This window comes from Streptomyces sp. NPDC102467, assembly GCF_044765445.1.
Taxonomy (GTDB): Bacteria; Actinomycetota; Actinomycetes; order Streptomycetales; family Streptomycetaceae; genus Streptomyces.
Window position 1 is genome coordinate 1 of the sequence record NZ_JBIWKA010000026.1, and the last position, 54,693, is coordinate 54,693.

At 68.3% G+C, this 54,693-nt stretch carries 51 protein-coding genes and 18 pseudogenes (1 of these 69 only partly in view); 38 read left to right on the forward strand and 31 right to left on the reverse strand.

Going from position 1 to position 54,693, the window contains the following annotated elements; genetic code table 11:
- Positions 1-93 precede the first annotated feature (93 nt).
- A pseudogene (locus ACIREE_RS38270) lies at positions 94-975 on the forward strand (protein kinase family protein); the annotation flags it as partial.
- Between the two features lie 459 nt (positions 976-1,434).
- Here the strand turns inward: ACIREE_RS38270 and ACIREE_RS38275 are convergent.
- From ACIREE_RS38275 to ACIREE_RS38300, 6 genes are all read right to left on the reverse strand, one after another.
- Complete coding sequence (locus ACIREE_RS38275; RefSeq protein WP_404163270.1) at positions 1,435-2,094, reverse strand: TetR/AcrR family transcriptional regulator; 660 nt, start codon at positions 2,092-2,094, stop codon at positions 1,435-1,437.
- A gap of 20 nt (positions 2,095-2,114) precedes the next feature.
- Entirely contained in the window at positions 2,115-2,768 is a 654-nt protein-coding gene (locus tag ACIREE_RS38280) for a hypothetical protein (protein WP_404163273.1), read from the reverse strand.
- Between the two features lie 62 nt (positions 2,769-2,830).
- Positions 2,831-3,340, reverse strand: a complete 510-nt coding sequence (locus ACIREE_RS38285; RefSeq protein ID WP_404163276.1) for an IS5 family transposase — start codon at positions 3,338-3,340, stop codon at positions 2,831-2,833.
- Positions 3,244-3,498: a transposase gene (locus ACIREE_RS38290; RefSeq protein ID WP_404163432.1), complete on the reverse strand. Its 255-nt coding sequence runs from the start codon at positions 3,496-3,498 to the stop codon at positions 3,244-3,246. The genes ACIREE_RS38285 and ACIREE_RS38290 overlap by 97 nt, the downstream gene beginning before the upstream one ends.
- Before the next feature lie 345 nt (positions 3,499-3,843).
- On the reverse strand, positions 3,844-4,239 hold the full coding sequence (locus tag ACIREE_RS38295; RefSeq protein WP_404163434.1) for a DUF523 domain-containing protein: 396 nt from the start codon (positions 4,237-4,239) through the stop codon (positions 3,844-3,846).
- Positions 4,240-4,302: 63 nt separating this feature from the next.
- Positions 4,303-4,767 carry an Lrp/AsnC family transcriptional regulator gene (locus ACIREE_RS38300; RefSeq protein WP_404163278.1) on the reverse strand — a complete coding sequence of 155 codons (465 nt, stop codon included), beginning with the start codon at positions 4,765-4,767 and terminating at the stop codon, positions 4,303-4,305.
- 93 nt (positions 4,768-4,860) lie between these two features.
- Here ACIREE_RS38300 and ACIREE_RS38305 point away from each other — a divergent pair, with 93 nt between their 5' ends.
- On the forward strand, positions 4,861-5,331 hold the full coding sequence (locus ACIREE_RS38305; protein ID WP_404163280.1) for a rhodanese-like domain-containing protein: 471 nt from the start codon (positions 4,861-4,863) through the stop codon (positions 5,329-5,331).
- A complete protein-coding gene (locus ACIREE_RS38310; RefSeq protein ID WP_404163282.1) occupies positions 5,325-5,669 on the forward strand; it encodes a GNAT family N-acetyltransferase in 345 nt (114 codons plus the stop codon). The genes ACIREE_RS38305 and ACIREE_RS38310 overlap by 7 nt, the downstream gene beginning before the upstream one ends.
- On the opposite strand, the gene ACIREE_RS38315 is transcribed toward ACIREE_RS38310, so the two are convergent.
- Positions 5,670-7,259, reverse strand: coding sequence for an ISL3 family transposase (locus tag ACIREE_RS38315; protein WP_404163285.1), 1,590 nt, complete (start codon positions 7,257-7,259; stop codon positions 5,670-5,672).
- A 152-nt stretch (positions 7,260-7,411) separates the two neighbouring features.
- Here ACIREE_RS38315 and ACIREE_RS38320 point away from each other — a divergent pair, with 152 nt between their 5' ends.
- Complete coding sequence (locus ACIREE_RS38320) at positions 7,412-7,978, forward strand: suppressor of fused domain protein (protein ID WP_404163288.1); 567 nt, start codon at positions 7,412-7,414, stop codon at positions 7,976-7,978.
- 32 nt (positions 7,979-8,010) lie between these two features.
- Here ACIREE_RS38320 and ACIREE_RS38325 read toward each other — a convergent pair.
- A pseudogene (locus tag ACIREE_RS38325) lies at positions 8,011-8,298 on the reverse strand (transposase); the annotation flags it as partial.
- Between ACIREE_RS38325 and ACIREE_RS38330 the strand changes: the two are divergent.
- Positions 8,298-8,573: pseudogene (locus ACIREE_RS38330) on the forward strand (EamA family transporter); the annotation flags it as partial. The pseudogenes ACIREE_RS38325 and ACIREE_RS38330 overlap by 1 nt on opposite strands.
- A 62-nt stretch (positions 8,574-8,635) precedes the next feature.
- Here the strand turns inward: ACIREE_RS38330 and ACIREE_RS38335 are convergent.
- Positions 8,636-9,271: a hypothetical protein gene (locus ACIREE_RS38335; protein WP_404163290.1), complete on the reverse strand. Its 636-nt coding sequence runs from the start codon at positions 9,269-9,271 to the stop codon at positions 8,636-8,638.
- Positions 9,272-9,282: 11 nt separating this feature from the next.
- Positions 9,283-10,675 (reverse strand): annotated as a pseudogene (locus ACIREE_RS38340) (ISL3 family transposase).
- A 4-nt stretch (positions 10,676-10,679) separates the two neighbouring features.
- Between ACIREE_RS38340 and ACIREE_RS38345 the strand changes: the two are divergent.
- Positions 10,680-11,111 (forward strand): annotated as a pseudogene (locus ACIREE_RS38345) (ATP-binding protein); the annotation flags it as partial.
- A 21-nt stretch (positions 11,112-11,132) separates the two neighbouring features.
- On the opposite strand, the gene ACIREE_RS38350 reads toward ACIREE_RS38345, so the two are convergent.
- Positions 11,133-11,684, reverse strand: coding sequence for an AAA family ATPase (locus tag ACIREE_RS38350; protein ID WP_404163293.1), 552 nt, complete (start codon positions 11,682-11,684; stop codon positions 11,133-11,135).
- A 263-nt stretch (positions 11,685-11,947) separates the two neighbouring features.
- Here ACIREE_RS38350 and ACIREE_RS38355 point away from each other — a divergent pair.
- Positions 11,948-12,112, forward strand: a pseudogene (locus ACIREE_RS38355) (ISL3 family transposase); the annotation flags it as partial.
- A gap of 292 nt (positions 12,113-12,404) precedes the next feature.
- A pseudogene (locus tag ACIREE_RS38360) lies at positions 12,405-12,695 on the forward strand (helicase associated domain-containing protein); the annotation flags it as partial.
- Between the two features lie 30 nt (positions 12,696-12,725).
- Here ACIREE_RS38360 and ACIREE_RS38365 read toward each other — a convergent pair.
- On the reverse strand, positions 12,726-12,911 hold the full coding sequence (locus ACIREE_RS38365) for a DUF397 domain-containing protein (protein ID WP_404163295.1): 186 nt from the start codon (positions 12,909-12,911) through the stop codon (positions 12,726-12,728).
- Between the two features lie 78 nt (positions 12,912-12,989).
- Positions 12,990-13,550 (reverse strand): hypothetical protein, encoded by a 561-nt coding sequence (locus ACIREE_RS38370; RefSeq protein ID WP_404163297.1) that lies wholly within the window; start codon positions 13,548-13,550, stop codon positions 12,990-12,992.
- A 236-nt stretch (positions 13,551-13,786) separates the two neighbouring features.
- Between ACIREE_RS38370 and ACIREE_RS38375 the strand changes: the two genes are divergently transcribed.
- The 8 genes and pseudogenes from ACIREE_RS38375 to ACIREE_RS38410 all read left to right on the forward strand — a co-directional run bounded on the left by ACIREE_RS38375 (position 13,787) and on the right by ACIREE_RS38410 (position 19,068).
- Positions 13,787-14,284 carry a hypothetical protein gene (locus ACIREE_RS38375; RefSeq protein WP_404163300.1) on the forward strand — a complete coding sequence of 166 codons (498 nt, stop codon included), beginning with the start codon at positions 13,787-13,789 and terminating at the stop codon, positions 14,282-14,284.
- 142 nt (positions 14,285-14,426) lie between these two features.
- Positions 14,427-14,891 (forward strand): DUF2199 domain-containing protein, encoded by a 465-nt coding sequence (locus ACIREE_RS38380; RefSeq protein WP_404163436.1) that lies wholly within the window; start codon positions 14,427-14,429, stop codon positions 14,889-14,891.
- Complete coding sequence (locus tag ACIREE_RS38385) at positions 14,891-15,553, forward strand: hypothetical protein (RefSeq protein ID WP_404163303.1); 663 nt, start codon at positions 14,891-14,893, stop codon at positions 15,551-15,553. Before ACIREE_RS38380 ends, ACIREE_RS38385 begins: the two co-directional genes overlap by 1 nt.
- Positions 15,554-15,649: 96 nt before the next feature.
- Complete coding sequence (locus ACIREE_RS38390) at positions 15,650-16,294, forward strand: DUF6000 family protein (RefSeq protein ID WP_404163305.1); 645 nt, start codon at positions 15,650-15,652, stop codon at positions 16,292-16,294.
- Positions 16,295-16,333: 39 nt separating this feature from the next.
- Positions 16,334-16,624 (forward strand): hypothetical protein, encoded by a 291-nt coding sequence (locus tag ACIREE_RS38395; protein WP_404163308.1) that lies wholly within the window; start codon positions 16,334-16,336, stop codon positions 16,622-16,624.
- Positions 16,625-16,656: 32 nt separating this feature from the next.
- Entirely contained in the window at positions 16,657-16,899 is a 243-nt protein-coding gene (locus ACIREE_RS38400; protein WP_404163310.1) for a hypothetical protein, read from the forward strand.
- A gap of 68 nt (positions 16,900-16,967) precedes the next feature.
- Positions 16,968-18,502, forward strand: a pseudogene (locus ACIREE_RS38405) (ISKra4 family transposase).
- A gap of 32 nt (positions 18,503-18,534) precedes the next feature.
- Positions 18,535-19,068 (forward strand): CbrC family protein, encoded by a 534-nt coding sequence (locus ACIREE_RS38410; RefSeq protein WP_404163313.1) that lies wholly within the window; start codon positions 18,535-18,537, stop codon positions 19,066-19,068.
- A 45-nt stretch (positions 19,069-19,113) separates the two neighbouring features.
- On the opposite strand, the gene ACIREE_RS38415 is transcribed toward ACIREE_RS38410, so the two are convergent.
- The 4 genes from ACIREE_RS38415 to ACIREE_RS38430 all read right to left on the reverse strand — a co-directional run bounded on the left by ACIREE_RS38415 (position 19,114) and on the right by ACIREE_RS38430 (position 21,026).
- Positions 19,114-19,728, reverse strand: a complete 615-nt coding sequence (locus ACIREE_RS38415; protein ID WP_404163316.1) for an IS3 family transposase — start codon at positions 19,726-19,728, stop codon at positions 19,114-19,116.
- On the reverse strand, positions 19,725-19,940 hold the full coding sequence (locus ACIREE_RS38420) for a transposase (RefSeq protein ID WP_404163319.1): 216 nt from the start codon (positions 19,938-19,940) through the stop codon (positions 19,725-19,727). Before ACIREE_RS38420 ends, ACIREE_RS38415 begins: the two co-directional genes overlap by 4 nt.
- A gap of 166 nt (positions 19,941-20,106) precedes the next feature.
- Positions 20,107-20,625, reverse strand: coding sequence for an anthrone oxygenase family protein (locus tag ACIREE_RS38425; RefSeq protein ID WP_404163322.1), 519 nt, complete (start codon positions 20,623-20,625; stop codon positions 20,107-20,109).
- Positions 20,626-20,630: 5 nt separating this feature from the next.
- Entirely contained in the window at positions 20,631-21,026 is a 396-nt protein-coding gene (locus tag ACIREE_RS38430) for a nuclear transport factor 2 family protein (protein ID WP_404163325.1), read from the reverse strand.
- A gap of 98 nt (positions 21,027-21,124) precedes the next feature.
- Between ACIREE_RS38430 and ACIREE_RS38435 the strand changes: the two genes are divergently transcribed.
- The gene (locus ACIREE_RS38435; protein WP_404163438.1) at positions 21,125-21,640 is read left to right on the forward strand and encodes a TetR/AcrR family transcriptional regulator; all 516 of its coding nucleotides are present in this window, start codon (positions 21,125-21,127) and stop codon (positions 21,638-21,640) included.
- 233 nt (positions 21,641-21,873) lie between these two features.
- Positions 21,874-22,683, forward strand: a pseudogene (locus ACIREE_RS38440) (IS256 family transposase); the annotation flags it as partial.
- Positions 22,684-22,981: 298 nt separating this feature from the next.
- Here ACIREE_RS38440 and ACIREE_RS38445 read toward each other — a convergent pair.
- A complete protein-coding gene (locus ACIREE_RS38445) occupies positions 22,982-23,317 on the reverse strand; it encodes a MerR family transcriptional regulator (RefSeq protein WP_404163329.1) in 336 nt (111 codons plus the stop codon).
- Positions 23,318-24,704: 1,387 nt separating this feature from the next.
- Between ACIREE_RS38445 and ACIREE_RS38450 the strand changes: the two genes are divergently transcribed.
- Positions 24,705-25,268 carry an HNH endonuclease family protein gene (locus tag ACIREE_RS38450; RefSeq protein WP_404163332.1) on the forward strand — a complete coding sequence of 188 codons (564 nt, stop codon included), beginning with the start codon at positions 24,705-24,707 and terminating at the stop codon, positions 25,266-25,268.
- Between the two features lie 445 nt (positions 25,269-25,713).
- Here the strand turns inward: ACIREE_RS38450 and ACIREE_RS38455 are convergent, their stop codons facing one another.
- A complete protein-coding gene (locus tag ACIREE_RS38455) occupies positions 25,714-27,768 on the reverse strand; it encodes a sel1 repeat family protein (RefSeq protein ID WP_404163334.1) in 2,055 nt (684 codons plus the stop codon).
- A gap of 343 nt (positions 27,769-28,111) precedes the next feature.
- Here ACIREE_RS38455 and ACIREE_RS38460 point away from each other — a divergent pair, with 343 nt between their 5' ends.
- From ACIREE_RS38460 to ACIREE_RS38470, 3 genes and pseudogenes are all read left to right on the forward strand, one after another.
- On the forward strand, positions 28,112-28,294 hold the full coding sequence (locus ACIREE_RS38460) for a hypothetical protein (protein ID WP_404163337.1): 183 nt from the start codon (positions 28,112-28,114) through the stop codon (positions 28,292-28,294).
- Positions 28,295-28,887: 593 nt separating this feature from the next.
- Positions 28,888-29,082: pseudogene (locus ACIREE_RS38465) on the forward strand (2,3,4,5-tetrahydropyridine-2,6-dicarboxylate N-succinyltransferase); the annotation flags it as partial.
- Between the two features lie 137 nt (positions 29,083-29,219).
- Positions 29,220-31,355: an ATP-binding protein gene (locus ACIREE_RS38470; protein ID WP_404163339.1), complete on the forward strand. Its 2,136-nt coding sequence runs from the start codon at positions 29,220-29,222 to the stop codon at positions 31,353-31,355.
- 464 nt (positions 31,356-31,819) lie between these two features.
- On the opposite strand, the pseudogene ACIREE_RS38475 reads toward ACIREE_RS38470, so the two are convergent.
- From ACIREE_RS38475 to ACIREE_RS38485, 3 genes and pseudogenes are all read right to left on the reverse strand, one after another.
- Positions 31,820-33,233, reverse strand: a pseudogene (locus ACIREE_RS38475) (IS30 family transposase).
- A gap of 110 nt (positions 33,234-33,343) precedes the next feature.
- Positions 33,344-34,141 (reverse strand): SDR family NAD(P)-dependent oxidoreductase, encoded by a 798-nt coding sequence (locus ACIREE_RS38480; protein WP_404163342.1) that lies wholly within the window; start codon positions 34,139-34,141, stop codon positions 33,344-33,346.
- Positions 34,138-35,034: a helix-turn-helix transcriptional regulator gene (locus ACIREE_RS38485; RefSeq protein WP_404163345.1), complete on the reverse strand. Its 897-nt coding sequence runs from the start codon at positions 35,032-35,034 to the stop codon at positions 34,138-34,140. The genes ACIREE_RS38480 and ACIREE_RS38485 overlap by 4 nt, the downstream gene beginning before the upstream one ends.
- Before the next feature lie 244 nt (positions 35,035-35,278).
- Between ACIREE_RS38485 and ACIREE_RS38490 the strand changes: the two genes are divergently transcribed.
- Positions 35,279-36,121, forward strand: a complete 843-nt coding sequence (locus ACIREE_RS38490; protein ID WP_404163348.1) for an oxidoreductase — start codon at positions 35,279-35,281, stop codon at positions 36,119-36,121.
- A 157-nt stretch (positions 36,122-36,278) separates the two neighbouring features.
- Positions 36,279-37,178, forward strand: a complete 900-nt coding sequence (locus ACIREE_RS38495) for an NAD-dependent epimerase/dehydratase family protein (protein WP_404163350.1) — start codon at positions 36,279-36,281, stop codon at positions 37,176-37,178.
- An 87-nt stretch (positions 37,179-37,265) separates the two neighbouring features.
- Here ACIREE_RS38495 and ACIREE_RS38500 read toward each other — a convergent pair.
- A pseudogene (locus ACIREE_RS38500) lies at positions 37,266-37,418 on the reverse strand (Tn3 family transposase); the annotation flags it as partial.
- Positions 37,419-37,432: 14 nt separating this feature from the next.
- Here ACIREE_RS38500 and ACIREE_RS38505 point away from each other — a divergent pair.
- Entirely contained in the window at positions 37,433-37,642 is a 210-nt protein-coding gene (locus tag ACIREE_RS38505) for a hypothetical protein (RefSeq protein WP_404163353.1), read from the forward strand.
- 3 nt (positions 37,643-37,645) lie between these two features.
- Here ACIREE_RS38505 and ACIREE_RS38510 read toward each other — a convergent pair whose 3' ends face one another.
- Together ACIREE_RS38510 and ACIREE_RS38515 are read right to left on the reverse strand one after the other, a co-directional pair.
- The gene (locus ACIREE_RS38510) at positions 37,646-38,104 is read right to left on the reverse strand and encodes an SMI1/KNR4 family protein (RefSeq protein WP_404163441.1); all 459 of its coding nucleotides are present in this window, start codon (positions 38,102-38,104) and stop codon (positions 37,646-37,648) included.
- A gap of 220 nt (positions 38,105-38,324) precedes the next feature.
- Positions 38,325-38,640: pseudogene (locus tag ACIREE_RS38515) on the reverse strand (transposase); the annotation flags it as partial.
- Between the two features lie 83 nt (positions 38,641-38,723).
- Here ACIREE_RS38515 and ACIREE_RS38520 point away from each other — a divergent pair.
- Positions 38,724-39,176, forward strand: a complete 453-nt coding sequence (locus tag ACIREE_RS38520) for a hypothetical protein (RefSeq protein WP_404163356.1) — start codon at positions 38,724-38,726, stop codon at positions 39,174-39,176.
- Here the strand turns inward: ACIREE_RS38520 and ACIREE_RS38525 are convergent, their stop codons facing one another.
- Positions 39,177-40,103: a LysR family transcriptional regulator gene (locus tag ACIREE_RS38525; RefSeq protein ID WP_329823996.1), complete on the reverse strand. Its 927-nt coding sequence runs from the start codon at positions 40,101-40,103 to the stop codon at positions 39,177-39,179.
- A 93-nt stretch (positions 40,104-40,196) separates the two neighbouring features.
- On the opposite strand from ACIREE_RS38525, the gene ACIREE_RS38530 reads away from it, so the two are divergent.
- From ACIREE_RS38530 to ACIREE_RS38550, 5 genes and pseudogenes are all read left to right on the forward strand, one after another.
- On the forward strand, positions 40,197-41,306 hold the full coding sequence (locus ACIREE_RS38530) for an epoxide hydrolase family protein (protein ID WP_404163359.1): 1,110 nt from the start codon (positions 40,197-40,199) through the stop codon (positions 41,304-41,306).
- A complete protein-coding gene (locus ACIREE_RS38535; RefSeq protein WP_404163362.1) occupies positions 41,303-42,082 on the forward strand; it encodes an SDR family NAD(P)-dependent oxidoreductase in 780 nt (259 codons plus the stop codon). The genes ACIREE_RS38530 and ACIREE_RS38535 overlap by 4 nt, the downstream gene beginning before the upstream one ends.
- The gene (locus tag ACIREE_RS38540; RefSeq protein ID WP_404163365.1) at positions 42,079-42,969 is read left to right on the forward strand and encodes a fumarylacetoacetate hydrolase family protein; all 891 of its coding nucleotides are present in this window, start codon (positions 42,079-42,081) and stop codon (positions 42,967-42,969) included. The genes ACIREE_RS38535 and ACIREE_RS38540 overlap by 4 nt, the downstream gene beginning before the upstream one ends.
- Before the next feature lie 57 nt (positions 42,970-43,026).
- Complete coding sequence (locus ACIREE_RS38545) at positions 43,027-43,932, forward strand: hypothetical protein (protein ID WP_404163368.1); 906 nt, start codon at positions 43,027-43,029, stop codon at positions 43,930-43,932.
- A 442-nt stretch (positions 43,933-44,374) separates the two neighbouring features.
- Positions 44,375-44,542 (forward strand): annotated as a pseudogene (locus ACIREE_RS38550) (transposase); the annotation flags it as partial.
- Between the two features lie 237 nt (positions 44,543-44,779).
- Here ACIREE_RS38550 and ACIREE_RS38555 read toward each other — a convergent pair.
- Positions 44,780-45,442: pseudogene (locus ACIREE_RS38555) on the reverse strand (IS110 family transposase); the annotation flags it as partial.
- 415 nt (positions 45,443-45,857) lie between these two features.
- Here ACIREE_RS38555 and ACIREE_RS38560 point away from each other — a divergent pair.
- Positions 45,858-46,037 (forward strand): annotated as a pseudogene (locus ACIREE_RS38560) (IS5/IS1182 family transposase); the annotation flags it as partial.
- Between the two features lie 140 nt (positions 46,038-46,177).
- Here ACIREE_RS38560 and ACIREE_RS38565 read toward each other — a convergent pair.
- Complete coding sequence (locus ACIREE_RS38565) at positions 46,178-46,675, reverse strand: hypothetical protein (protein ID WP_404163454.1); 498 nt, start codon at positions 46,673-46,675, stop codon at positions 46,178-46,180.
- Between the two features lie 327 nt (positions 46,676-47,002).
- Positions 47,003-47,680 (reverse strand): ankyrin repeat domain-containing protein, encoded by a 678-nt coding sequence (locus ACIREE_RS38570; RefSeq protein ID WP_404163371.1) that lies wholly within the window; start codon positions 47,678-47,680, stop codon positions 47,003-47,005.
- A 162-nt stretch (positions 47,681-47,842) separates the two neighbouring features.
- Here ACIREE_RS38570 and ACIREE_RS38575 point away from each other — a divergent pair, with 162 nt between their 5' ends.
- From ACIREE_RS38575 to ACIREE_RS38600, 6 genes and pseudogenes are all read left to right on the forward strand, one after another.
- Positions 47,843-48,361 carry a hypothetical protein gene (locus ACIREE_RS38575; RefSeq protein ID WP_404163373.1) on the forward strand — a complete coding sequence of 173 codons (519 nt, stop codon included), beginning with the start codon at positions 47,843-47,845 and terminating at the stop codon, positions 48,359-48,361.
- A 390-nt stretch (positions 48,362-48,751) separates the two neighbouring features.
- Positions 48,752-49,120: a fic family toxin-antitoxin system, toxin component gene (locus ACIREE_RS38580; protein ID WP_404163443.1), complete on the forward strand. Its 369-nt coding sequence runs from the start codon at positions 48,752-48,754 to the stop codon at positions 49,118-49,120.
- Positions 49,121-49,271: 151 nt separating this feature from the next.
- The gene (locus tag ACIREE_RS38585; RefSeq protein ID WP_404163376.1) at positions 49,272-49,880 is read left to right on the forward strand and encodes an NUDIX domain-containing protein; all 609 of its coding nucleotides are present in this window, start codon (positions 49,272-49,274) and stop codon (positions 49,878-49,880) included.
- 299 nt (positions 49,881-50,179) lie between these two features.
- Positions 50,180-50,575 carry an NUDIX hydrolase gene (locus ACIREE_RS38590; RefSeq protein WP_404163379.1) on the forward strand — a complete coding sequence of 132 codons (396 nt, stop codon included), beginning with the start codon at positions 50,180-50,182 and terminating at the stop codon, positions 50,573-50,575.
- 335 nt (positions 50,576-50,910) lie between these two features.
- Positions 50,911-51,336 carry a hypothetical protein gene (locus ACIREE_RS38595; RefSeq protein ID WP_404163382.1) on the forward strand — a complete coding sequence of 142 codons (426 nt, stop codon included), beginning with the start codon at positions 50,911-50,913 and terminating at the stop codon, positions 51,334-51,336.
- 162 nt (positions 51,337-51,498) lie between these two features.
- Positions 51,499-53,738: pseudogene (locus tag ACIREE_RS38600) on the forward strand (hypothetical protein); the annotation flags it as partial.
- Here the strand turns inward: ACIREE_RS38600 and ACIREE_RS38605 are convergent.
- Positions 53,693-54,457: pseudogene (locus tag ACIREE_RS38605) on the reverse strand (ISL3 family transposase); the annotation flags it as partial. The pseudogenes ACIREE_RS38600 and ACIREE_RS38605 overlap by 46 nt on opposite strands.
- Before the next feature lie 173 nt (positions 54,458-54,630).
- Positions 54,631-54,693: the final stretch of an SGNH/GDSL hydrolase family protein gene (locus ACIREE_RS38610; RefSeq protein WP_404163384.1), read on the reverse strand. Its footprint extends 786 nt past the window's final position; the window shows 63 of its 849 coding nt (coding positions 787-849); the start codon falls outside the window, past its right edge — the gene reads right to left on this strand; the stop codon is at positions 54,631-54,633.

Genomic DNA, 54,693 nt, shown 5'->3' on the forward strand with positions numbered 1-54,693 from the left:
CCGGGATCACCGTCGAGCGCGTGCTGACCGACAACGGCTCCTGCTACCGCTCACGCGACTGGCGCGACCTGCTCAGCACCTCCGGAATCACCCACTGACACCGAGTTGCGGCCAGAGAACGCGCGGTCGACGGCGAACCTCTTCAAACTGCCGATGTTCTACCAGTACGGGGTGGGCTCAGTCGGGTTCGGGGCCTGGCGAGAGCTGGCCGTGCACGTCATGACCACCAACTGGGTTCTCGGGAACGAGTAGGAGGGCTTTCCGTTGATGTACCACTGGCGCATCCTGCCCGACTCCCCTCCCGAAGGGTTCGCCGACGACTTCGGAGGCATCGACGGGGCGGTCGCGCACTGGGAAGGCTCATCGGCCGTGCGCGAGCGCCTGGAGGCCATCGGCCGGTCTTCGTCCAGCCTGGTGCTCTTCTTGGAACACGTCCCGCAGACACTCGGCGACTGGCTGCACGACTACCGGAACGCCGGGCCGGAGGGCGGGAGCTCGCCGTACCCGTGGGTGGAGGAGACCCTGACGCGAGGGACTGCCTTCATGAGCTCACACGGACTCGTTCACTTCGACGCCCACTTCGCCAATGTGCTGACCGACGGTCGACTGCTGTACTTCGCGGATTTCGGACTCGCCCTGAGCTCCGGCTTCGAACTGACAGCAGCCGAGGCGGAGTTCCTCTCCGACCATTTCGCGTACGACCGCTGCCACACCATGAACCATCTGCTCCGCCACCACCTGCCCGATGGGCTGCGCGGCGGTTTGGAACACGAGGTGTTCTTGCGCGAGTGGATCGCCGGTCACCAATCCGATGACGTCCCGCGCGAGATCGCCGCGATCATCGACCGGCATGCTCGAGCCGCCGCAGTCACAGACGAATTCACCCGCCGTCTGCTCACCGAGAGCAAGCGGACGCCCTTTCCGGCCGCCGAAGTCAGGCAGGCTTGGACCACTGAGGCCGCGGCACCCCACTGAGGCCAGACTGCCGCAGAAAGCCTGGCCACGGTCAAGTCGGCCATATGGGGCTCTTCGCGGTGTCATACGAATACCACAGCCTTGGAATACGTACCCGGTACCAGCTGCCCGCCCAGACCCCTCCCCCGCCGACGTTGACCGTCGGCCGTCGTCACCGAGCTGACGTGGCCAGCCACTCCCGCAGCGGCCAGGCCCGGGGAAGGCTAGGTCCGGGCCTGCGTCGGCCCGCTGGTACGGGGGTGGCCAGCGGGCCGACCCAGTCATGCTCGCACGCCAGGCCCTTTGTCGGCGGGCAGACCGGACTGAACGCTGCGCTGTCGCCATCTTGTAGTTGCTGGTCAGGATGGTTGCGTGATGGTCCGTGCGAGGACATGTGCTGGTGGTGGGCGGGAGTCTGGTATGTGAATCGTCCGGCAGGGCCGGTTCACGGGTTCCTGCCCGCTGCGACCAGTACCGCTTCTACGCTCCGGGCATGTCGGACACCGAGATTGCAGAGCGGAGCTCCGCGCGTCGAGCGGAGCTGGACGAGTTGAGCTTCGCCCTCAGGGCCCTTCGGGCGATGGGGCCGAGGTCATTGACGACGTCCACCAGTACGGCGAGCTGTTCCAGGGAGTCCAGCGCGTGTACGGCGCCCTCGGGATCGACACCCTCGTAGAGCTCAAGTCCGATGAACGACGCGCTCACCGCGCGGGCCAGGCCGGCGCTGTCGGCGACCTCGGCCAGCGGGCTGTCGCACAGCACGCGCTGGACGACGGACTCGATCTCCACCGTCCATGCACTCATCGCGTAGCGGGCGGCACTGGCCAGGGCCGGGTCCCTGCCGGCGGCGCCGGACATCAGTTGCGCCATCATGGCGACGTTTCCCGCGTCCCGCTCGCGCTGGTGCAGTTCCCGGCCGGTCCGCAGCAGGTCAGAGAGCGATGCGACCTCGGCGAACCGATCCCGGTAGTAGTCGACGGCCGCGTCCACAGCCTGGCGGCTCGCCGCTTCGAGGAGCTGACTGACCGTCCCGAAGTGATAGAAGATCAGCGCCTGGTTGACACCGGCCCGCGCAGCGATGACGCGCGCCGACGCACCGGCCACGCCTTCCTCGCGCAGCGTGTCCGCAGCTGCAGTCAACAGCCTGGCCCGGGTATCACTCATCGGTGAGCCCGCAGCAACGGTGGTGCGAACGTGACAGCCGCCGTCGCCAGCAGAGCCAGCACAACACCGCCGACCAAGCCGAACACGGCACCTTCCACGCCTGCGAAGGCACAGGTCGGCAGGTAGACGAAGGTTCCGACGACCAGGCCGGAAACGGCACCGGCGGCCGCGCCGAGCGAGGCGCCCCAGCGCAGGTACCGGCCCACCACAAGCGAGGCGCGGGCACCAGGGCTCTGCCCGCCGGGCAGCGACCCTGCCCCATAGGCGATCTGCGGGCCGAGTGCTGCGCCCAGGAGAAGCCCGATCCCGACGAGCGCGAGGGCGACACCGGTAGGCACGTCGATCGGAGCGGTGCAGAGGGACGCCGCTCCTGCCGCGGCCGCCCCAGCGACCGCGCCGGACGCAACCCGTGCTACCCGTGCGGACCGCGTGAAGCGTGCCAGGAAGCGCAGTACCACGCCGTCGAATACCCCGACCACGACACCGACCAGCGCCCCCTCGACCGCTCCGAACAACGTCCCCACGAGCGGCCAGTCGATCGACCCCGCGATGCCGCCCAACACCGCCCCGAGCCCCGCCAATGCCCCGCCACCGCGGAGAATCCATGAGATTGCGCCGTCGGCCCTAGCCGTCACACCGTTGGCAAGCATTGCGCTCCCCTATTTTTGAGCACTCGCTCAACCTGGAGGCTAGCATCTACTTGAGCGGTCGCTCAAGTAGGTGGAGAAGCGTGACCGTTGAGCTCGTAACAGATCAGGCTGCAGGCCAACGAGACGAAGGCGTCGTGGAGTTCGAGGCGTCGTTCCCAACGCACGGCGAGGCGCTTGAACTGGTGGAACAGGGCGAAGGTCTGCTCGACGACGTAGCGGAGCTTGCCGAGTCCCTTGATGTTCGGGGCCCCCTTTCGGGAGATCGCCGGCATGACCCGGCGCTTGCGCAGTCCGCGCTGGACGGCCTTGGAGTCATACGCCTTGTCGACCAGGAGAGCGTCGGGTCGACGTCGCGGTCGGCCGGGGCGTCCGGCCACGGGCGGCAGACCGTCGACCAGGGCGAGGATCTGGGTGATGTCGTTGACGTTCGCCGCGGTGGTGATGACGCGGAACGGAGTGCCGCGTCCGTCGCAGATCAGGTGGTGCTTGCTGCCTGTTTTCCGCCGGTCGACCGGCGACGGACCGGTCGCGGCTCCCCTTTTTTCGCGCGGATGTGGGAGCCATCCACACACGCGCGGGACCAGTCGAGTTGGCCGGCCGCGTGCAGCTTCGCGAGCAGGAGGCTGTGCAACTGAGCGAAAACCCCTGCCCGCTGCCAGCGATCCAGCCGCCGCCAGCAGGTCTGTCCGGAGCCGAACCCCAACTCCAGAGGCAGAAGTTGCCAGGCGATGTCCTAACGCTGCCTGGGCCGTCGGGTTACTTACGGCCGGGGCCGGAGTGACGCAGTGCGGTGCGGGCGGCGTTGCCGCCGTCTGACGACTCCCGGCCCGGGTTCCGGCCCTTTCCATTCAGGTGCTGGCCGGTGATCCGTTCTTCTCTTCGGGTCCTGGCCGCCAGCACGCCGACTGCCGGCCTAGGCCCGAAGAACGGGGCCCCGGGTCCGAGGACTGGCGGCTCGGCAGAAGGTCGGCGGGGACATGGCCCTGGGCGATCTGGGCCGACAGAGCGGTAAGTTTTTGCTGCCGGGAGCGGGCGTGGGTGCGCAGCCGGGCGAAGGCCTCCAGGGGAAGCGAACTCACCGCGCCGTCACCCCGTCCCCTGCCACCAACTCCCCTGCGGACGAACCGTCGTAGACGACGCCTCGTCCGCACGAGGGACTGCGCGGCATCAGGAGTGCCTCCGTGCAGCCTCGGTGCCGAGCCGCTTCGAGCGCACGCCGCGCTCCGTCCACGAACTCCGCCGTCACGTCACGTCCGGTGTCCTCGACGACTCGCGCCGTCCCGTCGAGCACGGCGTGCCCGTCACCGCCCACCAGCTCCGCCGGGCGCCTCGGGGTCGGGAGCCCGCCCGCCACCTCCGGACAGAAGGACACGACGCCCCGACCTTCGACAGCCTCCTCGACCGCTGGTGACGCCCTGTGCCGCCCGTCGAACCGGCATGGCACCCCGCGCAGACACGCGCTGACCAGAATCGCCTCCCTGGCATCCCAGGCTACCCAGGCGATCGCTACGGACCGTTACCGGGTAGGCCCTCCTCACTCTGGCGCCGAGGCCACCGTCGTGATCGCGCGGGTCGGGAGTGGGCTGGAGTAGACGACGCTGGTCGTGACCGCGCCAAGTCCGGCGATTCGGCCCGTCGTCGTCTCCAGGTGGCGCATGGAACGGGCGAGGACCTTGAGCATGAAGCAGTCCTCACCGGTGACGTGGTGGGCTTCCACGATCTCCGGCGTGGTCGCTACCAGATCTCGGAACGGCTTGTAGTTGCCCGTGGGGTAACGGAGGCGGACCAAGGCGAGAATGCCGAGTCCAAGCCGTTCCGGGTCCACCACCGCCGAGTAGCCGCGGATCACGCCGCTCTCTTCGAGCCGCCGCACCCGTTCGGTGACAGCACTGGCCGACATGGACACGGTTCGTGCCAATTCGGCGTAGCTGGCGCGGCCATCCTGCTGCAGCGCTTCCAGGATGCGTATATCAGTCTCGTCAAAGGAAACAGCGGTCATAAGCGAGAAATACCACGGCATCACCGGTCAGGGCCAGACATGGCCGTCGATCATCTGTTCTCGCCCGTGGCTACGCCTCGTAGCGTTGCCCTCATGACCAACACCGCAAGCCCTGCGCTGCACACACCGCCTGCGGCTCCCGCCGAAGCCGCCGCTTTCTTCGCCGCACGCCTCACCTTCCAGGCGGACGCCTCCGACGTCCGCGCCTCACTCGACTCCGGCGACCCGGGCTTCGTTTTGATCGACTCACGCGGAATCGCTGGCTGGCAGCAGGGCCACGTGGGAGGTGCGGTCCACTTGCCCACCGCCGACATCCCGGCACGAGCCGCGAGCCTGCTCGACCGGCAGGTTCCGGTCATCACCTACTGCTGGGGACCTGGCTGCGACGGCGCCACCCGCGCGGCGCTCGCCCTTGCCAGGCTCGGCTATCAGGTCAAGGAGATGATCGGTGGCATCGAATACTGGATCCGCGAAGGCTTCCCGGTCGAATCCCTGGCCGGTACCGAGCAGGCCGAGGCGGACCCGCTGACCACCCCGCTCGGCTCCATCACCTGCGCATGCTGACGGACACCCCACGGCCGGGCGGCGCCATCCGTTCAGCCGTGCCGACCGACCTGCCCATGGTGGCGCAACTGTGCGCTGCCCATGTCGCGTTCGAGCGTGCTGAGCCCGTCTCCGCAGATCTCGCGGCTCGCCTGGAGTCCGCCTTGTTCGCGGCACGCCCGAGGGCTTGGTGCTTCGTGGCCGATCACGAAGGAGAACTCGTCGGGTATGTGACGTGCTCACTGGAATTCTCCACCTGGCAGGCGGCTGACTACCTCCACCTTGGCTATGTAGGTGAGCAGGGGGTTCTGGCACAGATTTTGGGCTCTGTCGCAGATTTGGGGGTACGTGCTCGTTGATCACGGGGAGAGCAGGATGCGGCGCCGCAACAGGTCGAAGTTGGCCCGGCCGTGCATCTGTCTCTTCAGCAGCTTGATACGGGTCACGTTGCCCTCGACTGCGCCCGAAGTATGCGTGGTGGTAAGGGCCGTCAGGATGGCAGCGCTGTCGCGCCGCATGCCGCCTGCCAAGGTGCGGAGTTCTCGCTGCCCGTCGAGGCGGACATCGGCGAGCCAGACCTCGAAAGCCAGGTGCTCGCTGTTGCGTTCGCGCAGGATGACAGCGAGACGGCGGGCGTATTCGGTGGTCATGGCCAGCACCGGGCTGCGGTCGCAGAGGCCGTTCAGGCTCTTGCGTTCGGTGTCCGTCAGGTGCTCCGGCCGGCGCATGATCCAGTCAGTGACGCGTCGGACCGTCAGCTGAGGGAGCGCGGCGTCCGTTGGGATTGCGCCGGTGCGATAGGCGCGAAGGTGTCGTTGGACGGTGCCAGGGCCGCCGCGGTAGCCCAGCTGCTGGATCTCTCGCGTGAGGGCAGAGGCATTGGTGCACCCCTCCAGCCAGCGATGATGCACGTAGAGGCGGTAGTCGTCGATCATGCTGGGACGGTCGGTGGCTGCGGCAAGGAGTTCTTTGGCGTCGGCAGCCTCGGCGAAACGAATCACGGTGCCCCGGCTCAGGCGGAGTTCGCGAGCGATCGCGCGCAGGCTGTCGCCGCGCTGAATGCGCTCGTGGATCTGCTGATACCGCTCGCGGGTCCGTGCCACCAGCGGACGTGGCCGCCCATGGATGTCGACCTCAGTAGCCGATGTTTCCCCAGCAGGTGCTGCACCGGCCGATATCGGCAATGGTTCACGCAGCTCAGCACGGTGCCGGCCAACGATGCGCTCCACGGCTTCGGCCAGGTTGTGGAGCACGTGCCAGATGTCGGCAACCTGCTGGGCCCGCGGTGCTCCGGCGCAGGCACCGTCACGGAAGGAGCCGGCACGATCGCGGCAGATCATCTGGATTTCCGGGTACTGCCTGAGCCAGGACGCGAACGTGGCGGCCGTGCGGTCGGCGAGCACATCGACGGGACGGTGGGTGGCCATGTCGATCAGGATGGTGGCGTACTTCCGCCGACGGCGCAGGGCGAACTCATCGACGCCCAGAATCTGGACGGGGCCGTGCTCCGGCTCGGGCATGGACCGGATCAGCCGGAGCATGGCGTCCTTGCCGATGGTCATGGACATCCGGTCGGCCAGCCGGGCACCGGGGCGACCGCCCAAGAACAGGGCGATGTCCGTGAACAGCCCTGTCAGGGCATCGGTCCGCCGCGCGTACCGGCATGTCAGCTTCGGTATCTGCTCGGCGAACGTTCGACGCGAGCACGCGGTGTTCTCGCAGGTGAACCGACGTGCTCGTATCCGGATCTGCAGACGCCGTCCAGCGATAGGCCGGTCCGCGAGCCGCCGCTTGTCATAGCAGTGCACCCGCGACGATCTCCGGCCGCACTCCGGGCAGACCGCCCCGTGGCCCCGGGCCCGAACTGCCACGAGCACTTCGTCCTGGGCAAGCGTCAGCCGCTCAACCTCGACAGCCGCACCGGGGAAGAGGAGATCGGTAACGCTCAAGTCCCCGTTCATACCCAGGTGATGCCCACGACGCTGAGGCAGCCGCGACCCCCAAATCTGCGACAGAGCCCACTTCTGTGGACCTGTTGCGGAGCGTGACTGGTGACGGCCCCGGTGGCGTGCGCCGGTGAGCGATCGTGCAGGCTGGACACATGGCCAGTCGCGTTGAGAAGTACCTCGCCCATCTTGATCGACTTTCTGGAGGAAGGGAGCCCCGCTTCTTCCCTGTCGAGTCGACCAAGCAGGGGCTGCCGGGCGTGACGGAGATTGTTTACGACAACCTGCCGGACGGACTTCTCACGGCGCTCACCTACGGCTTGTCGCTGGCGGAGCATCCCGATTGGCAGCACGGCTCGCCGGAACTCTGCCTCAGCGTGAACTCGACCAACGTGATCTGGGCCCACGCCGTGGGCTTCCTCGCCGAGCAACTCCGTGGAACCTGCCCATTCAGTTACGGCAGCACGATCAACTTCGGTGAGCGCATCGTGCCCGAGTCAGAGATGACGGCATTCTGCGTGTTCGCGCCGCTAGTCCTCGACAGAGACTACCTGGGCATCGACGTCGGCATTCCGGGACACGAGGGCCACGACGTGATCAACATCCAAGGGATGTACCCCATCCACGAGGTCGAACGGCAGTTCATCAACGAGTACGGGATTGAAGCCTTCTGGAAGAGCGACTGGGAACCCACCAACGTGCTCCGGCGTCCCGCGATCTGATCTGATCTGAGGAGAGCAGCTGGTGGACAGCATCAGGCGAGCAGGACTCGCTTGCGTAGGAGCGCGAAGCCGGCTCGGCCAAACATCTGGCGCTTGAGCATCTTGATCCGGTTGACATGCCCTTCGACCGCGCCCGAGCTCCAGGGCAGAGTGAGTCCGGCGGTGACGGCGTCGAGTTCGCGGTCGATGCCGGCGGCGAGGGTGTGGAGGCTGGGCAGGTCGTCCTGCCGGACGGCATCGAGCCAGGCTGGCAGGTGTTCACCTTGGCGCTGCGTGAGCATGATCGCGAAGGAGCGGACATGCCGGGTAAGGGCGTCGACACACCGCCCACGTCGGTCAGGTCGTGCTGCTGATGCTCTACGTCGCCACCATCACGACAGCCCTCGCCTATCCGCTGTACTTCGCCGGGGCCGCCGCCGTCCGGGCGGCCACCGCTTCGGTGGTGATGCTCATCGAGCCGGTCAGCGCGGCGATCCTCGCCGTGCTGTTCCTCGGCGAGCGGCTCACCACGGCGACGGTCATCGGCACGGTGCTCATGCTCGCGGCCATCACCGCAATCGCCGGATCCCGGCTGAACGCGACGGACCGACAAAGGAACGAGGCTGGTCGGCACGGACACTCCGTGCGACTCGGCGTTGCCGCGTGCGTTGGACAGACCTACTCGTCGGCGATGGGGCTGCTCTGCGCGGCGTTCTTCCTGACTCCCGCGGCGGTGTTCTCTTCGGCCAGGAGATAGGGGGACCGGGGCCAGGAACGCGCGGTGCCTGGAGTGGGCTTCGTGATCGGCCTCAGCGCGGGAGGGCGGAATGAATCCCTGGACGGGCCAGGGCTGTGCGTCCAGGAACCGCAGGGCCATAGCCGCGCGGTGTCCTGCTGGGTGGGTGCGTTCGCGGCGATCTCTCTGCGTCCCTGAGCCGTCGCAGCGGTGAAGGACGGTTTCAGACGCCGGATCTGCAGGGGGTCCAGCACGGCCAGGGACGGCTTCGCCGTGAAGGGCGGCCCCAGGACGACGCCCGCGTGAGCGAAGTTCGAGACGAGGAACAGCGGCAGGTTTTCACCGGCGAGTCCGACGGAGACCGACGTCTTCCAGTCCTGGGCGAGCAGCCACCGCTCCTTGGCCTGAGCGAAGGCCTCGTTGTCGTCCGGAGTGGGAACCTGGGTGCGCAGCCAAGTAAGCAGGTCCCAGTAGGACTCCTCGGCATGCATCGAGGCCTCGTGCAGTTTGGCGAGGAAGTCGTCCGTGGCCTCGCACGGCAATGCCGCGTTGAGCGGCGGGCGGTCCTGGCGTCCCATCCGCCAGGTCATCATCCCGTACTGCTGACCGACTTCCACTGGCGCTTGAGGAGTTTGATCTTGCAGTTGACGCCTTCGGTGCGGCCGTTGCGCCAGGGCAGGGTGAGGGCGGAATCGACGGCGGCGCGGTCGCGTTCCAGGCCGTTGGCGAAGGCCTGCAGGAAGGGCAGGTCGGCGGCGCGGGTCTGGTTGATCCACTCGGTGAGCCGCTCGGCGTTGCCCGGGCAGGGGGCAAGGAGCCCGGCGAAGGTGCGGATCTGGTCGGCAAGAACGGTCATCTCGGGGCAGGCGGCGGCAAGTTGGTCGCGCAGCGCGCTCCGCCGATCGTCGAGGCGGTCGGGATGGCGGGTGAACAGGCCGGTGACCTTGCGGGGTGACAGGGCCGCGTGGTCGGCTTCGACACGGCCCTGGTTGATGTAGCGGACCAGGAGGTTGGCGCTGCCGGTGTAGCCCTGCTCGCGGATCTCCGCGAGCAAGTGGGTGACCGGGGCGGCCGGGTCGTCGGCGCGTCGCTTGCGCAGGTGGTCGCAGTAGGAGTTCGTGGACTTGCCGCCAGCGTTCTTGGGTGGTGACCGCCCGTCTGCCCTCGGGCAGCGGCGGGCCGAACTTTCCCCAGCACGAGGCGTGCGCTGCGACCTCCTTCAGGACCGTCTCGGTCAGGCCGTGCCACAGGTGCCAGCGGTCGCTGACCTGGACGATTCCGCGGTCGGCGTCGGTGGCGGCCTGGGCGAAGCCGGCGGCACCATCCCGGCACAGCACCTGGATGCCAGGGTGCTCGCGCAGCCAGGCGGTGACCGTGGCCATCGCGCGGTCGGGCAGCACCTCGACGCGCTGCCCGTTGTCGGCATCGATGATGATCGTCGCGTAGCGGTGCCCTCTGAGCAGGGCGAACTCATCGATCCCCGCCACCCGGGGGGTCCGCCGGTCAGGCAGCGGGATTCGCATCAGGCAGTTCAGGACGGTTACCGCGGACAGCGTCTGGTGCAGCACCGTCAACAGCCTGGCGATGGCGGTGCCGGCCAGGGCCGTCGCGAGCGCCTCGACGAGCCGCCGTAGAGCCGGAGGTCTGCGCTGGTAGCGCTCGGTTAGCCCGTCGACCTGCTCGACGAACGTGGCCCTGGTGCAGTCGGAGTGCTCGCAGTACAGGCGCCGCACCGAAATGTCGATCATTACTGGTCTCCCGCCGATCGCCTCGTCGGCGACATGCCGCACATAGCGGCTGTGGTCCCAGTCCGAGGGCTGCCCGCAGCCGGGACAGTCCACCGGTCTCCCGTCCGGCGTCCGCACCATGATTCTGACCAGGCGGGTACCCGACTCCACTGCCTCGACCAGCACCGATGACAAGTGCGGCAACAGCTCCGTCAGCTCGACCTCACACGCCACCACCTTGCCGCACCGGCGCATCCGCACTGGCAAGTCCCACCTGCTGATCGCGCTGGGTACCGAGGCCGCGATGGCAGGCTTCCGGGTGAAGTACACCCTGGCAACGAAGCTCGTCAACGAACTCGTCGAAGCTGCGGACGAGAAGCAGCTGACCAAGACGATCGCCCGCTACGGCCGTGTCGATCTTTTGTGCATTGACGAACTCGGCTACATGGAGCTCGACAGGCACGGCGCCGAACTGCTGTTCCAGGTGCTGACCGAGCGGGAGGAGAAGAACAGTGTCGCCATCGCCTCCAACGAAGCCTTCGGCGGCTGGACCAAGACGTTCACGGATCCCCGGCTCTGCACGGCCATCGTCGACCGGCTGACCTACAACGGCACGATCATCGAGACCGGCACCGACTCCTACCGCCTCGCCCAGTCCCGTGCCAAGGCAGAACAAGCCGCCGTGACCTGAACAGAGCCGGGGATCTTGCAGTCAGTCCACCATGGCGCGATGGCGCGCTTCCCGGATGATGCGATCGGCGGTCTCCTCGGGAGTGAGGGCCGAGGTGTCGAACCACCAGCCGACATCGCCGAGCTCGTGCTTCATGGCGGCATCGAGATCTTCATAACCGTCGAAGTCGAACCGCTCCCGTGGATCACGGAGGGTGTTGCGGGACTGGCACGCCTCGATGCCCGGTGCGAGTACGACGAACAAGACCTGCCGGGCCGGGAGGAGAGAAACGAAGAAGTCCAACTGCTCGCGGTCGGGGATCACCCAGTCGATCACGGGCGTGAAGCCGGCGTCGGAAAAGTTGTTCGCCAGCGTGCACAGATTGCGGTTGCACAGCTCCACTTGCCGCGCTGCCTCGTCGGCAGGCTCGCCAAGGGCCCAGACGTGACCGCTGACGATCAGCCTGCTGATGAAGTCGCCGTCAAGCCGGGCGGAGTGGGAGAGGCGTTCGGCAACGAGTCTGGTCACCGTCGACTTACCAGCCCCCGGCATCCCCGTCACGATCAGGCAGTCCGGCGTCTCAGCAGTGATCACGCGCGCAATCGTGTCAGCGCGCCTGGTGGTCGGCAATCGTATTTTCGAGGCTCGGTCCTCGTGAGCTGTCCGCTCCGGCACCCGGGCCAAGAACGCCCCCGCCCAGTCTCGGGAGTCCGCGAGCGAGAGCCCTTGCACGTCTGGCCCGACGGCCGCCTGGCCGTGCGGTGTTCCTAAAACTCGCCGACATTTCTGCGGCCGAGCCCCCTCAAGCGTTCCCGGAACTCTCCATCACACGTTGCTGCTTCCCACCGACACAATCAACCCGGGGTCTGGAGCGGGACGTCGACGCCGTCATCGCCGGGCTCACACTTCCGTACAGCAACGGCCCCACTGAGGGCGTGAACACCAAGACCAAACGGATCGCACGCCAGATGCACGGACGAGCAGGCTTCACCCTGCCCCGCCACCGCATCCTCCTCGGATAGCAGCACGCTCCGTTACCACCGAAAATGAGACAGGGCCGCTCGTTTGACAGTCCCCGGGCTCCCTGCTACCGACCGCGCGGCCGAACGCGAGATGGTGGCCCTGGCACTCGAAGAGGAACAAGAAGCAGACCTTAGCGACGAGTTGAGAGTGCGGCACAGCCCTGATGAGGATGCTTGGACCGCTGACGTGGCGAGGTTTCAGAGCGCGACTCGAGGATGTCCCTCATGACCAACTCGTCACCGAACATCACAGATCACCGGAACTGAACAGGCACACGCCGCTTGAGGCGGGCGTTCAGCGAAGGGTCCGAGCAAGGCACAGCAGGCGTTCCAGCGGGGTCTGGCGGCGCTTGCGCAGTGGGTGGAGCGGGAAGGGGCGGGCCGGTCGGTGCCGCGCGGCCATAACGAGGAAATCGCGGTCGACGGCGAGGCGGGGCCTGTGGCGGTGAAGCTGGGCGTGTGGGTCTCGAACACCACGGCCCGGCGGGACAAGCTCAGCGTGGAGCAGCGGGACGCGCTGCGCGGGCCAAGACGTACGCCACGGCTCTGGAGCAGGCGCCCCTGGTGGGAAGAGCTGACGTAGCCCAGCACGTGAAACGGGCGGCGGCTCGTCTTAGCGGTCGCGCCCGAGTCCGGCGACGAATGCGGTCCAGGGGCCGGCCGCCACAGTGAACGGTGGGCGCGCAAGGTCTTTGGAGTCGCGGACCTGGACCGCGCGGTGGCCACGGGTCACCTCTACACAAGCAACGTTGTGGTCGTTGCTGCGGGAGCTCTTGTGCCAATCCGTGGACGGCAGCATGCGTTTTCCCCTTCCGTGTCAGGAGGAGCGGCGCCGGTTCGGCCCCAGCGTTGACGTGATGTGTCTCGTCCGCCGCAGCTAGGCCGTATGTTCGGCCGGCGCGGGGGCGGTGGCTTGCAGCGGGAGCAGGGCCCACACCTGCCGTCCTTCGGCCGTCATCTCGGTGCCGCAGCTGGCAGTGCCCAGATCACGCAGTCCGGTCAGGATGTCTGTCGTCTCCCGGGCCTCCACCTGCTGGTGGCTGAGGCACAGGACGAGGGCCATACCGTCCTGGTCGGACAGGTGGACGCTGACGCGGCGACCGCCGTCCGCGACGACCGTGTTGGTCAACAGTTGCACCACCGACTCGAGCGCGTCGGGGGCGGTGAACCCCCAGTCGGTCAGCTGCGCCGTCACCTGCCGGGCGGCTTTGGCCGGCGTCCAGGCCGCGGATTCCAGCATCCACGACGTGCCGCGGCGGTTCTTCATCACGGGATGCCCGGCGCGGCCGGCACGCTGCGGGACGGGCAGGCCGGCGAGGAGGTCGCTGCGGGGCGGGTCGGGCGGCGGCGGGTTCGGCGGCTTCTTCGGGGGCGGCGGTGTCTTCGGCGGATAGTCGGGCCGCGGCTTGCTCGCCTCAGGCTCAACGGGCTTGTCCATGACGGCCTCCCGGTCAGACCCTCATCGTAGGGCCCGACAGCTACCGGGGAGGCCATGTCGTCAACAGCCAACCAACAGCGGCCGCACGGGACGTGCCCCGCGGATGCAGGCGGGACGGCCGTGAGGTAGGACGGCCCTTGTTGTCGCAGCGGGCCTGCCCGGCGCACCAACAGCCGCAACCTGCCGTGATCGAAAACCGGGAGCAGCAGCGACGGGCTATCGCGTAGCGTCGTCAGATGTCGAGTGATCCGTGGAAAGACCTGGCATCGTCCCTGACTCGTCTGCACGATGTGTACTACGCCGACCACGTCAAGATGGTGACCGGCCCGGACTTCTGGACGGCTGACTCCCCCGCCGCGGTCGAGTCGGCTCAGGAGCCCTACGCGCAGGTATGGGGCGCCGCCCCCACACGCGATGCCACCATGAACGTCATGCTCCCGGTCGCCGCGGCCCTGGACCACCTCGCCGCCCTGGCCACCCTCCTCACCAGCCCCGCCACCGTGTACGCCCCCTTCACGGTGGCGCGTAGCGCGATCGATATCGCTGTTCAGGTCTGGTACGCGCTCGAACCCGGCATCGGGGCGCGAGAGCGCGCCGTCCGCCATGTGAACAGTCGGCTGCGCAGTCTGTGTGTTGGCGGAGCGCACTTGTTCCGTAGCTGCGGTATTCCAGTGCCGAGGCGTCACGGAGGCCACGTGCCATCGCCTGTCCTCGGGGGAACCAGCTGTGACTGAGCGCGGTAGTTGGCCGCGCAGAGCGGTGGTCGGGCCAGCCCCCTTCGGGTACGTCTGGAGGCCGTCGCTAGGCTCCGGGCCCATGACCAGTGATTTGGGGTTCACCTGCGCGTGCTGCGGGGCCCACCACCCTGAGCTGCCGATGAACTACACGACGGAAGCCCCCGCCGTGTGGGAGCCGGCCTTCGCCGACGCCGAGGACTGCTTGCTCTCTACGGACCAGTGCATGGTCCACGGGCAGCACTACTTCGTCAAGGGCTTGATCGAGATACCGGTCATCGGCAGTGACGAGGTGTTCTCCTGGGGCGTCTGGGTCTCGCTCAGCCGAGAGAGCTTCTCCCGGGCCTCGGATCTGTGGGACAGGTCAGGTCGCGAGGCTGAGAAGCCGTACTTCGGCTGGCTCACCACAGATCTTCCGGTGTACCCGGCGACGACGCTCAACCTGAAGACGCGCGTCCATACCCGTCCGGTCGGCGAGCGCCCCTTCATCGAGCTGGAGCCCACCGACCACCCCCTCGCCGTCGAGCAGCGCACAGGGATCAGCCTGGAGCGCGTGCGGGAGATAGCGTCAACTGTGCTCCACGCCGATGCTGGCGAGCAGCGGTAATGGCTGACCAGCCCGTATCGCCCGTCCCGGTCGCGCCTGCCGGCCTGAGCCGCAGGGCCCAGCGGTTTATCGAGACGGAGGGCATCCGCGTTCACCGGCAGGGCATACGACGCCACCGCGACGCGTGGATCGAGCACGGGATCCCCACTGCGGAGATCGAACGGGCAACTGCCTTCCAGGACCACTGGGGCGGCCTCGCCTTGCCGCCGGCCCCGTTCTACGAGGGCGGTCCGCGCATCATGGACGCCGATTGCCCCGAGGAAATGCCGGCGGAAGGCTGGTCGTTCCCGGCAGGGGACTGCCGGGTGTCCATGGCCTACAGCTTCGCGATCGGCCCCGACGGTGCGTTCGGTATCGCCGCGGACCGCTGGACGCCCTTGCATTCCAGCACTGAGGGATGGGTGGAATCCCTGGCGCTCGCCGCTCATGCCCGTCGCTGGGCCACGACCGTCACAAGGGTCACGCGCAAGGCCGTCGATGCACTGGATCTCGGCGAATTCGAGCCGGTCCCCGAAGTGCAGGGTGTGACGGACTCTTGGTGGCGGGGCAAGGACTCCCTCATCGCCGTGTATCGGGGTGAGGCCGTGGGCCTTGGCGCCCCGCAATGCCTCGAAGCGCACATCTACGGGGGCCTCGACCAGTGGGGCCTCCATGGCGGCTGACCCTCGGGCCTTGGAACTGGGTCTGCCCATGCTCAGTAACAGCAGGGCAAGGAAGGGGGCTGGCTCTGTTCCGCGGCGGCAAGGCAAGATCACTGTGTGATACGCAATCCTCACGACGATGCCGAGTTGCTGGCCTTGGTTCGCCGCTATGTCACGCCCGAGCGGCGCTACCTGAAGCTCGGCGGCGGCTTGCTGCGCATGCAAAGTCCTGAGTGCGACCGATTCAAGCGAGATCTCCGTGAGGACGCAGGACTCATCACCGCCGATGAGATCGCCAAGCTGCTTGAAGGCGGCTGGCGAGAGCGGAGAACTGCGGCTTGGCTCGTAGCTGTCTCCCGCCGGACCGATTTCCGTGAGCGTCTCGGGGAACTCCTGCTGGCCAGCGAGGTCTGCTGCACTGGGCTGGCCTACAGCGTGACCCTGGCCAGTTTTGGAACGGCGCGGGACGCCGATCTGCTCGCCGCCTACCTGGATCGCTATCTCCGTCGTCCTGACCTCGGGTACGACCAGACTGTCGTCATGGGCGCTCTGCAGTTCATCGACCTGAACCTCAAAGGTGGTCAAGCCGACCGCTTCCGGCAACCGGGTGGCCTGTGGGAGCAGTGGCTCCAGGACGCACCGCACATGCAGGACGACTCGGACCCCACACCCTCCTCCTTGAGCCTCATTCGTCGGCTCTGCGCGTTCATCGACGAAGGGTGCGGATCCTCTGAGGGGAAGCGGCCGGTTGGTCGGTGCTGATCGGGGTGTGTTCGGCTGGGTGCCTCTCTACCGTGGGCGGTGGAGGAGGTGATCCTGATGGGCTCGTTGTTCGAGGAGTTGGAGGCCCGGGAGGCGGTTGCCCGGGTACGGGTGGACGAACTTGAAGAGCAACTGGCTGAAGTGACAGGCCGGTTAGAAGAGGCTCGGGAGGATCTGGGTCGGTTACGGATCGCTCGGGAGACGGTGTCCGAGGTGATGGCCGAGATGTCGGCGAATGCATCCGCGCGGCAGACGCAGAGCCGGAAGCCGTCAGGCCAGACGAGTCCGAGGAGGCATCTGCGTACGCAGGAGCCGAGCGGCACATGGTAGGCGTGTTGGCGGTGCCCCACCGGCGGCCGGGGATGGACACGAGTGTACTCCCGAAGATCTACCGGGACATCGTGGAGGTGGTCCGTGCTGCGCCGGGGCCGGTGCGGGCCAAGCAGGTCGTGCCGAGGATCGGGCTGCCCGCCGAGGTGGGGAAGATCGAGGGGATCCGGGGAAAGCTGAAGCGGCTGGTCGCCCGGGGCTGGCTGACCGAGGGCGATCCGGGCTTGTTCTCTCCGGCCCATCACGAGACGGAGATGGAGCCCAGCTCCTCGTGAAGGAGGGGCTCTTCTCCCTAGAGTCGAAGGTGCCAACCAAATCGACGCTCGCCGAGAAGAGCCCCGGAATGGAACCGTATGACGCAAGCGTGAGTGCTGACCTGTTTGCCCGCTCGGTCAGTGCCTTCGAATCGCTGTTATGCACTCTGCAAGGCAAGCCGGCCCAGTCTTGGACCCACGCTGAGCTGGAGGAACGACTGGAAGAGGCCGGACGTCAACTGCTGCGGCAGCTACTGCAGGATCACCTGGATCTGCGGGCCCGCAGGGAAGAAGCGGCAGCCAGGCAGGAAGTGCGGCCACGGGTGATCGGATCGGACGGACGGCCTCGTCCGTGGCGGGAGACGGGCCACGCACGCCGGCTGGCCTGCCTGTTCGGCCTGGTCCGGGTGGAACGCATGGCCTATCGGGGTCCTTTGATGCCCAATGTCCATCCGGCCGATGCGACGTTGTCGCTTCCTGCAGGCCGGCACTCGATGGGACTGCGGCGGCTCGCGGTGACCGAGGCGGTGCGGGGCTCGTTCGACCGGCGCAGGCGGCGATCGAGCGCCGCTGCGGACAAGTGCTGGGAAAACGTCGCCTTGAGGAGCGCGTGGCCGCCGCCTCCGGTGACATCGACTCCTTCTACCAGCAGCACATTCCCGTCCCCCGCAGCCGGGACGTCCCACTGGTCATCGAGGTCGACGGCAAGGGCGTGGTCATGCGACCGGAGGCTCTACGGCCCGCCACTCAGAAGGCCCGCCGCGCCGCCGAGGCCGGACATCGCAGCCGACTCACGCCGGGCGAGAAGCCCAACCGCAAGCGGATGGCCACCGTGGCCTGCCTCTTCGATGCCGTCCCCGCTCCTCGGCGCCCACACGACGTGATCCATCCGCCAGGCGGACGCAGCGCCCGCCGTCGCATCCGCCGCGGCCCGGCCGCGACACGGAAGTGGAGCACTGCCTCGCTCCTCCACCCGCCCGAGAAGGTCATCTCCGACGTCTTCGCCCAAGCCGAGGCCCGCGACCCCGGCCACCACCGGTGCTGGGTCGTCCTGGTCGACGGCGCCCGACACCAACTCGACCTGATCCAACGCGAAGCCGCCCGCCGCTGCTGCTGCACGATCAACGTGCTCCTGGACTTCGTGCACGTCACCGAGTACGTCTGGACGGCAACCCACGCCTTTCACAAGCCCGGCACCGCAGAGGCCGACGCCTGGGTCGCCGACCATCTGACCACGATCCTCGCAGGTCAAGCCGACCCCGCCGCCCAGGAGATGACCCCCCAGGCCGATCAGGCCGGCCTCCGCGACAGTCGGCGAGAAGCCGTGGATACCTGCTGTCGCTACCTGACCGGCCACCTCGACCAGCTCCGCTACAACATCGCCCTGACTGCGGGCTGGCCGATCGCCACCGGTGCGATCGAGGGCGCCTGCCGACACCTGATCGGTGATCGCCTGGACATCACCGGCACCCGCTGGGGCCTTGTCGGCGCCGAAGCCGTTCTCCGGCTCCGCACGTTGATCGACAACGGTGACATCGATGCCTACTGGCGCCACCACACCGCGCATGAGCACCAGCGCCTCTATCCGGTGCCCGACCAGCGGGGATTTGCCCTAACTGCTTGATCACCGGGCTGTCTTACGAACAGACTGCACCGGTGAACTCCGCACTTCCCGCCTTCCGCTATCACCCGGACCCGCTCGCCAGCGGGTCCATCCGTGACAGCGCCGAAACCTGCGCAAGCTGCAACCGCGCCACGGGATGGATCTACACCGCGACCTTCTACACCGCTCAAGAGGTCGGCGGACGTTTCTGCCCCTGGTGCATCGCGGACGGCAGCGCGGCTGAACGGTTCGACGGCGAGTTCATGGACGCCTACGGACTCGACGGTGTCAGCGAGGAGATCCTGCACGAGGTCACCCGCCGCACCCCCGGCTTCCACGCCTGGCAAGATCCACACTGGCTCATCCACTGCCACGACGCGGCCGCCTTTATCGGCGAGGTCGGCTACAACGAGCTGGCAGCCCACCCCGAGGCCCTCGACCAGCTCAGGCAGGACCTGCGCATGGGCGGCTGGCACGATACCGCCCAACTCGAGCAGTTCCTCACCCACCTTGGCCAAGGCGCCACCGCGATGCTCTTCCGCTGCACCGTCTGCGGCACCCACCTCGCCTACACCGACGCCTCATAACCGCCACTGAGCTCGGCAGCCCTCGAGATCGAACCGATCATCCCTTCAAGGAAACCCCACCCAATTGAATCCGCCCTGCGATCCGCGATCGCTGTGATGAATCAGGCCCGAGCCCTTCTTGATGCCTCGCCGCCACAGGGCCATCTCCAGTGCGTCCAGCGGGAGATCGGTTCGCATGTGGGTGGCGCACTGCCACCCGACGATCATCCGTGAGTACACGTCCAGGACGAAGGCGACGTAGACCCAGCCTGACCAGGTGCGAATATAGGTGAGGTCGGCGACCCACAGCTGGTTCGGCCGACTCGCGGTGAAGTGCCGGTTGACCAGATCGGGTGGCCGGGGTGCGGACGGCTCAGGGATCGTGGTGCGGCGCCGCTGCCCGCGGATCACGCCTTCCAGGCCGTCCTCGCGCATGAGGCGCTCGATGGTGCAGCGGGCCGTAATGATGCCCTCGCGCCGCAGCTGGCGGTGGATACGCCGGGCCCCATAGGTCTCGCCGGACGCGTCATGGATGCAGCGGATGTACTCGATGAGCTGTTCGTCGCGCTGTCGCCGGCTGGACTTCGGGCGCCGACGGCGGGCGTTGAATGCCGAGACCGACAGGTCCAGTTCCCGGCATAGGGGCTCGACCCCGAAGTCGTCGCGGAGGTGGTTGATCACCGCGTCAGCCTCGTGCGGGGCTGGTCGAGCTCCTTCGCGAAAAACACCGAGGCGGCTTTCAGGATCTCGTTCGCCCGACGCAACTCTGCTATCTCCTTGCGGAGTTGACCCAGCTCGGCCCGCTCGGCAGTGGTCAGCAGGTCCGGCCGATCACCTTTGTCGGCCTCGGCCTGGCGGACCCATCCGCGCAAGGCCTCCTTGTGAATGCCCAAGTCCTTCGCGACGAGCCGACCGGACGACCGGAGGTCTGGACTTCACGGACGGCTCGCTCACGCAGCTCGTCGCGGTACTTCCGTGGTGCAGGCATCGGACCTGTGATCTCCCATCTGCCGAGGCGATCATGCCTGGCTTCAGGGCCGCTACAAAATCCGGTTCAGCTCACACCGCCTCGTTCGGTTTGGCTGGTTCAAAGCCCGTGTCCTGACGGGCATCGTCCACAGAGTGGCTGCGGCGCAGCGAGAGGAGGATAAGAAGCGCGAAGGCAGCGAACGCGGTGCCTGTGCGTGCGTAGTTGAACGCCTCCCAACGAGCAAGGATATCGGCGTGGTCGGCGGGCGCAGAGGTGGCCGCCCACTGCTTGATGCGGCCGTTGATGGGGACGTTGCCGAGACGGGTGATCAAGAAGGACGCGACAACAAGGATCCCGGCCCCTCCGGCAAGGCGCCGTGCGGTGCCATGCGTCACTACCGCAAGTGTGAGGGCGCTGAGGGCCGATATGCCCATAGCGCCTTGCATGGTGATGCCGTTCATCTGCATCAACTGGGCGTGGAAGGACAGTCGCATCTCCAGCGGTACGGCGTTGAAGGTGGGGACGAGATTGGCCGCTCCGTAGCCGAATGCGCCGGCGAGGGCACCGGTGGACAACAGGGCGATGCCCTGGGCGAGTTGGACGCGCATGTGGATCACTCCCCCGCCTGCGGTTCGGCAGCGGGTGTACAGCCGAGTTGGTGGATACGCCTCACCCGCCCGTCTTCGGCGACCTCGCCGATCAGGAGCCACTCGCTCACCACGTGGCCGAGCTTGCGGTGTTCCGCGCTGAGGCAACAGCGTGCAGCGAATCGGCGGCCGTCAACGAGGAGATCGTCAATCCGCATGTCGCCGGCGGTGACGTTCTTGCGGGCCGGAACCGCGTGCGCGATCAGCTGGTCGCGGGTGAGCTTTGTGCCGTCGGTGATCCAGACCGCGTCGTCGGTCAGTGTGCGGGCCACGATCTGTGTCGGGTCCTCGGCCGAGAGGGCCATGTCGCGGGTGTAGTCGACCAGGAGGCGGCGCGCCGCCAGTTCAGTTATTTCTGACATGCCTGTCAGTCTTGAGGTGTGCCATATAGTTGTCAATCGTGTCAGAGATAAGGCGTCGCCGTCAGCGGGTAGAGGTCCAACGCAACCGTGCCGCGCTGGTGTCGGCAGCGGTCCGGGTGCTTGCCGAGCGCCCCGAGGCGAGCATGGCGGAGATCGCTTCCGTCGCTGGTGTCACACGGCAGACCGCCTACGTGCACTTCGGCTCCCGTGAGGTACTCCTTGCGTCCGTGCGCGATGAGCTGAGCCGCAGGGCTTTCGCCTTGCTGGATGCTGCTGATCTTGAGGCCGGTACGGCCACTGAGGCCCTCGGCCGCTTCCTCACCGCGGCCGGAACACTGCTGGCCGAGCAGGCGGCGTTCGGCCATTCAGACAGCGACTCAGAGGCCGACGCGTCACGTCACGTGCCGATCGAGCAGCGCCTGGAGGATCTGATCCGCCGTGGGCGCGACAGCGGCGAGTTCACGGTCGGCCTGGAGACCGGTTGGCTGGTCGCCGCGGTGATCGCACTCGGCCACGCCGCCGACCATCAGATCCGCATCGGCCGCATGGATGCGCGGGACGCGGCGAAACAGTTCCGTACGTCAGTGATGCGCTTGTGCGGGGCAGCTGAGTGAAACGAGTGCGCTACACGATCGGCGCTTTGCCTGTGGTGCCCTGCGGATCGGAGCAATCAAGACCTAATAGCAGTGCACGCTTACGGGTGACCCCTACTCAAGACCTGGAGCCCGACTCCTCTCCACAGGCAGAGGGCCCCGTCACCGTGCATCTGCAGGAGTACGTCGCGCATCTCGACGATGACGTCATGCTCGTGACCTGAGCCGTCCGTACGGCTACCCCACCCTCAGCACGCGAGGGCGCGAGGCGGATGCTCGCCGCGGCCCTGGTAGCCGAAGTCGACCAGTACATAGCAGAGTTGGCCGGTGGGCGCGATGAGGTCGGCCAACGCCTGGTGGTCCGCAACAGCCATCACCGCGAGCGGACGGTGACCACCGCCGCCGGACCGATCGCGGTGAAGGCACCCCGCGTGAACGACAAACGCGTCGACGCCGAGACCGGCGAGCGCAAGCGGTTCTCGTCGCAGATCCTCGCCCCCTGGTGCCGCAAGTCCCCGAAGATCAGCGAAGTCCTGCCGCTGTTCTACCTGCACGGCCTGTCGTCCGGGGACTTCGTGCCCGCGATGGAACAGTTCCTCGGCTCCTCCGCCGGCCTCTCCTCGGCGACGGTGACCCGGCTGACCAAGCAGTGGAGCGCGGATCACGCCGTCTTCCAGGCCCGTGACCTGTCGGAAACCGACTACGTCTACGTGTGGGCCGACGGCGTCCACCCCAAGGTCCGCCTCGGCCAGGCCCGCTCCTGCGTCCTGGTCCTCATGGGCGTGCGCGTCGACGGCCGCAAGGACCTCATCGCGCTCGCCGAGGGCCTGCGTGAGTCGACCGAGTCCTGGGCAGACTTGCTGCGCGATTGGCGCCGGCGCGGCATGCGGGATCCCGAACTCGTCGTCGGTGACGGCGCGATGGGCCTGTGGCGGGCCCTGGCGGAGGTGTTTCCGCGGGCCAGGCACCGAAGGTGCTGGGTTCACAAAACCCGCAACGTCATCAACGCGCTGCCGAAGTCCGCTCAGCCGGGCGCGAAGAAGGCTCTGCAGGAGATCTACAACGTGGGCTCGTGTGTGTCCATGGGCGCTCCAACGCGTGTGCGCGTTGGTGGATACGCGGCGTACGGCTGCCCGTGTACCCGCAGGCAGCGTTCTCAGGCGCTGCGGTGCCCTGCGTCATACTGCTGGTTTTCGCTGGCTGTGACGGTGCATGCGAGTTGGCACCGTTCGCCAGATAGAGCGCTCGGCAGGATCGGCAGAGGGGGCCAGCCCCGTCCTCGGCGCTGCCAACGAGGATCTGATCGCGGCGTACAAGGTCATCGCAGGCAGCCCCTGCGCTAACAGCCCGTTCAGCCATGAATCACAACGGCTGCAGATGCGCCCCTGCGACGGTGCGCTGGTGTTCGGCGTTGAGGCGCTGGGCTTCCTCGAGCTGGTCCTCGAGGACGACGATCCGGCAGGCGGACTCGATCGGTGTGCCATGGTCGACGAGTTCGCGGGCACGGGCGGCGATGCGCAACTGGTAGCGGGAGTAGCGGCGGTGGCCGCCCGCGGAGCGCAGTGGGGTGATGAGGCGGGCGTCGCCGATGGCGCGCAGGAAGCCCTGGGTGGTGCCGAGCATGTCGGCGGCCCGGCCCATCGTGTAGGCGGGATAGTCGTCGTCATCCAGCCGGTTGAAGGAGTCGTCTGCGGTCATTGCACCTCTCTTGTGGAACGCGTCGAGGGGCCCGGGCGCGTAGTTGCGCCCGGGCCCCGAAGGAACTGCTCACACCATCTGCCGACCCTCGTACTACGCCGGCCTTCTGTGTCCGCCGCCCCGACCGAACTGCTGCCGGGGGTGCGGGGATCGCGGTTGCTTGACCGGAGACCACCTCACGTTCGATGTCCTGCGGTACCCGGGCTCAACACTCCGCCCGGGCGATCCTGATGGCGCCCGCTCCTCCGTTCATTCCCTCTGAACAATCACTTGCCTACTGCTGGTACTGCTACTGCTCTCCTGCGTACTGCAGGTGGCCCGTCCCGGCGCCACTCTTCGGCAGCCAGCCCCGTCGCCCGTCCTGCACCTGCTCTGGCCTGGAACCCCACTGCCGAACCTCCCGGTGCGCGCGCCCGCAGCCGACGCCTTCACCGAGGTACCGCTCGCCACTGCACTGCGGTCCTGCGAACTGCACTTACTGATACTGCGGTTACTGCTGGTGGTGGCCCCTGACCACTGCGGGCCACCCGGTCCGGCCGTCAGCCCCGTCGCCGTCCTACGTTTTCCTGGCTTCGGAACTCCACCACCGCACCGTCCTGCAACTGCACTTACGGGTACCGCTGCCCGGCAGTTCGTCTCTGCCGGACCCTGCTCGATCTCGCTTACGAGAGAAACCATAACCACGCGCCCGCTCAATGTCTACTCCCGCCGACATAGGTTTTCGCGTGTTCGACGGTGAGAGAGTCGGTCTGAACAGCCTCGTTGCTGCGGGGGCCCGGACCGGTGCAGCGTGGACTGGAGCACCCAGGACAGGCGAGGGGGACGTGCCCGTCCTGGCCTCCGCAGCGGTTCCACCGCGGAGGTTCGGCAGGGTGAGGCCCTGCCTGATGCTCAGCGGGAGATCTGCTTGCGGGAGGACAGGCCGGGCACCTCCGCCGGGAACGCGCACGCACTACGCCCTCCACACTCCACCACCCAGCCGAAGCCCACCTGCCCGTCAAGGTTGCTGGACCTGCCGGGAGTCGCGTTTCGTGTGGTGCGGAAGAGGTCGAGGCCCTGTCGCTGCCGGACGGCTCCCCGCGCGCTGTCGCCTTCAACTCGGCGATCACGCGCGGGATTGATAGTCATCTCAAACGGGGCCGGGATCAACCATGGTGGGACCCGGCTCTCACGCCTTGGGGTGAAGCGCGCTGGTGTGTCGTCTCCTTATGTCCGCCCGGCTCACTACGAAGGTCATACCCAGTCAGACCTTTCAGGACGGAACCTCCTGTGCGCCTGTTCGCCACCGCGGCCGCCACCAGCGCCGTACTCGCCGCGCTCCTCACCCCCCGCCTACGCCGCTCCTGCCAAGCCGGCACCGCTCGGCAACCCCGGTGACGTCCTCACCATGCCCGCCACCAGCGCGCTCAAGGTGCTGCCGGTGAAAGCCGAGCACCGCACCGGCTATGAACGCACCGCCTTTCACCACTGGATCGACGCCGACCACGACCGCTTCAACGCCCGCGCCGAGGTACTGAAGGCGGAAGCGTTCATCACGCCGACGGTGGACGACGAGTGCCACATCAGCGGCGGCGAGTGGTACTCCGCCTACGACAACACCTACGTCGACGACGCGCGCCGGCTCGACATCGACCACCTCGTGCCGCTCGCCGAGGCCTGGGACTCCGGCGCCTCCACCTGGCCGGCCAGGGAACGGGAGGCCTACGCCAATGACCTCGGCGATGCCCGGTCGCTGCTGGCCGTGTCGGCGAAGACGAACGGGGCCAAGGGCGACAAGGACGTCGCCGAGTGGCTGCCGCCCTTCGCCGGGGACCGCTGCACGTATGTGACCGACTGGGTCGCCGCCAAGATGCGCTGGCAGCTCAGCATCGACCCCGCAGAGAAGGCCGCGCTCGGCAAGGAACTGGACTCGTGCCCGAACACACCGGTGAAGGTCACCTTCGCCCGGTAGTCCGCCCGTCCATAGGCCTCGCGGTCCAACTCACCTGCTGTGCAGCGGCGGTGAGGCTGTGTGCCGCGGTGCGGGTCCTTCGACGAGATGCAGTTGCGGTCCGCACCGCTCGCCTCCCGCACCTCACGGTCATCCACGGGCCCACGGCCGTATTCGCCGCCGTGGCTGCTCACCGAAACCGCCACCCGGCGACCGCGCCGGCGAATGTCAGCGCCGCCGGCAGAAGCCCAACCGGGACCCGCTGGCCGGTCACCCGCGGACCGGACACCAGGGAGGGACCGTGGCTGCCGTCGCCGAATTGCCCGCGCAGGCCGACGCCGAGCTCGGTGAACGCCTGAACAACACGTGCGAACTGGGGCAGATGGTGGTGGTCACCGCCGAGAGGGCGGACGTGGCCGAGCAGGCGGTCCAGGCGAAGCTGTCGCTACGGACGGTTGCGGGCCGATCATCCCCGGGCGCAGGGGGCGTCCGGGTCCTCCCAGGACCATGGGGCGGCAACGCTGCCGTCAGCGTCGAGTCCGCGGGTCATGTAGGCGTGAACGGAATGTTGGCGGATGCGGGCGAGACCTCCCAGCGCACCGGGGTGCCCTGCGTCGACAGCCAGCTGGTACATGCGGGTGGCTGTCTCCTCGTCGCCCTTCCACTTGATCAGCAGCGCGATACGTGCCAGAGGGAACGGTGCTCCGGCCGCGGCCGCCTCATAGGCGAGTTCTTCTGCCGCTGGGAGGGTTCCACTCGTCCAGCCGGCCAGAAGCGACCTGCTGGTCAAGGAAAGCAGTTTGTCGCGGAATTCCCGGCTGCGTGGACTGTCCGGCAAGGCTGGTTCGGCCAGCACGCGATCGTACGGGTCATGTTCCGCATATCCCGCTTGTCGCAGGAAGCCGAGCACGAAGCGGTCGGATACCAAGACTGACCGGGCTGCGACGCCCTCGGCGAGCTCGAGGGCAGCACTGCGGTCGGGGTGGAGGAGAGCGAGCAGTGCCAGCGCTCCTGGATGTCCCTGGTCGGCCGCCGGGCGGGCCAGTCTGATCGCGGTCGCGTGGTCCCCTGCCCGCGCGCGAGAGCGTGCGAGTACCACGCGTGCTGGCAGGCTTCCGCTTTTGGCAGCGGCGGCATACAGGGTTGAGGCGTAGCGAAGCCGGCTGCGTTCCTGCGCGGAATCTGCGAGCCGCAGAAGATCAGCGGCTTCGGTGAGCTGGGAGGCAGCGGCTTCCCAGAAGGAGCGCGGGGGGACGTGCATCCATCGGGTCTGGCGGCCGTGCTCCTGAAGGTAGTCGGCCAGGCGGACCATGCCGGGCAACGCGCCCATGCCGGACGTGCGCGGTACAGGTTGCAGTGGGCTGGTGGTGTGTTTGATGACGGTCTGTGCGTAGGCGAGGGCGCCTTCGAACCAGTCGGGGGCTGCCTGGCTGCGCTGCTGGTCGCTCAGGTAGCCGGGCGCAGCGGCCTCGAGGAATGCCTTGGGCAAAACGCTCAGGCCCAGGCGGTGGGCGTCCATGGCTGCTCGTATGACCGCGCTGCCGTAGATTCCGTGCTCGCCGGTGGGTTGCTCGTAGTGGAGGACCATGTCCGGTCCCGCGGCCAGCACTTGCGTGAGGTTCTCCCCGTCAGTGTCCAGGGCTGCGGCCAGTGACACGTCGGTTTGTGCTGCGCGTTGGACGGCGTCCAGGTCCTGGCCGAAGGACAGGGGCAGGTCGATGCGCGTGATCTGACGGAACAGTTCCACCGCGTTGCGGTGGGGGTTGTCGCCCTCTGGGCCCATGTCCCGGGAGATGAGTGCCTCGACCTGGTCGGGCCACATCGTGGCCATGACGAGGAACGGTCCGTCGCCGTCGAGGCGGCGCAGGAGCGCTGCCGCGACGGCGTCGCCGGCGGTGCCGTCGAGGTAACGGTGGGCCTCGTTGAGCCACAGCACGGTCCGGGGGCCGAGCGCGTCGGCCGCCAAGGCAGCCAGCAGGCTGTCCGCGTCAGCCGGAAACATCAGATCGAAGTCGTCGGGGACGCCGGCCAGCGCCTCACATGCGGAGCGGGTCTTTCCTGTGCAGGACCGGCCCGTCAAAAGGACAAACTCGGGGCGGGAGCCGGCCTCGCATGCTGCGGACACGACGTCGCTCAGCCGCGTGTCGTGAGAGCGGGGGACGAAGGTCGGCAGGATGAAGCCGGTTGAGACGGCCCGGAGCCCTGGGATGGCAGGGTGCACGCCGAGCCGCTGCTGGGACCACCAGAGCACCGGGCGAAGGCGGTCGGCCAATGCGGCTCGCCGCGCGCGCCGTTCTTCGCCTTCGAGGGCCTGCCGGGCCAGCTGCCGCTGTGCACCGATACGCACAGCGTCGGTACGCCTGCGGTGCTCGGCCTGCCACTGTGCACGCCATCGGGCTTCGTCCAGCAGCTCCGCAGCCGTTTCACCGCAGTCCACACGCACCTGCAGGACTCCGCGCCGTGCGGCTTCTGCCCGGATGCTGCCCACCACACCGAGCAGCGGCTCCAGGCGCTGCGGCATCCGGTCTCCCCGCAGCCACGCCCCGACCGTGTCACGGACGACCGGCGGGGACGGCATCTTCGACAGCGCGTTATCGGACGGCTGTCCCCCCAGCTGATCCCGTTTGAATGCGCCAATGCGACATAAGTCGTCAAGGACGGGCGAACTGCTTTTCACTACTTCCACTCCAGCGACCGAATGATGTCCGCTCCGGACACGACCGGACATCGCGATCGTAGGCAACCAACCCTGCCCGCACGGCCGAACGTCCGATCTGGTGACACAGACAGGCAGGACACCGCGCCGGACAGCCACCCTCCACATCAGTCGCACGAGCACCACGCCGTGCCGTCAAGGAGGCGCCATGCCCACCACGCACGTGCTCTCTCTCCTGCTCGCCCTCTCCATCGCTGTGCACATCGGCAGCGCGACCGCCTACCTTGCCCGCCGTGCCGGATCCAGCCCGCCCGCCTCGGTTCTCGCCGCAGGCAGCGCCGCCGCCTCAGCCATAGCCCTGTACCTGTCAAGCGTCACCGCCTACCGATGACCGGCCGCCAGAGGCTCACCCATTGGCCGGGGTGAGCAGTCTGCGCGCCTCGCGCACATAATCGAACAGCACGTGGGGGCGCTTGGAGTGGTTGACTGCGTCGTGCTCTACGGCAGCTGCGAGGTCCGCGACATGCGGGGATAATTCGGGGCTGGCGAGCAGGGCCACGTGCAGGCTCTCGCGTACCGCTGGTAGTCCCGCGTCCGTCGTGGACCATCGGCTCCTGTTCGAGCGGGCCGTGCCCGTGGTGGGCGGTGTGATCGCGACCGTCCCGGAGCGGTGCCGGCACGTAGAGGTGGCGATCGAACCCGGCAGCGACTCCTGCCGCCTCGCCTGGCAGTTGCGGAGATTTGGTCACGGACGCGAGCAGCAGCAGCTACTGCGCCTCGCCGAGGGGCGAGCAAGGGACAGCCGCTCGTCGGCGGCCCGGCCCCGGTACGGCGGTTGGCCAGTGGGACCGGCTGCGTGCACCGCTGCTACTTGGTCGTGTGGGTGAGGCGGCGTTGCTGCGGGTAGCGCGGCGATGCGGTGCTGCCGGGCGCCATTCCGCGGGTCTCGTTGATGGCGACGGTGGCCGCGACGATCGCGCCGAATACGTGGAGGCCGGTCTGTACGTCACCGCGGGCACCCGCGTCACCATGCCCGACGGGCAGATCGTCAAGGCCCGCGAGCTGACCGGTGCCTCGAACATCCTCTTCCGCCACAACTCGGCGACCGGCAGCATCGAGGCCCGCCCGAACAACGCGGTGCGGGGCGCTCTCAACGAAGGGCTGCACAGCCACCACTAGGGCTGCCGCACGTCAGATTTCCCGTCCCGTCGCGGTCCGCTGTCGTCATAGTCGGTCATTTCCTTGCGGATCGTCACGCGGCCTTGGGGATGCGGCAGGCTGGCCCTATCCCGGATCAAGCCGGGAGAGGGGCGATCGTGACCAGACAGAGGCGGTGGGCGGCGGGGGCCCTGCCCGCGGAGGCAACGCAGTTGGTCGGCAGACGTCCCGAACTCGCCGAGGTCGGGCGGCTGTTCGGGGAGTCCCGGCTGGTGACACTGACGGGTGTCGGTGGGGTGGGCAAGTCCCGCATCGCGCTGCGGGCGGCGCACGAGGTGCGGCCGCAGCTCCGGGACGAGGCATGGTGGGTGGAGCTCTCACCGCTGCGCTACGGCTCGGGGCTGGCGCACGCCATCGCGGAGGCGCTTCCGCTGGCCGACCAGAGCACCCGCCCGATGATCGATGTGCTGGCCGAGTACCTCGCCGGCCGCGAGCTGCTGCTGGTCCTCGACACCTGCGAGCATCTGGTGGACGAGTGCGCGCTGACGGCCGAAATCCTGCTGCGGGCGGCGCCGGGGCTGCGCATTCTGGCGACCAGCCGCCGTCCGCTGGGCATCATCGCGGAGCGGCTGCTGCCCGTCACACCGCTGGCCGTTCCCGGGGCCGGGGACGAGCGCACGGACTGCGGCGCGGATGCCGTCACTCTGCTCGCTGCCCGCGCTGCCGAGGCGGTGCCCGGGTTTGCCGTCACCGACGCCAACCGCCCCGACCTCGAACGCTTGTGCCGCCGCCTGGACGGTCTGCCGCTCGCCATCGAACTGGCCGCCGCACGCCTGCGTGACCTGTCGGTGGCCGAGTTGACCGAACAGCTGGCCGACCGTTTCGCGGTGCTGGGCACCACCGAGGAGGTAGTGCACGAGGCCGCTCCGCCCTGGCATCAAGCGTTGCGCACGGCCATCGGCTGGAGCCATGAGCTGTGCACCCCGGCCGAGCGCCTGTTGTGGGCACGGCTGTCGGTGTTCACGGGCAGCTTCGATGCCGAGGCAGTCCGGCACGCGTGCGCCGACGACCGGCTCCCCAGCGAGCAGATCCCCGGGCTGGTGCAGGCGCTCGTGGACAAGTCGCTGCTGATCTGGTTGCCCTCCGGGCCCGGGGAGCGGTTCCGGATGCTGGACACCATCCAGGAATACGGTGCCCACTGGCTGCGCCTCCTGGGAGAAGAGGATGTGCTGCGGCGCCGTCACCGGGACCGCTTCGCACAGCTGGCCCGCGAGGGGGATGCCGCCTGGCTGGGGCCCGACCAGTACGTCTGGTACGACCGCATGCACGCCGAACACGACAACCTCCGCGCCGCCCTGGAGTTCAGCCTCCACGCCCCGCAGGGCCATGCCGCACTGGAACTGGCCGGGTCACTGTGGTTCTTCTGGTACGGCTGCGGGTTCGCCAAGGAGGGGCGCCACTACCTGGACCGCGCGCTGGCCGCCGACACCCGGCCGAGCCGCGAACGCACCAAGGCCCTGTGGGCCTGCGCCCTCGCCTCGATGCCCCTCGGTGACGCGGAGAGCTGTACGGCCCGGGGCACAGAATGCCTCGCGGCGGCTGAACAGCAGGCCGACACCGATGCTCTGGGCCCCGCCCGTGCGGTCCTCATGGTTGCCGCGGGCCTGCGGGGCGACCTGGCCGAGACGCACGCCGCGGCCGGCCGCGCACTGGCCGTGGCCCGGGACGACGGCGCCCTCACCCTTGCCACGCTCCTGGGCCTGCTGGGCAGCAGCCACGCATACCTCTACTCGGGCCGTCCCGCGGACGCCCTTCCCCTGCTGGAGCGGCTGCGCGCGCTGTGCGACCGGCATGGCGAGCGATCGGTGCGCGCGTTCGGCGACTACCTCCGCGCCCAGGCCGAGCTGGCGCTCGGCCGACCCGCAGCCGCGCAGGGCTATGCCCTCGAGGCGCTGCGCGCCAAACACCGTATGCACGACCGCATGGGAACCGGACTGGCCATGGACGCACTCGCCGCTGCCACCAGCGCCGCCGGACAGGCCGAGCACGCCGCCCGCCTGCTCGGCCTGGCACAACGGCTCTGGGAAACCCTGGAGGGGCCACAGATGGGCATCCCCCAGTCGGTTGCCGCCCGGCAGGCATGCGAACGCACGACCCGCGACGCCCTCGGCGACCATGCCTACACGGCAGCCTTCCGGACCGGCTCCGACGCCGGCATCGCCTACGCCCTGTGCAACACACCCGCCCCACGTCCCTCACCGCAGGCACACACCGACCCGCCGGAGACTCCCTAACTGTTGCTGGCCATGAGGTTGATGGCGCCACCCGTCGGTGTTGACCTTCAAGTTGCCACGTGATCACTGATGCCACCGGCATCCCGCCCGCGATCACTCTTACCGGCGGCTGGGGTTTGGGGCACCTCGCATGATGAAGCTTCCCCGTGATCTTGGACACTCGATGGTTATGCCGCGAGGGCGTGTCGGTGCCGTTGCCTGGTCTCGGCCGGGGTGAGGTAGCCGAAGACCTTGTGTCTGCGTAGCCGGCGGCGGTTGTAGAACGTCTCGATGAAGTCGAAGAGGTCGGCACACGTGCAGTGGCCCGGTCGGGCCAGGCACGGGTGCCGATCTCTTCTTTGAGCAGGGCCCAGAAGCTCTCTGCGGCGGCGTTATCGAAGCATGATCCGGTGCGCCCGCAGCTTTGACGAAGACCCAACTCCCGTATCCGAGACCGGAATCGGGTCGAGGTGTATTCGGCGAGTTCAACCGGTCGATGCAACACCGGGTTGTTGTAGTGAGCGTAGTTGTTCTTCGAAGACTTCGGCGGGGGCCTTCCAGCCGAGGATCTTGCGGGGCCGGTTGTTGAGTGCGTATGCGACGGCTCCGAGATCTTCGGCGGACCACCGGGACAGGTCCGTGCCTTTCGGGAAGTACTGTCGCAGCAGCCCGTTGGTGTTCTCGTTCGTCGGTCGCTGCCAGGGCGAGTGCGGGTCGGCGAAGAACACCCTGGTCCCGCTCTCCATGGCGAACTGGGCGTGGCCGGAGAGCTCCTTCCCGCGGTCCCAGGTGAGAGTCTTGCGTAGTTGCCCGGGCAGCTTGGTCATCGCTTCCGTCAGCGCCGCGTTCATCGCCGTGGCCCCGTATCCGCCGAGCGCTGGCCCATTCCTGACGTACGGCTTCTCGCCCCAGCCCTCCAGCCGCGGCAGATGGACCAGGAGCGTGGAGCGGCTGCTGCGCTCGACGAGCGTGCCGATCGCCGACCTGCCCGTCCCGATGATCAGGTCGCCCTCCCCATGGCCGGGAACAGCGCGGTCGTCGGCCTCGGCCGGGCGCTCGCTGAGCACGACGTCAGCGGTGACGTGGCCCTGCGGCCTGTTCCGGGACCGCGCCCTTGGCTCCCGCAGTGCACGGCCCGTACGCAGGCACGTGACCAGCTCGCGCTTGAGCGCGCCTCGCCCCTCGATGAACAGCGCCTGGTAGATCGCCTCAGCACTGATACGCATGGACTCATCATCCGGGAAGTCGACCCGTAGCCTGCAGGCGATCTGCTCCGGACTCCACGCCGTTGACCACCGTCTGTCCTGGCGATGGGGCTTGTTCAGGCCCTTCCACGGCGGCGTCTCGGGACCGGGAACGACCGTGCCGTCGGGTCGGCGCATGTCACCGGCGAGCCGGTCCTGCACGTACTCACGCAACCGGTCGTGGCCCACGAGCTTGGCCGTCTTCGGGCGCTTCGCGGCCTGTTGTGCCTTCCACTGGGCCACCACGGCACGGTAGACCGGCTTGCCGCCCCTGGTCGCGGCGTTGCGACGCAGCTCGCGAGAGATCGTTGCCGGGTCGCGCCCGAGCGTGCGGGCGATCTCACGCACGCCCTTGTCCTGGGCCGCTGAGCCGGGCGATCTCCTCGCGTTCGGCGAACGACAGGTAGCGGCCCGAGGGCTCGTCCAGACTCAGCGGCGCCATCCCGCCGGCGTGTCGGAACCATCGAATCCCGACCGGTGCCGACACGCCGACCCCCTCGGCGGCCTGGACGGAGGTGATCCCGGATGCGATCAGACGCCAGAACTCCCGTTGCACAGCGCGCGATGGCTCAGGCCGGCCCGGTGAGCGCATCGCCGGCCGCATCGCCCTGTCCGCAGCCCACTGCCGCCGCGCACCTGATGGCGCCTGCGGCATCTGCTTCCTCGGTCGTCCCATCGCACACCTCCGTGATCAGAAGGTGTTGCGACGACCAATTGCATCCGCCATCGTTTGCCGACAGAGAGGGCTGATTGGGTGGCCCGGGTTCAGTCGCGTGGTTTGGCGCTGCGGGCGTGGCGGGCGGCCTTGAGCGTTTCGGGCAGGAAGCGGTTTTTCCACGCGGTGCGGCGTGTGGCGGCGTCGCCGCCGACGACTTCGGCCTGTCCGTTCATCAGGGCGAGGAAGCCCTGTCGGGCGACGTCCCTGCGGCTGTTCTTTTTCATACCGGGGCCGAAGGCGGTGTTGTTCATGCCGGCGCGGGCGTGGAAGTCGCTGTCGGTGGCGCCGGGCATGAGCGTGGTGACGCTCACTCCGTGTTCCTTGAGTTCTTCGCGCAGGCCGAGGGCGAACATGCGAGTGAAAGCGCGCGAGGGCCCGTAGACGGTCTCGTACGGGGTGGGCAGCGTCGCGGAGAGCGACGAGGTGATCAGGATGCGGCCCTTGCCGTTCGCGGCCATGTGGCGGGCGACGTGCTTGGCGAGGTGGACGACGGAGGTCACGTTCAGGTCGATCAGGCTGAGCTCGTCGTCCAGATCGGTGTCCAGGAAGCCCCCGCCGATGCTCCGCCCGGCGTTCAGGACCGCCGCGTCCAGTGGGCGGCCGGTCTTCTCCACCGCGTTCCACACGGTCTCCACGCCGTCGCGGGTCGCGAGGTCGGCGCGGACGGGGACCACGTCGGTGCCGTGCGCGGCGAGGTCTGCGGCGGCCTTGTCGGTTTTTTCGCTGCGGCCGGTCGCGATCAGGTCGAACCCGTTGATGGCGAACAGCAGGGCCAGCTCGTAGCCGATGCCGGAGGAGGCTCCGGTCACCAGGGCCAGCGGGCGGGGTGAGGCGGGGTCGGTCACGGGGTGCTCCGTTCGGTCGAGGAGGGTGTGGTGGTCTGGGGGCGTGCGGCAGGTTTCCCGGCGTTCCAGCTGGCGAGCAGCCGCCAGGCTTCCTGGGAGGTCTGGTCCTGGGCGGGCAGGTAGAGGAAGAGGGTCTGTTCGTCGTCGCCGGGCAGCGGAAACGCCTCGTAGTCGATGGTCAGGGCGCCTACCAGGGGGTGGCGGAAGCGTTTTTGGCCGAAGGTGCGGTTGAGGACCTTGTGGTCGTTCCACCAGCGGCGGAAGTGCTCGCTCTTCATGGTCAGCTCACCCACCAGTTCGGCGGTGCGGGTGTCGTCGGGGTGCCGGCCTGCGTCCAGCCGAAGGATCGCGGTCATCTCGGCTGCGACCTTCTCCCAGTCCGCGTACAGCTCCTGGGCCTCGGGAGCCAGGACGATCCAGCGGGTGAGGTTGCGCTCCCGGTAGGGCATGGCGTCGAAGTCGGCGAGCAGGACCCGGCACAGGTGGTTGGTGGCCAGCACGTCCCCGCGCCGGCCGATGATGAACCCGGCGTGGTCCTCGAACGAGTCCAGGAACCGGCGCATCCCGGGGCGAACCTTCTGCACACCGGGCGCGCGCCGCCGTCGCCGGGCGGGGGCGGGCTTGACCAGATCGAACAGGTGGGCGCGCTCGGCGTCGTCCAGTTGCAGCGCCCGGGCGACCGCCTCCAGCACGTTGTCGGAGGGCACGATGTCGCGGCCCTGCTCCAGCCGGGTGTAGTAATCCGTGCTCACCCCGGCCAGCTGCGCGATCTCCTCGCGGCGCAGCCCCGGCACCCGCCGGTATGCGCCGTGTTGCGGCAGTCCAACGGACTCCGGGGAGATCCGGGCGCGGCACCGGCGGAGGAACTCACTGAGGTCGACGTTACTGGCCATGTCTTCCATGTTCCCCGCCCTTGGCGGGTCGTGCGGCGCGGAAGGGGGGTCGCCGCGTCCTAGGACGCGGCGACCGGGGAATGTCCGGCCCAGGCATCGGCCTCCGGGCGCCCTGCCTGCGGTGATCTGCTGGAGAGAGCACCCCGACGACAGAGCGAAGCCCCACCGGCGGCCGCCGTGCCCCTGCGGCCATCGCCTGCCGGTCCCTGCTTCCCATCGAATCCCACAAGGAAGGGCGTTTCTCGTGCGTACCTGGCTGATCACTGGCTGCTCCACCGGCTTCGGCCGCGAGCTGGCCCGCACCGTCCTGGCCTGCGGTGACCGCGCGGTCGTCACCGCCCGCAACACCGACCAGATCAAGGATCTCTGCGACGGAGCGGAGGGCCGGGCCCTCGGCCTGCCGCTGGACGTCACCCTCCCCGAGCAGATCGAGGTGGCCGTCGCCACGGCGCAGGAGGAGTTCGGCGGCATCGACGTCCTGGTCAACAACGCCGGCATCGGCTACTTCGCCGCGGTCGAGGAGTCCACCGACGACGAGATCCGCCGCATGTTCGAGATCAACCTTTTCGGCCTGGCCGCGCTCACCCGCGCCGTCCTGCCGGGCATGCGCCGGCGCCGCACCGGCACGATCGTGAACTTCTCCTCCGTCGGCGGGCTGCGCGCCTTCCCCGCCGTCGGCTACTACAACGCCACCAAGTTCGCCGTCGAGGGCCTGTCCGAGGCCCTGTGGCAGGAAGTCGCGCCGCTGGGTATCAAGGTGCTGCTGGCCGAACCCGGCCCCTTCCGCACCCACTGGGCCGGCCGCTCCGCCAACGAGACCCTGCCCGAGCACGAGATCGCCGACTACGCCGACACCGCCGGCGCCGCCCGCGCCTCCTTCCGGCAGAACACCGGCAACGAGCCCGGCGACCCCACCCTCGCCGCCGAAGCGATCTTCACCGCGGTCACCGCCGACAACCCGCCCCACCGCCTCCTCCTCGGCAGCCCGGCCTACGACATGGCCCTGGCCAAGCTCGACGAGATGCGCACCGAATTCACCGCCTGGGAGGACCTCACGCGCAGCGCCGACTTCCCCGTCCAGAACTGAGCCACCCACACCTTCCCCGCGCGGGGAAGCCCCCAGGGCGGGGAAGATGCGGGCCGACCCAGGCCCGCACAGACTCGCTGGAAAGGGAGGCGGGGCGCCGAACAGGAACACACATCCTGGGCGCCCCGCCCGCCGATCCCGACAGGAACGGAGCACCATGTCCCCCCACAAGACTCTCCGCGTCGCCGTGACCGGCTGCAATGGCAAGGTCGGAGAACATGCCGTCGACGCCCTGCTGGCCGCCGGCCACGAGGTGGTCGGCATCGACAGGCAACCGCCCGGCCGCGACGACATCCTCTCGATCGTCGCCGACCTCACCGACTACGGGCAGACCTTCGACGCCCTGGGCTCGATCGGCTGGGACATCCTCGGCGACACCGTCGACCACGCCTTCGACGTCGTCGTCCACCTCGCTGCCATCCCCCACCCCCGCATGTTCAGCAATGCGGAGACCTTCAAGAACAACGTCACCGCCGCCTATAACGTCTTCGAAGCCTGCCACCGGCTCGGTCTGCGCGACATCGTCGTGGCTTCCAGCGAGACGGTCCTGGGCGTGCCCTTCGACGACACGGTCACCTACCTGCCGCTTGACGAGGACTCCCCGCGCCGGGGCCGCAACGCCTACGGCCTCAGCAAGCTCGTCATCGAGCAGATCGCCGAGGAGTACGCCAAGAACGACCCCGAGCTGCGGGTCAGCGCCCTGCGCCTGTCCTACGTCCAGAACGAGGATGAGTACGCCGAGTACCCGGGCTTTGCCGACAAGATCGACGAGCGGATCTGGGACCTGTGGTCCTACATCGACGGCCGCGACACCGGCACCGCGATCGAAAAGGCCCTGCACTACGAGCCCCGCGGGTTCGAGACGTTCCTCATCGTCGCCGACGACACCGTCATGCCCATCCCCACCCCCGAACTCCTCGCAGCACGCTTCCCCCACGTGCCCGTCAAGGGCGAACTCGGCGACCGGAGCCCCCTGCTTTCCAACGAGGCCGCGAAACAGCGCCTGGGCTTCCATCCCCGCCACAGCTGGCGCGACCACGTCCGCTCCCAAGACTGACCCGATCCGACGGGTTGCGACCGATCCCCGGGCCCTCGTCGAGGTGATCGGCCACGGTCGTGTACGTCCGGGGATCCGCGTCTGCACGATCTCGTGGCCATCGGCGCGGAGCTGGGCAACGGCGGCGTCGATGTACTTCGTGGTCCACAGCACGATGGCGTTGAGGATCAGGCCGAGCGAGCCGAGCTGGTCCTCCATGCCGTCGCGGTACGCCTGGTGGATGGTGCCGCGCTTGCCATGAGCCGGGACAGCCGATGAATCCGGTCAGTCTCCAAGTCCACCTGCGAAAGATCGGCGTCCCACCGCAGCGCGGCAGGACCGCCGCGATCCGCCAACTCGTCCTCCAAGCCCCGGCCCCCGTCATCGCGAAGGCGCTCGGCTACCACGACAAGACCACCACCCGCCTGGTCACCGAAGCCGGCGGAACCTGGAGCCGATACGCCCCCGGTGACCACAGCCGATAGTGCCTACAAGTAGCCGGGCTCACCCGTTTCCACGAATCGGGCTACGGACCTGCGGAGGAGATCAAGGAACTCCGGCAGATCATTGGCGACCCTGTCGAACTCCGCCTCGTCCAGGGAAGCCGTCCGGGACCGGTGGATCGCGCCGCCCCAGTCGGCGACGAACAGGATGCCCCCTCCGTCCGAGCCGATCACCATGCCGTGAGGATCATCAGCTTCCGGGATGAAGACATAGCCCTCCTCTGCGAGCCGGTGCAGAACATCACGCGCCGAGTGGATGAAGTAGCCATTGCCCACATCCGACAGGACAACCTCGCCGATGGACTCGTAGAACGTCAGCAGATCATCGAACCCCAGAGACTCCCGGGCGTAGTCACGGGCAGCACAACGGTCGTCCGCATCGGCGACGCGAACCTCATTGCCGCCGGGCGCGAAGCCGTGCGTCTCCTCGAAGGTCGAAACCATCGTGCTCAACGCGTCCGTGATCTCCTCACGCCATCGCGATAACCAAGCAGCTGAGTACGGGAGCCGATCCATGGTCCAGATCATTCCACCCCCACCACAGAGACCCTCCCGGGGTTCGAGCTGCCTTCAACCCGCACCGGCAACACCCAAAGTGACGAGTCACTCCTTCGTCGCTGGCATACGCGACTCGATGACATGCGGGCTTACCAGTCCCAAGGCCGGCCCAGGGCGGCAGGATCGCCGAGGAGAACCGCTTACGTTCGCCCGTGGCCTCGTCGATGCGCTTGTCGTTCACGCGCGGGGCCTTGACCTCGACGACTCCGGGGGATGTGGTGACCTTCCGCGGCTGGTGATGGCCGTTGACGCACGACCAGGCGGTGACCGCTCTCGTCCCGCTCACCGGCCAACTCGGCTATGTACGCGCTGACTTCCGCCTCCAGGGCGGCGTCCAACATTCGCCTCGTGCCCTCGCGGACGATCTCGTCGATCAGGGAGCCGTTTGGCGTGGAACCATCAGCATTGACCACCGTGAGCACGGGCGTGCCTTCCCGACCGGCGCTGCGAACGCCGGCCTACTCGGTGACCTTCAATCGATCACTCGGCAAGGTACGCCCTTCGCGTGCCACCCGAGCCCCGATCCACAGGTCTTGAGCATTACTCCCGCCTGGGCCTCGCGCTGAACACCGTCAAGCGCTACGCCCGCGCCGCCGAACCCGAGGAGTTGGAGGAGATCCGGCTCGCCGAGCGGGAGATCGTCGAGGCGATCGGGAACTACCGCACCGTGCTCAAGCACATCGACGAGGGCGGCCCGGCCCAGGAGGCCCTCACGAAGGCCGCGGCCATGACCGCCGAAGTCCGCCAGGCCCTTCAGGGCCTGGACGAGGAGGCGCCCGTGGACGAGGTCGCGACGCGGCTTGAGGGCAGGGTCACCCCGGCGGTCCTGCTCGGCGTCGTCCAGTTCAGCGGTGCGCAGGACGTCCCCGGAGGAGATCCCCGATCTCGTCGGGACGCTGTGGCGACAGACCAGGCACGGGCCATGATCGCTTGTGTATGCGGGCGGAGCTGCCGCTGATCATGTCGTGCGGATCGGTCCAGCACGGTGGGTTCCGGTAAGCAGAGCTTCGGCATGCTTGCGGAAAGCGGTGACCAGACGGCTGCGGTCGCCGGTGCGCGTGGCGAGTACGACCTGGCTCGGTTCGACCCCGTGCAACGGGACGGTGGTGAGGCTGGGATGCAGGCCGGTCGCGTGGTCGAGGGGCGGCCCGATGGCCACGGCCTGCCCGGCGGCGATGAGTTCGTGTTTGTCCTCAAGGGCTTCGACCAGGGGGCCGTCGGGCGCGGGCCGCCCGTCGGGCCGGGGATCGAGCCGCCAGTAGGCGTTCAGCAACGGGTCGGACTGGCGTACGTGGGGGATCGGCTCATCGGCGATGTCGCCGAGGGTGACCGACTCCTTGCCGGCCAGACGGTGGTCCCGGGGCACGACCAGTACGCGCGGTTCGTCGTATAGGACGGTGACGCGCAGCTGGTCAGTGGGGAACGGCAGGCGCGTCACCACCGCGTCGACGCGGTGCTCCAGCAGCGCGCCGCGCGAGTCGTTCCAGGCGAGCAGGCGGGTGTGGACCTCGGCATCGGGATTGCGGTCGAGCAGGGCGCGCACGGCCGGAGTGATGACCAGCCCCTTGGTGTAGCCGATGGTGATGCTGCTGGGCCGGGCTGCGGCCCGGGTGCGGGCCATCGCCTCGACCGCGGCGCGCAGCACCCCCTGGGCCCGGGGCAGGAAAACCTCGCCGGCCTCGCTGAGCCGGGTGCCGCGCGTGGTGCGGTCGAGCAGGCGGACGCCCACTTGCTGTTCGAGGCGGCGGATCTGCCGGCTCAGCGACGGTTGGGTGGTGTGCAGCGCTTCGGCGGCACGGCCGAAATGCTGGTACTCGGCGACCACCGTGAAGCACTGCACCAGCCGGAGGTCGAGGTCCACGGGTGCGGGGAAACGTTCGGACACAACCCCACTCTAGCTGGCTTTATACGCAGCCTGTATTACATGTGTCGGAACAATCATTGGACTGCGCGCTCGTCGCGGCCGCACCGTGTGACCATGACATCGGATAGCGTGACACCGTTTCGTATCGACATTCCGGACAGTGCCCTGGAGGATCTGAAGGACCGGCTCCACCGGGTACGCCTTGCCGGCCGGGAGACAGCGCCGGACAGCAGCCAGGGGGTGCAGCGGGAGCGCCTTGAGGGGCTGCTGGAGTACTGGGCCACCGGGTACGACTGGCGCGATCTGGAGCGGCGACTCAACGAGCTGGGCCAGTTCCGCACGACCATCGACGGTCTCGGCCTCCACTTCATGCACGTACGCTCACCCCGCCCCGACGCCACCCCCCTGTTGCTGCTGCACGGATGGCCGGGCTCGTTCCTGGAGTTCCTCAAGACCGTCGGCCCGCTCACCGAGCACGGCTTCCACCTCATCGTCCCCTCGATGCCCGGCTACGGCTTCTCCGACCAACCCGCCTCGACAGGCTGGGGCCCGGACCGGATCGCCCGCGCGTACGGCGTGCTCATGCGGCGCCTCGGTTATGACTCCTACCTGGCCCAGGGCGGCGACTGGGGCGGTGTCGTCGCGACCCGCATGGGGGCGCAGCGCCTGACGGGCCTGCGGGCGATCCACGTCAACTTCCCTGAGTTCCTCGCCGCACCACCGGTCGGCGACGCCCCGACCCCTGAGGAGAAGGCCGCACTCGAACAGGGCAGCCGCTTCTTCGCCGTCCATTCCGGATACCACGTCGTGCAGCGCACCCGGCCGCAGACCATCGGCTACGCCCTGACCGACTCCCCGGCCGGGCAGGCCGCCTGGATCTACGAGAAGTTCCTCGACTGGGCCCGGCCGGACGCCCTCACCCCCGACGAGATCCTCGACCACATCTCCCTGTACTGGTTCACCGGCACCGCTGCTTCCTCCGCCCGCCTGTACTGGGAGTACGCCCGGCAGCCGCTCGCTCTGAGCGAGCTGGACCTTCCCGTCGGGGTCAGCGTCTTCCCGGACGAACTGACGCGTACCCCGCGCATCTGGGCCGAGCGCGCCTATCACGACCTGCGCTACTTCAACGACGACATCCCCGCGGGGGGCCACTTCGCCGCCCTGGAGCAGCCTGAGCTGTTCGTCGAGGAGATCGTCAAGTTCGCGCGGACGGTGGCCGCATGAAGACGGTCGTGATCACCGGGGGCACGGACGGCATCGGGCGCGGCCTCGCCCGTATCTACCTCGAGCGTGGGGGCCAGGTCGTGGTCGTCGGGACCGACAAGGCCAAGGCCGAGCCCGGCGCCTGGTTGATCCGGGCCGACCTGGAGCTCATTGACGAGAACAGGCGGCTGATCAACCGGCTCTCCGCCGAGCTCGACACGATCGACGTCCTCGTCCTGGGTGCCCGGTTCCAGCGCTCCAGGCGTACGGAGACCGCCGACGGCCTGGAGTCCAACTTCGCGCTGACCTACCTCAGCCGTTTCCTGCTCAGCCACGGCCTGGCCGGCCTACTCGGCCGCGCCGCGGATCCGGTCGTGCTCAACTTCGGCGGCGCCGGGCGTTTCGGGCCCCCACGTTGGGACGACCTTCAGCAGCGGACGCAGTACCACGGCCTCACCGCGATGATCCAGGCCGGGATCCTCAACGCTGCGCTCGCGGTCGACTTCGTCGGCCGTCACCCCGCCATCCGGTACGTGAACACCTTCCCCGGCACCGTCGCCACGAGCTTCGCCGGCGACTACGACGAGGCCGAGGCCGCGCAGATCGGCCGTCTTCGCGCGACCGGTAAATCCGTGGAGACCGCCGTCAAGGAGATCCTGCCGTTCCTGGATTCCGGCGCCCCGGGCCACCCCGTCGCCGTGAGCGAGGGAAACGCCGTCCCCCTGAACCCTCAGGCATCCTCCCTCGCCGACGCGCGGCGGCTCTACGACTACACCCGGGAGGTGCTTGCCCGATGAAGTGGGTCAGCTACCGCTCCGCCGACGGCTCCACGCGCTGCGGCGTGGTGCACGACAACAGGATCCGCGCCATGGGCTTGGGCCTGTTGGAGCTTCTGCGCGCCGAAGGCGGGCTGGAGGCCGCCGCAACCAGAGAACCGTCTGAGATCGTCGAGCTGGCTACGGCCGACCTGCTGGCGCCGATACCTGTGCCCCCGGCGGTCCGGGACTTTGCCGCGTTCGAACGTCACATCAGTAACGCGGGTAAGGCAGCCGTTGGCGACGGCAGGGTCAGCCCGGTCTGGTACGAGTATCCGCTCTTCTACTTCTCCAACCCGGCGGCGATCAAGGGACCGCACGACGAGGTCCCCATCGCCCCGGGCGCTCAGTTGTGGGACTACGAGGTCGAGGTCGCCGCGGTGATCGCCGGGGACTGCTCGAACCTTGACGCCGCCACGGCGGAGAATCACATCGCCGGCTACCTGGTCTACTGCGACTGGAGCGCACGCGATATCTCCGCGAGCGAGATGGGGTTCGTGTACGGCCCGTCCAAGAGCAAAGACGCCTCGACCAGCCTCGGCCCGTTCCTCGTCACCCCCGACGAACTGGAGCCCTACCGCTCGGGCAAGGGCTATGCCCTGCGGATGGACGGGTACGTCAACGATGAGCATTACGGCGGCGGCAGCTGGGACGAGATCCACTGGTCGTTCGGCGAGATGCTGGCGCACGCGTCGCGCGGCACCCTTCTGCGAGCCGGTGACATCCTCGCCAGCGGCCCCGTGGGCACCGGCTGCATCCAGGAGTTGTCCGGCCGCCGCCGCTACTTGGCACCGGGAGACACGGTCCGGATCGAAGTGCAGGAACTCGGCGCGATCTCCGCACGGATCACCGTGCCAGAGCCGTCCTGACGTACCGGATGCACCAAAAACGATCTTGACCCCTCCACTTGTCGGGAGACCACCGAAATGCATCTCGCCAGCACCTTCGCTCGCGCTGACATGGATCTGAACGCCGTCCGCAAGGTCAGCCTCACCATCAACGCGACGCACCTGTTCGTCTACTTCATCCCCGAGGCACCGGAAGAGGCCGCCAAGCTGGGCGTAACCGAGTACGGACCGGCGTACTTCGCGTTCCGGTCGGCCCCGATGGGCGCAGTCCCATGGCAGGTCACACTCGCGGCCTTCTACAACTTCAGCCCGCGGTCGGTGCAGGTCATGGCAGGCGTGTGGGACACAGCGACGCCACAGGAGTGGCAGGCTGCTCGCTTCGCAGCCGTCGATCGTGCGTTGCAGCGCGTCGACGTGAGCCTCACCGCCGATCAGATCGCCGAGGCACGATCGCTGATCGACCCGGTCGTCGCGAGCGCCGACTACGCCGGGAAGACGATGGCTGCCGCCAACGCCTCGGTCCCCCTCCCAGCCGATCCGCTCGTCGCGCTATGGCAGCAGATCACGGTGCTGCGCGAGTGGCGCGGCGACGCGCATGTCACCGTGCTCGCCGCCAACGACCTCGGGCCGTGTGACTGCAACGTTCTGCAAACCGCGACAGGTCACTTCCCGGAAGCGATCGCGCGTGCCACCCGGCTGTGGGACGACGAGGAGGTGGCTGCGGCAACAACACGCCTCGTCGCTCGCGGCTGGCTCAACGCCGACGGCACCGCTACCGATGCCGGCATCGCGGCGCGCGAGCAGATCGAGGTCGAGACCGACGAGCACTGCGCGGCGCTGTGGACGCCGATCGGCGACGCCAACATCCGTCGCCTCACCTCGCTCATCATGCCGATCCACGACGCGTTCACCGCAGCCAGAACATACCCCTTCCGCGTGGAGAGGGGAGACACGCAGTCCGCCGATCCGGAGGCCGCCAGGTAGGCCCCGTTCTCGGGTAACCGCGACGAACGGACAGTAGCAGGGTGACGCTGAGGGCCGAACCGGGCGCGGGGGCCGACGGCACACCGATCATCGGTAGCAGCGATTCCGCTTATCGGACGTCCGGTGCGACTGACGGCTCGCCAGCGCGGTGCCGCAGTAAACGCCGGATTCAGAAGCCGTTGCCGTATGGATCATGAGGTCGGTTGAGGTCGAACATCGCGCTTGTGCGGGTGATCTTCTCCGACGGGTGCATAAAGGCAGGGCCTCCGGTGCAGCACGAGGGTTGCGAAGCCAACTCGAGTGCAGGGAGGCCCTGTTGTTCCCGTCTCGCGTAATCGTGCCTGTCGCGTACAACTCCCGCGTGTCGGCGTGTGATTGTCTCGCGCACCGGTTCGGGAACGCGGCTGACCGGCCGGAGCGGGTGCGGCGGTATCCGTCCGATATGACAGATTCGGAGTGGGTGGTGGTGCGGGACGCGCTCCCGGTGCCGGCCTGCCTGGAGGGCCGGGGCGGGCAGCCGGAGGGCTACTGCCACCGGCAGATGCTGGATGCGATCCGCTATGTCACCGACAACGGGATCAAGTGGCGTGCGATGCCCGCGGACTTCCCGGACTGGGACCGGGCGTATGCCTTCTTCCGCAGGTGGCGGAAGAAGGGCCCGGCCAGGGAGTTTCACGACCGGCTGCGCGGCCGGGTCCGCACGGCCGAGGGGCGCGAGGCGGAGCCGGCCGCGGCGGTCATCGACTCGCAGTCGGTCAAGGGCGCGGCCTCGGTTCCCGCCGCGTCACGCGGTTACGACGGCGGCAAGAAGACATCCGATGCGAAGAACGTGTCAAGCGGCCAGGGCAAGACGGGGTTCTCGCGAGGTCGGGGTGTTCCTGCGGCCGGCCTTCTTCAGCACGGCCCGCAACTGCACCCGGGGCAGCTTGGCTGCCTGGCGCGGGGTCGACGCCGCGGCCAGGAGCACGCGGGCTATGGGGTGATAGATGCCCTCGCGGCGGTGCCCGACGGCGGCCAGATAGCTGGGGAAGTACTCGCGCAGGTGGGAGGTCAGCTTGTTGCCAGCCTGGGTTCGGTCCCAGACGGCGTCCTGCTGGGCACGGGCAAGGACCGCGACGGCCTGGACCACCTCCGAGTCTGTGGGAAGCACACGGTGAGCGGCGGCATCGGTGCGGAGAATGTTCGCCAGCACCATGGCGTCCAGGTGGTCGGACTTCTTGCGAGAGACTGTGTGACGCTCCCGGTACCGGGCGGCGGCCATCGGGTCGATGGCGTAGATGGGGCGGCCCGTTGCCCGAAGGCAGGCAACCAGAAGACCGCGGGAGGTCTCAATGGCTGCTGGGATTGGATCCTGCGGACTATCTCCGTGCTCGGCGAGCAGCTGAAGCAGCTGGTCGAGCCCTTCCGCAGAGTCATCGATGCGAGCGCGGGCCAGTAGCGATCCCGATTCGTCGACGACGGCTATGTCGTGGTGGTCGCTGGCCCAGTCGATGCCGCAGAACGCTCTCACTCGCCTCACGCTTCCTCATCGAACCTATGTTGTGGCTGGTCACAGCCGTGCAGGGCATGCGTCCCTCTAATGGAAGTGCTCGATGGCCCGACATCCGATTAGCCGTTCATGACCCCAGCGACCTGCGGGGCCCTCGGTCTTGATCGGAGCTGGTGGCTCCCGAGCACATAAGAGGTAGTCGCCGCAGGGGGCTTGGACCACGATCATCATCGGTGATCAAGTGGGCCCTCGATGTCCACGGCGAGCGCCAGCACACGTCAGTCTTCTTTGAGGACGCAAGGTCCGGATCAACGGAGGACGTCGCGCTGACGCCGGCGATCGGCATCGAGAAGGTGTTTTAACGAGTTCAACTCCCGCCCATTAGATCAACGGAAGGCGCCGGCACGTCATCACGGACAGCCTCGGCCTGCTGTCGATGGTGCTGGTATGTGCCGCGGACGTCACCGACCGGCAGGCCGCCCGCGGCATGCTTCCCCGTCTGCGGGCCCGGTTCACCAGGATCACGCTTGTGTGGTCCGACGGCGGCTACTTCGGCCGCCTCGTCACCTGGGCGAAGAAGCTGCAGCTCACCCTGCAGATCGGCAAACGCAGTGACGACATGACAGGGTTCGTGGTGCTGCCGAGAAGGTGGGTGGTGGAGCGCACGATGGCTGATGCGTTCGCGCCGCCTGGTGCGGGACTTCGAGACGCTGCCCGCGTCCAGCGAGGCGTTCATCTACTTCTCGCAGGCCATGCTCATGAGCCGCCGCCTCGCCCGCCGGACCGCTCGTCCGCGACCCAAACAGTCACGGTGGACTGCTGCGGCATGAACCGGCCTGACGGCGACACTGTCAGCCACTCCCGCTCGACCAACCGTTTCGCCCTGGAGCGCACCCCTTCGATCTTCGCCGGCACCAACTCCAGGCCCAGCCGGGCCGCGAGTTCCTTCGCCGGCACCCCCGCGTCGCTGTCGCCACCGGACTCCACCAACTCCACGATCCGCCGGTAGTCCGGCGCAAGTGCCTCCAGCGTCAGGCCCTGACGCCACCGCGGCACCAGCGCCCCCGGGACCGGGACCTTCTCCACCTCTACCGATGCTTCCCGCGGGCCGGGAACCACCGCATCCGCCTCCTCGACCGGAGCCACCAGGGCCCCGGCCAGCTCCGCACAAGCGATCGCCCTCCGCTCCAACACCGCCTCCGCCTCACCGAGTTCAGCAAGGACCCGGTCCGCTTCCGCCTGAAGCTCCTCCACCCGCCCCCCGGGCAGCGGATTCCCGTTCCTCCACCAACCCCATCACCGATGTCACCGCTCAACTCCGCATCACCGAGAACGAACTGATCGTCCGAGCCCTCCCGCAACGACACCAGGACCATGCCTGAACAGCGGAAACCCAACGATCAGATCCGGAAAGACAACGGCTTCTAACTTCCGCGTCAAAGGACAAGGATGCGAGGTCTCAGTTACGTCGTTGTCTTTGTCCCGTGCCATCGAATCTGCACCGTTTGCCATCGAAGTTGGACGACCGGTGGTTTCGTAGGAGCGAAGTCGGACGGGGCCGGCGGCTCAGATTCTGCTCGGTCACTGCGCCTGATTCTTGACTTCCGTCTCGGGATCATCCTGCTCAGGTAGATGCCGAACGACCTGTTCCGCGCCGGTCGTGGCGCCCGCCCCGAGCGGTACGGCGGCGATGCGCCCGGTTGTCTGCCGGCACTCCGGATCGCGGTCGGTGTGCTCACACGCGTTGGTCAGAGCCTTGGCCGATGGGGTGGCACCGCGGCTGAGCAGGTGTCGCACCATGGGTATCTGTCCGAACCCAGCCGCCCAGTCGAGGGCCGTCTTGCGCTTCATCACCGCGTTGACATCCGCCCCGTGGTCCAGCAACAGATCTACCGTCTCCGGGTACCCCTCGTTCCCAGCCGTGGCTGCCAGCACCAGCGGCACCCATCCCATCCTGCCCTGTGCTCCGGTACGGGCGCCGGCATCGAGGAGAGCCCCCACGACTGCCGTGTGCCCACGGATCGCTGCCAGGCACAGCGGCGTCGACTCCTCGTACTCACCCGCCCGCTGCTCCGGATCGGCTCCCGCAGCAATGAGCAGACGGACGACATCGGCATGTCCCCGCCCCGCCGCCACATCCAGCGCCGTACGCCCGCCCGTGCCCGGCACGTCCACCGCAGCACCCAGCTCCAGCTGCCGCGCTACCGAAATCACGTCGCCGGCGTCTGCCGACCGCACCAGTTGATCCGCCACGTCCATATCCCGATCATTCCGCGTATCCGGACCGAGGGAACAACCGAGGGAACAACTGGGGCGCTCAACCCTCCGACTGCCGGTCGTCCAACTTCGATGGCAAGCGATCCAGGTTCGATGACACGGACAGTCTTCGCGAATTACGTCGTCTCGCCTACGGTCGCCTTCATGAGCAGCGACGGTGTAGTGGTGGATGAGGCGGTCCGTGCGGCGTGGGACACCTACCGGGTCCTGGAGAAGCGGACGCCCGCCAAGGAGCGCCAGAAAGCGCAGCAGCGGGTGAAGGCCGTGATGGACTCCGTCGGGCGTGAGGAAGTCTCCCGGGGCACGGTGTTCCTGGTGGGCGTGCTGACCGGGTACCTGATCGCCGAGCCGCCTGGCGGCGGGAAGCAGCTCGACCCGCTCAACGACCTCATCCCCACCGTGATCCGCAAGCTGCCCACCTTCGAGATGGCCGACCCGGAGCAGGTGCCGATGGCCACCGGGGTCCTCATGGCCGCCGCCATGGGCATGGACACCGTGGCCTGGCGCGATCATTTCGGGACGATTCCGCCGAAGGAGGCCATGGTCCACGGCTTTGTGCTGTGGCTGCTCGCCGACCTCTTCGACTCCCTGGCCGAAAAGCCTGGAACGATCGACCAGTTGATGCGCGAGACCTTCGAGACCATGGGCACCGACGACCGCTGACGTCGGACTCAGCTCTGCTTGATGATCCGGGCGATGTCGAAGGGTACTTCCTCTGCCAGGCGGAACAGCGGCTCCAGGATGCCCTCGTACACCGGTCGGTGCGGGGTGGGCAGTGCTGGGTGAGCAGCGACAGGAAACAGACCCACGTACGCCTCGCCCCCGACGTCCTCGCCGCAGGCAAAGACGCCGCCGCCCGAGGCCTCGACTTCAACCGTTACGTGGAACGACTCATCGCCGAAGACACCACCGGCGCCCGCGCGCCGCCGGCATGGCCGCCGCCCAGCGCACCCTCGACCAGCACGGCGACTTCCTCGACCACCTGGAACACGACCTCGACCACAACCACGGCCACTCCCCCGCGCAGACCCACCGGGGCGCCGCTGCGTGAGCATGTCCCTCCACGTCGACCTCTCCTGGATCCTCGAGGTCGCCGAACGCGCCGGACACCGCGACCCGGCCCCCGACGACCTCGGCGTCCCCATCGCAGCAGTGGAGCGCCACCGCGCCGAACTTCTCGAACAGCCCGTCTACGGCGGCCCGTTCGCCCGCGCCGCCGCCCTCGTGCACACCCTGGGCCGCTGCCGCTGGCTGGAACGCTCCAACCTCACCGTCGCCTGCGCCGTCGCCGTCATGTACCTCAACGCCAGCAACATCCCCGTCAACCCCACCCGCGACCAACTCACCGCCCTCGCCCAGCACCTGTACGACCCACGCTGCACCGCAACCACCATCGCCGAACAACTCCGCACCTGGCGATAACCCTCCCCGCCCCAGACTCCTCGGGACGCGACTTCACGAAGGTGTGGGGCAAGACGAAGCGCCCGCACCCTCCCCGGGCATGGGCCCTTCGTCGTTGCCGGCCGACGAGCGGACGGGCCGGGATGTCAGTGCCCCCTGCCACGATGCTCGGATGCCTGCAGACCCGCCTCAACACCCTTCGCACCGCGATCCCGTGCGCACCCGGCTGCTGGACACGCTGCACGCGCTCGAGCCGTGGGACGACCAGGAACGCGCCCATCTGAAGACCGCGTCACAGTGGGCCGACAGCGGGGCGCCCCTCCACCGGACCCGGAAGCCGGACGTGCCCGCGATGCACCTGGTGAGCTACTTCGCCGTCCAGGACGAGGCCCGCCAGGAGCTGCTCCTGGTCGCGCACCGCAAGGCCGGCCTGTGGCTGCCGGCCGGCGGCCATGTGGAGCCCGGAGAGGACCCGTGGAACACCGTGGTCCGCGAATCCCGCGAGGAACTCCACACGGACGCCGCCGCCTCACCCCTCGCTGGGGAGCAGCCACTCTTCGTCACTGTGACGCCGACCCGCGGCCCGGGCTCGCACACCGACGTCTCCCTCTGGTACCTGCTGAGCGCCGACCGGAACAGCATCACCTCCTACGACGAGCGCGAGTTCGACGGCATCCGGTGGCTGACCGAGAAGCAGGTACTCATCGAGCCATCGACGCGGCTGGACCCGCACATGCATCGCTTCATCCGCAAGCTGCAGCACCGCAGAAGCCAGTGCTGAACAGCGGGGTCCGGGCACGAGGGGCGAGGGAAGCCTCGGTGAGCGATCAAGCATAGGGATTTGGGCTCACGCCAGCCGTTGCAGGCGCGGAGGACGAGGACGGCTGGGGACGATCGGTCAGATCCGGCTGGCGCAGGGCATGACGCAGAGGGGAAAGCCCTCGGCATCGGCGGCAGACTCTCGCAGAGAGACCAAGAGGTTGCCAATGGATTGTGCCAAGTACGAGATAAAAGCCGAGTACACGCGGCTACGGCAGCGCCTCGTGGCCTGCTCTGCAGAGGGAGAGCTGAGGAATCCAGATGCTTGAGCCGCTGATCGCGGCTGCGGTGGTGCAGCACGAGGGTCAGGTATTGCTGGTCCGCCGGGCTGTCCCGGCGGGCGATCTCGTCTGGCAGTTCCCCGCCGGGAAGATCGACCCGGGCGAGGCTCCCGAACGGGCGGCTGCGCGGGAGGCGTTGGAGGAGGCGGGTGTCGTCGTCGAACCGGTCGCCACGATCGGTGAGCGGGTGCATCCGGTGACCGGCCTGCGGGTGACGTATGTGATGTGCCGCTGGTTGTGGGGCGAGGCTCGGCCGGCGTCGCTGCGGGAGGTGTCGGCGGCAGAGTGGGTATCGCTGGACGAGTTGGCCCTGCGGATCCCCGGCGGCGTGTACGGGCCCGTGTGGGAGTACCTGGCAGGGCCCGCCCTCCCCTGATATGAGCCGCCCAGTCACAGCTTGTGATTGCCGGTGGTGCTGTGGCGAGGCTGCTGGTCACTATGCGAAGTGGTTGCCGCGGAGCGCTTGTTGTATGCACTTACTTGGTGTTTATTGTGATCTTCCTGTGGCGTATCAGTGAAGAACACGCCTAGTTGGTGCGGCCCGACGACCCGCCTCACACCGGACCGTCGTGCACTCGACCCGAGCACCGCGCTGCCGCCCAGAGGTGAAGCTGTCAGGCCATGACCTATGCGGGCCGCCGATGGCGGTGCGCGAAGGGGTTCGGGTCGAGACTCAGCAGAAGGTTAGATGCGCGCAAACGACGAAGGGTTGTGCGGCTCGCGCCGGCGCTGACCAGCGTCACCGCACTGGCCCTGATGGCCGGGCTCGCCGTACAGCCTGGCGCCCTGACGCCTAAACAGGGTGACCGCACGGCCAAGGTCGGCCAGGACTTGTACGAGACCACGGCCGATGAGCAGCTCCGGCAGGACCAGTGCCTGATGAACGGGGTGCTGCAGCTCGGCGGCACGACGATGGCCGCGCAGGTGCAGGATGCCCTGAACCAGACGCCGGACGCCCTGCACACGCCGGCCGACAGCGACTACTGGGAAGACACCCCGCTCAGCAAGGCCTACGACAGTGATCACGCCACCGCCGACAAGGCGATGGACGACATCGAAACGCAGATGAGCGGGTGGCAGTCCAAGCTCGCCGGTCTGGACACGCCCGGCGGGTTCACCGACGCGAACTTCCACTGACCGCCCGGATCAACAGGCGACGACAAGAAGGGCTTCTACGCTCAGACCGGTCTCGGTCAGTGGTATGCCGACCGGTTCTGGAAAAGCGAGGGCGACTTCTACGAGGACCCCACCCCGCTCGCCGACACGGCGACGAAGAACGCGGTGACGGCTCTTGGTGCCCCGCTCTATGGCGGCGAGACGGACGGCACGAGCCCTGACTATGAACGGCACCAGGCGTACGACTACCTCACGGACCGGAGCCTGGAGCCGACAGGCGCGGACAACGCCCGTATCTTCCTGGAGTCGGGCGACTTCCCGTCGTCAGCGCCGCAGCCGGACAGCGCCGAATTCCGGATCGCGGTCGAGAACCTCAAGACCCGGTCCGCCGCCTGCGCGTGGCGTGACCCGATCGACCCCGACGAAGTTCTGGGGCAGGAGCAGAGCACGGCCGCGGCCGAGTGGCAGCAGGAGATCACCTCTCAGGCCACCCAGCGCAACGAGATCCTCAACTCCAACACCACCGCGACCTCGGCCCTGGTCGAGGCTTCGAAGACCCTGGGCAACATGCTCGGCTACTCGTGGGTGGCCGACCACATAGTCCGTTGGCAGTCCTACTGGTCGGCGGGCGGTGCCGGCAGCGGCGAGGCATTCAAGCCCGGCGCGGCACAGTTCCTCCAGGCCAAGAGGAACCTCGTCAGTGCGCAGGTGCTCGTAAAGAGTCAGTTGGCGGTACTCAAGCAGCGGCAGACGACGGCCAACTCGGCGGTGACCGCCAGCGACACCGCGGTGCAGAAGGCGTACACCATCGCTGACGCGAACGGGGCGCCGCGCGGCCGCGGTCTCCTGGTCGCGCAGCAAAAGGCCCAGGTCACGCACGGCATCAAGGCCGCGGTGGACGCGATGGTCATCGCAGGCACGACGGCGGAGGCGGCCACGCGCGCCTCCTCCGCCGACAGCGCCACGATCGCGCAGCGCGCCATCGCGCAGGCCGCGCAGTCCAAGGCCGAGTTCCGCAAGGAGTCCGCGCAGTACGCCGAGCTCCAGACCAAGTGGGCCGCGGCATCGGCGAAGCAGCACCGGGACAACGCCAAGGCGGACAAGGAGACCGCCGAGGACAAACTGCAGGAGGCCCTGACCGCCGAAGGCGACGCCAAGGCCGTCGCGGAGGACGCGCACAAGAAGCGCCTGGCGGCCGAGTCTGAAGAGAAGACGGCCAAGGCGGAGAAGGAGACAGCGGCCGCCAAGCAGGCGGAGGCCGCCCGGCACCGCAAGGACGCCGAGGGCTACAACACCACGGCGCAGGACGCCAAGAAGAAGGCCGAGACCGCGGCTGGCACCGCCTCGACGAAGCGCAAGGACGCGGAGACGGCGCGCGACGACGCCAAGGCCAAGCGGGACGACGCGTGGGACGCCGAGCAGAAGGCGGATGCCGCCCGTGCGAAGGCGGACGCGAAGGGCGCCTACGCCGACTCGCTGGACGCGGGCGATGCGGCAACCGCCGCGCGCGCGGCAGCCGATGAGGCGGACCGCCAGGCCACCACTGCGGAAACGGCGGCGAAGAACGCCCGCGCCTCGGCCGACGCCGCCACCCAGGCGGCAGAAGACGCGGACGCCGCGGCCACCCGCGCGGAGGCGGCCGCCAGCCGCGCCCGTGCGGATTCGGATGCGGCGCAGGCCGACAAGCTGGTGGCCGATGCCGCGGTGCGCACCGCGACCAGTGCGGCCGCCGACGCGATCGCCGCGTCCAAGCACGCGGCGGCCGAGGCGGCGCTGGCGTCAAGGACGCCGCCGAGGCCCAGAAGCACGCCAAGGAGGCCAGGACCCAGGCCAACGAGGCACTGAAGCAGTCCGTCATCGCACGGGTGGCGGCGGTCAAGGCGGCCGGCTTCGCGTACACGACGGCCCAGGTGGCGGTCGATGCCCGCCAGTCCGCGGCGCTCGTCGCGAACCCGGCCAACGACGCCATCCAGCTCGGCTCCCCCTACCTCACCACCGACTCCGCAGCCGGTCTCGTCGTGCTGGCCGGACAGGGCGCGAAGTCCATCGCCGAGCAGCAGGCTGCGGTCGCCGACGCCCACGCCAAGAACGCCGTGAAGGAAGCGGCCCTCGCCAAGACTCTGGCCGACAAGGCATCGGCCGACGCCAAGGCAGCCCTCCAGGCAGCGGCCGGAGCGGCCGGTTACGCCGCCGAAGCCCGCGGCTACGCCAAGGAGGCCCTCGGCTACTCCGCCGACGCCGCCCTGGCCGCATCCAAGGCAACCCAGTCCCTGACCCGCACCATCGAATACGACCGCCAGGCCACCGCCGACGCAGCCGCCGCCGATGCAGCAGCAGGCCGCGCCGAGGGCTACGCCACCGACGCCCGCAACTCCGCCGACGAAGCGGCCCTCGACGCCGAAGCCGCCCGCAACGCCGCCTCCCACACGTGCCACCGGTCGCTGACTTGCACCGCGTCGGGCAGGGCGCGACGGATGGCCTCGGCGTAGGTCGCCGAGCCGTCTCGGCAGACGGTCTCGATGCCCGGATGCTCGCGCAGCCATGCCTCCAAGGTGTCGGCCGTGCGGCCGGGCAGCACATCGATCCGCTCGTGCGTCTCGGCGTCGATGATCACGGTGGCGTAGCGGTGTCGTCGGCGCAGTGCGAAGTCGTCGACACCGATCACACGGGGTACCCGCCCGGTGGGAGGCGGGATCCGCAGCAGGGTACGCAAGGCCGTGTGACGCGACAGGCCCACCGACAGTATCGCCAGTAGACGCGCACCCGCCCGGCCCGCTAACTCCTGGACCGCAGCCTCGACTTGGCCGGTCAGACGGGTCGTACGTCGTTGGTATCGGTCCAGCACGCCGGGCACCTGCTCGCGCAAGGTGTGGCGGCAGCCGCGCGTGGGACACACCAGACGCCGCACCCGCACGCGGACCACCACCCGTCGTTCGTCGACCGGCACATCCGCGACGGTCCGCCAGTGATAGCCGTGCACGCGTTCCGACGAGGCACCGCACACCGGGCAGACCGCAGTGTGCCGCGGAGTCCGTGCCCTCACCACGATCCGCACACCCTCGTCGACCACATCCTCGATGACTAGCGGAGACAGGCCCGAAAAGACCGTCTGCACCAGCTCGTTGACATCCTTCACACGAATTCCAACGAGTCACGGCAACGCTCCGTTACCACCGAAAATGAGACAGGGCCGTTAAGTTGACACACCCCTTCTTCGCGTCTGCCGCGGGTGTCACGATCGGTGACCGTTCCGGCGTGGTCGTCCCCATGCCCTGACTGACGCGGCCCCTTCGGGGGACTTGGAGGGCCGTTGTCTCAACCGGCCGTGTCAACGGGCCCGGCTCCCTTTCCTGGTGCGGCGAGCCACTGGGCGGCGAT

What these genes read in the sequence shown, in the direction of transcription:
- ACIREE_RS38280 (WP_404163273.1), bottom strand. Translation starts at nt 2,768, where the DNA reads ATGCTTGCCAACGGTGTGACGGCTAGGGCCGACGGCGCAATCTCATGG.
- ACIREE_RS38300 (WP_404163278.1), bottom strand. Translation starts at nt 4,767, where the DNA reads ATGACCGCTGTTTCCTTTGACGAGACTGATATACGCATCCTGGAAGCG.
- ACIREE_RS38305 (WP_404163280.1), top strand. Translation starts at nt 4,861, where the DNA reads ATGACCAACACCGCAAGCCCTGCGCTGCACACACCGCCTGCGGCTCCC.
- ACIREE_RS38310 (WP_404163282.1), top strand. Translation starts at nt 5,325, where the DNA reads ATGCTGACGGACACCCCACGGCCGGGCGGCGCCATCCGTTCAGCCGTG.
- ACIREE_RS38320 (WP_404163288.1), top strand. Translation starts at nt 7,412, where the DNA reads ATGGCCAGTCGCGTTGAGAAGTACCTCGCCCATCTTGATCGACTTTCT.
- ACIREE_RS38335 (WP_404163290.1), bottom strand. Translation starts at nt 9,271, where the DNA reads ATGGGACGCCAGGACCGCCCGCCGCTCAACGCGGCATTGCCGTGCGAG.
- ACIREE_RS38365 (WP_404163295.1), bottom strand. Translation starts at nt 12,911, where the DNA reads ATGCTGCCGTCCACGGATTGGCACAAGAGCTCCCGCAGCAACGACCAC.
- ACIREE_RS38370 (WP_404163297.1), bottom strand. Translation starts at nt 13,550, where the DNA reads ATGGACAAGCCCGTTGAGCCTGAGGCGAGCAAGCCGCGGCCCGACTAT.
- ACIREE_RS38375 (WP_404163300.1), top strand. Translation starts at nt 13,787, where the DNA reads ATGTCGAGTGATCCGTGGAAAGACCTGGCATCGTCCCTGACTCGTCTG.
- ACIREE_RS38380 (WP_404163436.1), top strand. Translation starts at nt 14,427, where the DNA reads ATGAACTACACGACGGAAGCCCCCGCCGTGTGGGAGCCGGCCTTCGCC.
- ACIREE_RS38385 (WP_404163303.1), top strand. Translation starts at nt 14,891, where the DNA reads ATGGCTGACCAGCCCGTATCGCCCGTCCCGGTCGCGCCTGCCGGCCTG.
- ACIREE_RS38400 (WP_404163310.1), top strand. Translation starts at nt 16,657, where the DNA reads ATGGACACGAGTGTACTCCCGAAGATCTACCGGGACATCGTGGAGGTG.
- ACIREE_RS38425 (WP_404163322.1), bottom strand. Translation starts at nt 20,625, where the DNA reads ATGCGCGTCCAACTCGCCCAGGGCATCGCCCTGTTGTCCACCGGTGCC.
- ACIREE_RS38430 (WP_404163325.1), bottom strand. Translation starts at nt 21,026, where the DNA reads ATGTCAGAAATAACTGAACTGGCGGCGCGCCGCCTCCTGGTCGACTAC.
- ACIREE_RS38445 (WP_404163329.1), bottom strand. Translation starts at nt 23,317, where the DNA reads ATGACCGCAGACGACTCCTTCAACCGGCTGGATGACGACGACTATCCC.
- ACIREE_RS38450 (WP_404163332.1), top strand. Translation starts at nt 24,705, where the DNA reads ATGCCCGCCACCAGCGCGCTCAAGGTGCTGCCGGTGAAAGCCGAGCAC.
- ACIREE_RS38455 (WP_404163334.1), bottom strand. Translation starts at nt 27,768, where the DNA reads ATGCCGCAGCGCCTGGAGCCGCTGCTCGGTGTGGTGGGCAGCATCCGG.
- ACIREE_RS38460 (WP_404163337.1), top strand. Translation starts at nt 28,112, where the DNA reads ATGCCCACCACGCACGTGCTCTCTCTCCTGCTCGCCCTCTCCATCGCT.
- ACIREE_RS38485 (WP_404163345.1), bottom strand. Translation starts at nt 35,034, where the DNA reads ATGGCCAGTAACGTCGACCTCAGTGAGTTCCTCCGCCGGTGCCGCGCC.
- ACIREE_RS38495 (WP_404163350.1), top strand. Translation starts at nt 36,279, where the DNA reads ATGTCCCCCCACAAGACTCTCCGCGTCGCCGTGACCGGCTGCAATGGC.
- ACIREE_RS38505 (WP_404163353.1), top strand. Translation starts at nt 37,433, where the DNA reads ATGAATCCGGTCAGTCTCCAAGTCCACCTGCGAAAGATCGGCGTCCCA.
- ACIREE_RS38510 (WP_404163441.1), bottom strand. Translation starts at nt 38,104, where the DNA reads ATGGTTTCGACCTTCGAGGAGACGCACGGCTTCGCGCCCGGCGGCAAT.
- ACIREE_RS38530 (WP_404163359.1), top strand. Translation starts at nt 40,197, where the DNA reads ATGACATCGGATAGCGTGACACCGTTTCGTATCGACATTCCGGACAGT.
- ACIREE_RS38535 (WP_404163362.1), top strand. Translation starts at nt 41,303, where the DNA reads ATGAAGACGGTCGTGATCACCGGGGGCACGGACGGCATCGGGCGCGGC.
- ACIREE_RS38540 (WP_404163365.1), top strand. Translation starts at nt 42,079, where the DNA reads ATGAAGTGGGTCAGCTACCGCTCCGCCGACGGCTCCACGCGCTGCGGC.
- ACIREE_RS38545 (WP_404163368.1), top strand. Translation starts at nt 43,027, where the DNA reads ATGCATCTCGCCAGCACCTTCGCTCGCGCTGACATGGATCTGAACGCC.
- ACIREE_RS38570 (WP_404163371.1), bottom strand. Translation starts at nt 47,680, where the DNA reads ATGGACGTGGCGGATCAACTGGTGCGGTCGGCAGACGCCGGCGACGTG.
- ACIREE_RS38575 (WP_404163373.1), top strand. Translation starts at nt 47,843, where the DNA reads ATGAGCAGCGACGGTGTAGTGGTGGATGAGGCGGTCCGTGCGGCGTGG.
- ACIREE_RS38580 (WP_404163443.1), top strand. Translation starts at nt 48,752, where the DNA reads ATGTCCCTCCACGTCGACCTCTCCTGGATCCTCGAGGTCGCCGAACGC.
- ACIREE_RS38585 (WP_404163376.1), top strand. Translation starts at nt 49,272, where the DNA reads ATGCCTGCAGACCCGCCTCAACACCCTTCGCACCGCGATCCCGTGCGC.
- ACIREE_RS38590 (WP_404163379.1), top strand. Translation starts at nt 50,180, where the DNA reads ATGCTTGAGCCGCTGATCGCGGCTGCGGTGGTGCAGCACGAGGGTCAG.